We start from the raw sequence: 57,007 nt of genomic DNA, 5'->3' as shown, positions 1-57,007 counted from the left end.
AGGGCTGGGCGACGTCCGGTCGGCGGGTGACGGGACTCCCACGAGGTGATGACGGGAAGGTCCTTATCCTGTCATCAACTTCGACCGTTCAGGGCCGGAGAGGCGGCCCCACAGACGAAAGAGACGTTCCGGACCGACGAAAGAACTCCGGGCGCCGGCGGGTAGCTTCGACGGTGCCCGCCCACGACCCGAACCGGAGCCGACATGACCCCCGACTTCTCCACCGCGGACCTCGTCGACGACCACGGCGACACCCTGCGCAGCTGTTCCACGCAGTTCCGCCGGTACGGCGGGCGGACGGTCTTCTCGGGCCGCATCCGCACCGTCAAGTGCCACGAGGACAACGGCCTGGTCAAGCAGGTCCTCAACACCCCTGGTGAGGGGGCGGTACTGGTCGTGGACGGCGGCGGCTCGCTCCGGTCCGCACTGATGGGCGACATGATCGCCGCGGCGGCCGTGGAGAACGCGTGGGCCGGCGTCGTGATCCTCGGCGCGGTGCGCGACACCAGGGCCCTCGGCGGTCTCGACCTGGGGGTCAAGGCCCTGGGATCCAACCCCCGCAAGTCCGCGAAGGACGGCGCGGGGCGCCTCGACGTGCCGGTGGCCTTCGGCGACGTCGTGTTCGTCCCGGGCGAGTGGCTCTACAGCGACGAGGACGGGATCGTGGTGAACGCCACGGAGATCTAGGACGCCCCCGGGCCCAACAGGACGCCGACGGAGGGGGTCCGTCCGATGACCCCCTCCGCCGGTTTCTCCCGGCGCCCCTCCCCTCAGACCTCCCGGGCGCCGAACCCGCGCACGGCCAGCGCGAGGAGGGCGGCGGTCCCCACGAGGGTGCTGACCGCGGCGGGCAGGAAGTCGGTGACCGGCGCACCGCCGGGCAGGGCGGCCTGCGCGGCGAAGAGGGTGGTGGGCGACCACTCCCCCACCACCGGCAGCTGGCCCAGCAGGACGAGCAGGACCAGTGCGGCCACGGAGAACCCGACCGTGGGCAGGAGGCCGCCGGCCCGGCCGGCGACCAGCGCCGTCACCGCGACGGCGAACACCAGGAACAGCCCCGTGAACAGCGCGCCCGCGAGGGTGGCCCCGAGGGGGAGCTCCCCGATCAGCAGCAGCGTGGTCGCCCAGGCGGCCACGGCGCCGGCCGTGTACGCGGCGACGGCGGCCATCGCGGGGACCGCGAAGCGCGGCAGCACCAGCGCGGCGGGACCGGGGACCCGGACCCGGTAGAACGTCGAGCGGCCGGCGCTGCCGTCCAGCGCCAGGGCGCCCGCGGCCACCAGGAGCACGAACAGCACGCCGAGGATCTGCGCGTTCTCCACGTAGGAGCCGAGCGCGGCGACCGGGGTGGCCTCCGGCATGAGGTCCGCCATGCCGGTCTGGACCCCCTCCACGCCCTCCATGGCCGCCAGCAGGTCGGGCAGGAGGAACACCAGGACCGGCGAGGCCGCCCCGAAGAAGACGAAGAACGCCATGAGCCCGGCGAGGGTGTGGGTGCGCGTCATGCGCCGGATCTCGTTGCGGTAGAGCGCGGTGTTCATCGGGTGCTCCCGTCGGTGGCGTCCGTCGAGGTGAGGGAGAGGAAGGCCGACTCCAGGTCGGCCTCGTAGCCGTTCATGGAGACCAGCGGGACGCCGTGCTCCACGAGCGTGCGCGGGATGCCGGCCTCCCCGTGCTCGGCGGCGACGGCCTCGACGAAGACGAGGTCGGGTTCGGCCTCGACGGGGGACGCCCGGGTCACCCACGGTTCGGCGGAGAGGAGCTCCACGACCTCCCGGGCCGTGCCGCGGACCCGCACGTGCCAGGCGCTGGGGCGTCCGCGGTCGGCGATGTCGGCGACGGGCCCCTGGTAGACCACCCGCCCCCGGACCAGGACGGCGACGTCGTCGCACACCCTCTGCACGTCGCCGAGCAGGTGGCTGGCCAGGATGACCGTGCAGTGCTCGCGGAGGGAGCGGATGAGGGCGAGCACGTCCACCCGCCCCCGCGGGTCCAGCCCGGAGGCGGGCTCGTCCAGGATGAGCACCTCGGGCCGGCAGACCAGTGCGGCGGCGAGGCCCAGCCGCTGCCGCATGCCCCGGGAGAAGCGGGCGTTGCGGCGGTGCGCGGCCTCCGTGAGCCCGACCCGCTCCAGGGCGAGGGCCGCGTCCTCCGGGGTGACCGGGACCCCGGCGGCCTCGGCGCTGAGGACGACGACCTCGGTGGCGGTGAGCCAGGGCTCGAAGTCCGGGACGTCGGGGCAGAGCAGGACCCGTCCGCCCGCGGTGTCCACGTGCACGTTCCCGCTCCCGGCCCTCCTGAGCCCGGCGAGGACGGAGAGGAGCGTGGTCTTTCCGGCCCCGTTGGGGCCGACGAGTCCGAAAACGGTTCCGCGCGGAACGGAGAGGTCGACGTCGAAGACTCCCGCGCCGTTTCCGTAGTCCCTGGTGAGTTTCTCGGTGGTGATCACAGGCGTGCCGTTCATCGGCGTCCGTGTGTCCTTTCGGGGTCGGGGCGGAATCGGGTGCGGAGCGCGGCGGCGCCCGCGACCCCCGTCCGCGCTGCGGGGACGGTCGGGGCGTCGGGTGAGGTCAGCGGCGGATCCGGCACGGTCGGCGCGCCGGCGTACCGCGAGGTCCCGTCCGCCGGAAAGGCGGTGTCCACCGAGGGGAGGGGGCTTTCCCGTGTTCGCCGAGGCCGTTCCCCCGCGCTTTTCCCCTCCGCCGCCTGCCTTTCACGGAGAACATTAGGGAAAGGCGCGGAACGGCCGCATCGACCGTGCGGCACGGTGCGGTCATGGCGTTCTCCGCGTCCGGGGCATGCCGGAGGTCATGGCCGGAACGTGCTCCGGACATGACCCCGGGCCACTCCGCCCACCGTCGGGGCGTGGCTACGCTCGTGGGATGAACACGTCCGGTTCGCTCCCCGACCTGTCGGCCTGGGTCACCCTGTACAGGGACCGCCCGCCGCGCATGCTGCAGCTGCTGTTCTGGGGTGCGACGGGGATCGCGCTCGTGCTCCAGACCATGGGCCTCGTGTTCGACATGGGCCTGGCGGACGAGCCGCCCGCGCTGAGGGCCATGGTGTTCGCCAGCTTCGGTGCGGCGGTCGCCTCGTGCGCGCTGTGGCCGTTCCTCGCCTGGTCCGCGGACTCCCCTCCGCTGCGGCGGGCGGCCAGCGTGGTCTTCCTGGTGCTGACCGTGCTGTGCCTGATCACGAACAACTACACGATGTTCCTGCTGGTCTGCGTGGGGACGATGAACGCGGTGGCCGTGTTCGGCCTCCTCGGCGGGGTCGGCTACGGGGCCTCCGTCTTCGCGCTCAGCGTGGTGCTCGCCCTCTTCCTGCCCGGGGTGGTGCCGCTCTGGGCAGGGCTGGTGATGGGGACGAGCCTCCTCTTCATCGTGGCCGTGTCGGGCATGGCCTTCGTGGGGCTCGTCGTCGCCGGGGAGCGCGCCGAGCGCACCACGGCCCTCCTCGCCGAGCTGGAGGAGGCCCACGAGGACCTGCGCCTGCGCGCCGCCCGGGTACGGGAGCTGACCGTGGCCGAGGAGCGCGCGCGTATGTCCCGGGAGATGCACGACAGCACCGGCCACTACCTGACCGCGCTCGCCATGTCCCTGTCCAACGCGCTGCGCTTCCGCACCGCCCGCCCCGACCGGGCCTGGGGCGAGGTGGAACAGGCCAGGGAGCTGGCGGGCGAGGCCCTCACCGACACGCGCAGGTGGGTGCGCGCGCTGCGACCGCTGCGGCTGGAGGGGCGAGCGGGGGTGGCCGCCATGCGCGCGATGGCGGACTCGTTCGACGGCGGGGGCATCCGCATCGCCTTCACCGACGCCGGCGACTGGCCGGAGCTGTCGGAGGAGGCCGAGCTGGTCTGCTACCGCGCCCTCCAGGAGGGCCTGACCAACGCGATGCGCCACTCGGGCGCGGACCTGGTGGAGGTGGAGGTCGCGGCGGACCCCGCCGGGGTGGCGGTCACGGTGGCCGACAACGGCGCCGGGGCTGCGCAGGGGGCGGCGCTCGGCGGGTTCGGCCTGCGCGGGCTGGCGGAGCGGGTGGCCTCGGTCGGGGGCGCGTTGGAGGCCGGCGACGGGGGCGGGGCCGGCGCCCCTGGCACGGAGCAGGATACCGGGGGCGGCCGGGCCGGGGACCCGCTCCGGGAGGGCGCGGGGGAGGACACGGGGACGCGGCGGCAGGGCTTCCGGCTCCGGGTGTCCGTCCCCGCGCTGCGCACCGAACGGGAGACCGTTCCGACCACCGCTGGAGGCACCGCGTGACCACCGTCTCGGTTCTGATCGTCGACGACCAGATCCTGCTGAGGCAGGGCCTGCGCAAGCTGCTGGAGATCGAGGAGGGCATCGACGTGGTCGGCGAGGCGGCGAACGGGGTCGAGGCCCTGGAGTTCCTGTCCTCGGCCGCCCCCCTCCCCGACGTGGCCCTCGTGGACGCCCGCATGCCCCTCATGGACGGGGTGACCCTCATCGGCCGCATGCGCGAGGAGTACCCGGGCGTTCCGGCCGTCGTGCTGACCACGTTCGACGACGACGAGCTGATCTTCGGCGGTCTGCGCGCCGGGGCCCGCGGCTACCTGCTCAAGGACGTTCCGCCGGAGGAGCTGGTCTCGGCGCTGCGCCGCGCCTCACGGGGGGAGACCGTCCTGGGCGGGCCCGCCGCCCAGCGGCTCGTCGCCGCCCTGGACCCGGCCCGGGCCCCCGGGGCGGGGCCCGCCACCGGGTCCGCCGCGCCCGCCGCGTCCCCGCTGTCGGAGCGCGAGGAGGAGGTGGCGAGGCTGGTGGGGACCGGGGCCACCAACCGGGAGATCGCGCGGACCCTGTTCATCACGGAGGGGACCGCGAAGAACCACGTCACCAGCATCCTGCGCAAGCTCGGCCTGCGCGACCGGACGCGGCTGGCGCTGTGGGTGCGCGAGCGCGGAGGGGCCTGATCCCGCCGCCCCGGGACGGCGGGGCGCCACGGCCCGGGGCCCCGTGCCCCGGGCCGCCGTGTCGGTGCCGGGCCGCGTGCGTCAGCCCGAGAACTCGGCGCTGGCGTCGGCGAGGATGCCGAGCACCGCGATCGGGTCGGGGAGCGGGACCGGTTCGCCCGCGTCGAGCGGTGTGCGGATCCAGGTGACCCGGCTGCCCGAGGGCAGCAGGGACGGCGCGCCGAGGACGAAGCTGTCCCGGCAGTGCCAGCGCAGGCCCGGCATCTCCTCGACGTCCTCGGGCACGCAGTCCAGGTGGCAGGACCACCACTCGTCCTCGTCGACCGGGGAGCGCGTGGCCACGAAGAACAGGTAGCGGGAGGAGTCGACCGCCGCGACCGGCCCGGCCGGGACGCCCGAGCGGCCCATCCGCGCCAGGGCCATCACGCCGGCCTCGCGCGGGACGTCGAACACGTCGAAGACCCGGCCGGTCGGCAGGATGACGTTGGCGTCCGGGGTGGCCGTCCACCAGCGCCGGAGGGTGGCGGCGTCGGTGCTGGCCTCCACCCCCCAGGCCATCGTGACCGGGTGCGCCGCCGGGTCCGGACAGCCCATCCGGTCGCAGCTGCACGCGCGGTCCTCGCCCGGCGCGGCGCCGCGCGCGACCGGCCAGCCCAGCCGCGCGTAGCGCAGGGCCGCGTCGAGCATGCTGTCCGTCGCATGTCGGCGCCTACGTCGGTACAGTACGTCGGCCATGGGGCCTCCCCGGTGGTCGTGCTCGGCTCAGGCGCGGCCTCGGTCCGGGGCCCCGCGCCCGGCGACCGCGACCGGGGCGAAAGGCCTGGTCGCACTACCGCAGCAGGAGTGCCGCCTCGGTGGCCCAGTACGTGAGGATCTGCTCGGCCCCCGCCCGCCGGTACGAGGTCAGGGTCTCCACGATGGCCCGCTCGCGGTCGATCCAGCCGCGCTCCGCCGCCGCCTCGATCATCGCGTACTCACCGCTGACCTGGTAGGCCGACACGGGTACCGGGGACGCCTCCGCCACCTTGGCGACGATGTCGAGGTAGGCCAGGCCGGGTTTGACCATGACCATGTCGGCGCCCTCCGCAACGTCGAGGGCGACCTCGCGCAGGGCCTCGCGGACGTTGGCGGGGTCCTGCTGGTAGCCGGAGCGGTCGCCGAACTGCGGGGCGCCCTCGGCGGCCTCACGGAAGGGGCCGTAGAAGGACGACGCGTACTTGGCGGCGTAGGCCAGGATCGGCACCTGCCCGAACCCCGCGCGGTCCAGCCCGGCGCGGATGGCCGCGACCTGGCCGTCCATCATGCCGCTGGGCGCCACGACGGCCGCCCCCGCCTCCGCCTGTGCGGCGGCGACGGACGCGTAGCGCTCCAGGGTGAGGTCGTTGTCGACGTGCCCGCCGGTCTCCAGCGGCCCGCAGTGGCCGTGCGAGGTGTACTCGCACAGGCACAGGTCGGCCATGACCACGAGGTCGTCGCCGACCTCGGCCGCGAGGTCGCGCAGGGCCGCCTGGACGATCCCGTCGGGGTCGTCGGCGCCCGATCCTCGCTCGTCCTTGTGCGCGGGGATGCCGAACAGCATGAGTCCGCCGACCCCGGCGGCCGCGGCCTCGTGGGCGGCCTTGCGCAGGCTGTCGCGCGTGTGCTGCACCTGGCCGGGCATCGAGGAGATCGTCACGGGTTCGGTGATCCCCTCCTTGACGAACATCGGCAGGACCAGGTTGCGCGGGAGCACCCGGGTCTCGGCGACCAGGCGACGCAGCGCCGGTCCACGGCGCAGGCGGCGGGGACGGGCGGCGGGGAAGGCGGCGTCGTTTCCGGATGCGGTCATTGCGGGCTCCCGTACGTGGGTTCGCGAGGTGGACGTGTGGTCTGGGCCCGGCCTCCCGGGGCCCCGCGCGTGCGGGGCGGACCGTGGACACCGTCGGGTCGGCACCCCCTGCGGCCGGGGCACCGGCCTGCACGGCGTCCGACCGCGTGGGCGGTCTACAGTTTGCGTCGGCGTCCGCGGCGCTTCTGGCTGGGCTTGAGGACGGGCTTGCCGGACTCGACGGCTTCGCGGCTCCTGGCGGCACCGTACTCCGAGAGGGCCCGGGCGAGGGCCGAAACCGAGGCTTTGGGGGCCACCACGTCGACGCGCAGGCCGAACTCGACGGCGGTCCGCTCCGTCTCCGGGCCGATCACCGCGATGACGGTGGTGTTGTGCGGCTTGCCCGCGATCCCCACCAGGTTGCGCACCGTGGAGGAGGACGTGAACATGACCGCGTCGAAACCACCGCCCTTGATCGCCTCCCGGACGGGCGCGGGCGGGGGGGCGGCGCGCACCGTGCGGTAGGCGGTGACGTCGTCGGTCTCCCAGCCGAGGTCGGTCAGGCCCGCGACGAGGGTGTCGGTGGCGATGTCGGCGCGGGGCAGCAGGACCCGCTCGATCGGGTCGATCTCGTCGTCGTAGGGCGGCCACACCGACACCAGGCCGGCACTGGACTGGGCGTCCTCCGGCGGTGTCAGGTCGGGCTGGATGCCGAACTCGCGCACAGCGTCGGCGGTGGCCTCCCCGACGACGGCGACCTTGACCCCGGCGAACGCGCGCGCGTCGAGGCCGTAGGACTCCAGGCGCTCGCGGATCGCCCTGACCGCGTTGACGGAGGTGAACGCCACCCACTGGTAGCGGCCGGTGACCAGCCCGCGGACGGCGCGCTCCATCTGCTGCGGGGTGCGCGGCGGCTCCACCGAGATGGTCGGCACCTCCTCCGGCACCGCGCCGTAACCGCGCAGCTGGTCGGACAGGGCCGCGGCCTGCTCCTTGGTGCGGGGCACCAGGACGCGCCAGCCGAAGAGCGGGCGCCCCTCGTACCAGGACAGCTCGGGCCTGCGCGCGGCGCCGGGTCCGACGATCATGAGCGCGGGCGCGGTGGCGTGGTGGTTCTTGGCGTCCTTGGCCTTCAGGTCGGCGACCAGGCGGGCCAGGGTCGAGGTGACGGTGGTCTGCCGGGTGGTCCCGCCCGCGCGCACGACGGAGACCGGGGTGCTCGCGGGCCGGCCGCCCGCGACGAGGGTCTTGCAGAGCACGTCGAGGCCGGGGCCGCGGTGTTCGGGCGGCTCCTCGGCGGGGGCGTCGCCGCCCATGATGACCAGGGTGGCGTCGCTCGCGGCGGCCTCGTTCCAGTCGACCTCGGCCTTGCCGTGCGGGCGGGCGTTGAGGATCCGCACCTCGGGGACGCCGTCGCCCATCAGCGGGAGGCCCGCGAACGTGGGGACGGAGGTGACGGCGGAGACGCCCGGGGCGACCTCGACCTCGACCCCGGCCTCCTCGCAGGCGGCGACGAGGTCGGCGCCGCGGCAGCCGAAGAACGGGTCGCCGGAGTACAGGCGCACGACCCGCTGCCCCTCGCGGGCGCGGGCGACGGCGAGGGCGTTGAGGTCTCCGCCGCACTCGTCGGCCTGGAGGACGGAGACGCCTTCGGAGCAGTGGGAGAGGAGTTCCTCGCGGAAGCCCGCCAGCTCCTCGGCGGCGGGCTCCCGCAGGGTGACGACCACGTCGGCGCGCCTCAGCAGCTCGGCGCCGCGCAGGGTCAGCAGATCGGCGCCGCCCGGACCGGTCCCGACCAGGGCGACGTGCCCGGACCGGGCGGCGGCGCGGGGCTCCTCCGGCTGGGAGTTGGCGTTGGCGTTCACGTACTGGCTCCTCTGTGTGGTCGCCGGCGTCCCCGTGCGCGGAGTTCTCCGGGGCGCCGGCGGGTGCGGCGGGGTGCGGCCGAGGCGCCCCGCCGTCGACTCCTGGTCAGGGTGTGTCCCTCTCGGCGAAGGCCTCGGCGACGATCCGGTCGGCGCCCTCACCGATCATGCTGCGTGCCAGGTCGCGGCCGAGCGCGGTGGCGGCGGCCAGGTCACCGGTCGAGGCGAGGTCGGCGGTGCGCTCGCCGCGCACGGAGGCGGTGCCGTCGGTGGAGACGACGGCCGCGCGCAGGCGCAGGCTCCCCGTCCCGGCGTCGTACTCGGCGTAGGCGCCGACCGGGGCGGCGCACCCGGCCTCCAGCTCGGAGAGGACGGTGCGCTCGGCGACGACGGCGACGCGGGTGGCGGGGTGGTCGACGGTGGCGAGGTAGGCGAGGTCGCCGTCGCGGCGCTCGGCCGAGCACTCCACGGCGAGGGCGCCCTGTCCGGGAGCGGGCAGCATCTGCTCCGGCTCGAAGACGTCGGTGACGTCGTCCATCCGGCCGACGCGGCCGAGGCCGGCGTAGGCGAGGACGACCGCGTCGAGCTCGCCGGAGGCGACCTTGCCCAGGCGCGTCTCGGCGTTTCCTCGGATGGGCAGGTAGGTGAGGTCCGGGCGGAGGGCCGCGAGCTGGGCGACCCGGCGCGGGGAGCCGGTGCCGACCCTGGCCCCGGCGGGCAGGTCGGCGAACGCGAGCCCGTCGCGGGCGCACAGGGCGTCGCGGGGGTCGTCGCGCTCGGGCACGGCGGCGAGGACGAGCCCGTCGGCGGGGGCCGTGGGCAGGTCCTTGAGGGAGTGGACGGCGAAGTCGATGGTGCCCGCGACGAGTTCGTCGCGCAGGGCGTTGACGAACACCCCGGTGCCGCCGAGCTGGGTCAGGTGGGCCTTGGTGACGTCGCCGAAGCTGGTGATCAGCTCCAGTTCGATGGCCTGGCCGGTGCGCTCGGTGATCGCGTCCGCGACCATCCGGGACTGGCTGGTCGCCATGGTGCTGCGACGCGTGCCGAGTTTGGCGGGAGTGCCGGTCATGCCTTCTCCTGTGCGGACCGCGCCGCGGTGCTGGGACCGCCGGAGGCGGTCAGCGCCTCCGGGGTCTTGGGGTCGAGGTCGAAGAGTTGCCGCAGGGCCGCCTCGTAGGACTCGCCGTCCGGCGCGGCGGCCAGTTCCTTGACGCGCACGGTGGGCCGGTGGAGGAGCTTGTCGGCGACCCGGCGCATCGCGCGGGTGATCTCCTCCCGCGTGCGGTCGTCGATGTCGTCGGGCAGGCGGCCGTGGAGTCTGGACAGCTCCGCCTCGACGACGTCCCTGGCCTGGGAGCGCAGGGCGACGACGGTGGGGGTGACCTGGTTCGCGCGGCGGACCGTGCGGAACTCGGTGACCTCCTCGTCGACGATCCCGCGTACGAGGGTGAGGGCGCTGGAGCGGTCGCCGCCCCCGCCGGCGGAGCCGGTGGCCGCGGCCAGGCGCAGGTCCTCGATGTCGACGAGGCGCACACCGGGCAGGTCGCGCACGGCGGGGTCGATGTCGCGGGGCAGCGCGAGGTCGAGGAAGACCAGGGGCCGGGTGCGGCCGGCCGTGGCCGCGGCGACGGCGTCGGCGGTCAGGACCAGGCCCTGGGCCCCGGTGCAGGAGATGACGAGGTCGACGTCGGCGAGGACCCCTGCGGCGTCCGCGAAGGGGACGGACCGGGAGCGGACGGTGTCGTAGGCCTCGGTGAGGCACTCGGCGAGCCGGGCGGCGCGCTCGGGCGTGCGGTTGGCGACGACGACGGTCGCGGCGCCCTGGCGGGAGACGGTGTTGGCCGACAGCGCGCTCATGGACCCCGCGCCGAGGACCAGGACGCGCAGGCCGGAGAGGGGCCCGCGGGAGGGCCGGGCGAGCCCGGGCCCGTCGCCGGTGTCGCCGGCCGACGCGGACATGGGGCAGCCCACGGGCGGGACCGCGCCCACGGCGGGGACCGTCCGGTCGGCGGTGGTCTCGTCCGCGCCGGTCGGGCCCAGGCCCAGGTCGCGGGCGGCGACGGTGAGGCCGAAGCTGACCATGTCGGCGCCCGCGTGGTCGAGGTGGGTCTCGGTGTGGGCGCGCTTGCCCACCCGCAGGGCCCTCTGGCCGAGGTCGTTGAGGACGCGGCCGACGGAACCGGTGTCCTGCCCCTCCTTGAGGGCGTCGCGCACCTGTCCGAGGATCTGGCCCTCGCCGACGACCATGGAGTCCAGGCCGCACGTGACCGAGAACAGGTGCTGGACGGCGCGGTCCTCGTAGTGCACGTAGAGGTGTTCGGAGAGTTCTCCGAGCGGCACCCCGCTGTGCCAGGAGAGGAGTTCGGTGATGGCCGCCACTCCGCCGTGGAAGGCCTCGACGTCGGCGTAGACCTCCGTCCGGTTGCAGGTGGAGACCACCATGACCTCGTTGACGGAGTCGGAGCCGACCATCTCCCCGACCGCCTTGGTGCGCGCCTCCCCGTTCAGCGCGACGCGTTCGAGCAGCGCCACCGGCGAACTCCGGTGGCTCAACCCCACGGCCAGGACACTCATCCGCATTCTCCTATGCAGGCACGACACAGCGTCTCTCTATGCTCCGGCACGTCGGCCGGCCCCCGTGGCCAGCCCCCCGGAACGCGGCGCACGCTCGCTCTTCGCCCACCGCTCCGACCGGCTTCTCCGGCCGGTACCCGTCTCATGTCAGTTCCAGTCCCGCCCGTTCCGCGGCACGGCCGTCGCCGTCCGCCCTGCGCTGCGCGTGGAAGGCGAGGATCTGGAGTTCGATGGACAAGTCGACCTTACGCACATCGACCCCGTCCGGCACATTGAGCACGACCGGCGCGAAGTTGAGGATGCTGCTCACCCCCGCCTCCACGAAGCGGGTGGCGACGCCCTGGGCCGAGGCCGCGGGCGTGGTGATGACTCCTATGGAAACGCCCTTGGAACGGACGACGTCCTCCAGGTTGTCAATATGCCTCACGTCCAGGGACGCCACGCTCTGCCCGACCATCTCGGGGTCGGCGTCGAGGAGGGCCGCTATGCGGAAGCCGCGGGTGCCGAAACCCCCGTAGTTGGCCAGTGCGCGGCCGAGGTTGCCGATGCCGACGATGGCCACGGCCCAGTCCTGGGTGAGACCAAGCTCACGTGAGATCTGATAGACGAGGTACTGGACCTCGTAGCCCACCCCGCGGGTCCCGTAGGAGCCGAGGTGGGACAGGTCCTTGCGGAGTTTCGCGGAGTTGACGCCGGCGGCGGAGGCGAGGTCCTCGGAGGAGACGGTGAGGGTGCCGCGGTCCTGGAGGGACTGGAGCGCGCGCAGGTAGACGGGGAGCCGGGCGACGGTGGCCTCCGGGATACCCCTCTCCCGGGGCCGTGGTGGACGACTGATCACAGGCGGGCGCTCCTGAGCGGCGGTCGGTGCGGACGGGGCACGGGGGCGGGTGCGGGTGCGCGGCCGGGTCCCGGGATACGCGCGAGTGTGCTCCCGACGGGGGCTGTGGACCTAGATTACGTGCTTGTGAAAGCACGCACAAAGTGGGGCCCGCTGTGACTCCGTGATCAGAAGTTCCCATGCGCGGGGTTCTCCGGGAACCCTCGGAAAAAGGAGGGAGCACGCTCACCGATTCAGGACAGCCGGAATGGCACGGGCGGGGGTATTCGCGGACGAAACCGCTCGGCCCCCCCTGGAGAAACCGCCCTTCAGCCGCCGAGCGCCGAGCGCAGCCGGTCCTCCCGGACACGCCAGAAGTCGTGGCGCCTCCCGTCCACGAACGTGACCGGGATCTTGTCCCAGTACTCCTCGCGGTCGGCCTCGTCCACCCCGTCGAGGTCCACCTCCGCACGGCTCGCCCCGACCTCGTCCGCGACGGCGCCGATGGTCCGCCACGCGTCCTCGCACAGGTGGCACCCCGCCCTGCCGAGCATCACCACGCGCGCACGCCCAGCCCATTCGGGGATTTCCGTCATGTTTCCTCCTTATTGCGTCTGATTCCGGAACATCTCAGCCGCCGGCGAAGGGCGGTAGGACCTCGATCACAGTCCCGTCGGCGACCGCGACCGCGCCATGGGGCCGCGCTCCCACGGGCCGCTCGTCCACCAGGAGCGACGAAGCCCCGAGTACGCGCAGGAAGCGGTCGTCGGGGTGCAGACGACACGCCGCTTCGAGCGCTTCGGCCAGAGTGTCCGCCTCCACGTCCTCCTGCGCTGTTCCGGCCGCTTCCTTGGCCGCTGCCCAGTACCTGATAGTGCACTTCGCCATCTGTTGATTATCCTTGGTGTTGCTCGGAGGCGACGTATTAGACAAATCTTCACCGGGGGCAATGGCGCCTTCGATCGTCCGCATAGCGCGGGTTGACGAGAAGAGACGCATGAGCCATCTGCTGCTGTTGACGAACTCCAACGAACCGTCCGACCACGTGCTGCCGGCCCTCGGACTCCTCCTGCACTCCGTGCGGGTGGCTCCCGCGGAGGCCGGAGCCCTGCTGGCGTCAGGAGTGAGCGGCAACTCGAACTCGCCCGTCGACGCCATTCTGGTCGACGCCCGTACCGACCTCGCAGCGGCCAGGAACTTCTGCCGCCTGCTCGACACCACGGGGCTGGACTGCCCGCTGCTCGTCGTCCTCACCGAGGGCGGCGTCGCGGCGCTCACACCCGACTGGCAGGTCCACGACTTCATCCTGACCTCCGCGGGCCCGGCGGAGGTCGAGGCACGGCTCCGTCTGGCCGTCGGCTCCGCCGAGGCCGGGACCGACGACCCCGACGAGATCCGCCGGGGCGACCTCGTGATCGACGAGGCCACCTACATCGCACGACTGAGGGGACGCATCCTCGACCTCACCTTCAAGGAGTTCGAGCTCCTCAAGTTCCTGGCGCAGCACCCCGGCCGGGTGTTCACCCGGGCCCAGCTGCTCCAGGAGGTATGGGGCTACGACTACTTCGGCGGCACCCGGACCATCGACGTCCACGTCCGGCGCCTGCGCGCCAAGCTCGGCTCGGAGTACGAGTCGCTGATCGGCACCGTGCGCAACGTCGGGTACAGGTTCGTCCCCGACCCGGTCGCCAAGGCGCCCGTGCCGCCGCCCGAGGCGGCGGAGCCGCTGCCCGCGGCCCGGACCGCCGAGCCCAGCACCAAGTAGCCCCGCACAGGAGGGCCGGGACACCACGACCGTGAGCACTCCGGGGCGCCGCGCACCAGCGCACGGCGCCCCGGGGTCGTCCGCGCACCGCGCGCGGAGAGCCCGGCCGGACCGATGACATAACGGCATCACCCGGACACTCGTCTTCCGTGGCCGCAGGTCCTAAGATCGTGGGGCACCCGAACCCCGGGGTCGGTCAGGCGCGGCGAGCTCCTCGCGGCCGGGTGCGGCCGAAGCAGCCTTGGCGCGCCACCCTGAGGAGTGAATCGCCCCGATGCCCCTGAACGCCGCGAGTTCCCCGCCCTCCCGCCGCCGCCGTACGGGTGTCGTCCTCGGCGCCGTCTTCGTCGGTTCCGGCCTCGTCGCCGTGATGTCACCGGCGTACGCGGACCAGACCGGTTCCGAGAGCCCCTCCCCCGCCCCCGTCCCCTCCGCCGTCGTCGCCTTCGAGAACAGCGCCAGCGAGGTCGAGCCGGGCAGGCCCGCCCCTCCCAACGCGGTCACCGCCGTCAACACCGGCGGCCTCGCCGTCTGCCTGCTCGACCTGGAGGTGCGGGGCGAGGGTTTCACCTCCTCCGGGTTCGCCCGCCAGGAGGTGGTGCCCGGGGCGGAGGCGTCCGCGGGCGTCGTCACCGGCTCGCCCCGCCGGTCGACCGACGTCGTCGCGACCCTGACCTACGCGCTCGCCGAGGAGGGCGCGGACTGCTCCGTCCTGGAGCCCTCGGTCACCCACACCGTCTCCACCGGGACGTGGTCGGTGTCCGTGGCCAAGCCGGACCCCTCGCCCTCACCCACCGGCGGACCCACCGAAACGCCCACCGAGACACCCACCGAGACACCCACCGGAACGCCCACCGAGGAACCGACCCGCACCCCGTCGGACCCGCCTTCGAGCTCCGACCCGGCCCCCACCCGGTCTCCCGGTGGCGGTGGCGGCGGCCGCGACCGCGACTCCAGCAGCCCGACGGCGAGCCCCGGTACCCCCCGCGGCGGCGTGGGCGACGTGCCCACCACCGGCGCCGAGATCCCGACCCTGCCGCGCAACGACGCCGACCTGCCCGAGGTCGCTCCCGGCTCCGAGGACCTCGCCGAGCTGCCGCTGGTGTCCCCCCCGTCCGACGACGACCTCGACGGGACGGAGGTGGCCGCGGACCACGGCGACATGGGGCCGAACATGGCTCCGGCGGTGCTGCTCGCGGCGCTCCTCCTCGCGCTCCTGCTCGCCGCGCCGCTCGCTCCCGTGCGCCGCGTCCGCATCGGCGGCGGATACCAGGGCAAGCGCCGCAAGGGGTGACCCCGCGGACCGCGTGGGCCCCTTCACGCCGGGAGGCCCCGGAAGCGTCCCGGGCCCCGGCGCGCCGTTCCGGGCCCGCACCGCCGGAACAGGACCGCGCCACGCGGCCCACATCCCGGGTTCCGAGCCGCTGAACAGGACAAAAGCCTCCCTATGCGAGGTTGACGGAACCTTTATGGGCGTCCCGTCGTAGGCTTTCCGTCCATGAGCACCCCGCTAGTCACCGATGACCTGGCCTCCGGCCTCGCCGACCAGGTCCTGGCACTCTCCGAGTCCGCCCGCCGCGCGGACGGTGTCGCTCCGCTGTCCGAGCACACACTGCTGCGCGTCCGCCACGGTGCGCCCTCCGGGAGCAGCCGCTTCCACGTCGTCACCGAGGAGGGCCGCGTGGTCGGTTTCGCGTTCGTCGAGCGGGTCCCCGGCGAACCCGACTCCGGCGAGGTCGTCGTCGGCCCCGAGTACCGGGACCGCGGACACGGCACGGCCCTGCTCCGCTCCGTCGACCGGGACGCGGGCCCTCGTGGGGTCCGGGTGTGGGCCCACGGACGCACCCCGCAGGCCGTCTCGGTCGCGGAGGGCGACGGCTGGACCGCCGTCCGCTCCCTGTACAAGATGCGGATGCCGCTGCGCGACATCGCGGCCGACGAGGCCGGGGGCCCCTGGGCGGCGCCCGAACTCCCCGAACCCGCGCTCCGGCCCGACGTGGCCGCCGCCGTGCGGGTGCGGGAGTTCGTCGTGGGCCAGGACGAGGAGGCGTGGCTGGCCGCCAACGCGCTCGCGTTCGCCGACCACCCCGAGCAGGGCCAGCTCACCCTGGACGACCTGCTCCAGCGCGAGGTCGAGGACTGGTTCGACCCGCGCGGCTTCTTCCTCGCCACCACCAAGGAGGGGAAGGTCGCCGCGTTCCACTGGACCAAGACCCACGCCGACGGCGCCGGGCTCACCGACGGCGAGCCCGTCGGCGAGGTCTACGCGGTGGGAGTGGCCCCGTCATGGCAGGGCAGCGGCCTGGGGAGAGCCCTGACCCTGGCCGGTCTGCGGCACCTGCGCGACGCCGGCCTGCCGTGGGTCCACCTCTACGTGGACGGTGACAACGAGGCCGCGGTGCGCCTGTACGAGTCGCTCGGGTTCGGCATGTGGGACACCGACGTCATGTACGCGCCGCCCGCCACCGGTGCCCGCGGCCTCCCGCCTGAGTGCGGCTGATCACATTCACCGGGCAATCGCCCTTCCGCCACGGTAGTGCGACGCCTCGTTCACCCCACGTTCACCTTCTCTGGGACAACTGGTCACCTCCTACGCCTACCTTCACAATCGGCGCGGAACGACCATTTCGCGCACGGTGGACGTGAGACCGCGGCCGCCGGACGGCCAGGAGCGGGCACGGCGCCCCCGGCGGGGACGACCCCGCGCGGGGAGCGGCGGAACCGCCCGGAACAACGAGAACAGGCGCACACGGGGGTGTCCGGTGCACACCGCGCCACCCCGGCGACCCGCACTGCAACCCTTCCGAACCGGAGCCAATCCATGACGACCACGGACGCGCCCAAGGCGGCACCCCCGCCCACGGGCAAGCGCCGGATGGGCGACGTCGTTTTCGCCGGCACCGCCCGAGGCTCGGGCATCCTGATCCTGCTGATCCTCGCCGGCGTCGCCGCCTTCCTGATCGTTCAGGCCTGGCCGTCCCTGGCCGCCAACACCGCGAACTTCCTGACCTCCCAGGAGTGGGAGGCCAACGTCCGCGAGTCGCCCGCGTTCGGCGTGGGCGCGCTGGCGTTCGGCACCGTGCTCGCCGCCGCGATCGCGCTCCTCCTGGCCACCCCGGTCGCGATCGGCATCGCGCTCTTCATCGTCTACTACGCGCCCCGCAGGCTGGCGTCCCTGCTCGGCTACCTGGTCGACCTGCTCGCCGCCATCCCCAGCGTCGTCTACGGCCTGTGGGGCATCGGCTTCCTGGCCCCCCAGCTCGTGCCCGTGTACGAGGGCATGACCCGCTACCTCGGCTGGATCCCGCTCTTCGCGGGCCCCGCCTCCACGTCGGCGCGCACCATCCTGACCGCCGGCGTCGTCCTGGCCGTGATGATCCTGCCGATCATCACCGCGATGTCCCGCGACGTCTTCCACCAGGTGCCCCAGGGGCACCGCGAGGCCGCGCTCGCCATGGGCGCCACCCGCTGGGAGATGATCCGCCTCGCCGTCCTGCCGTTCGGCAAGTCCGGCATCGTCGGCGGCGCCATGCTCGGCATGGGGCGCGCCCTCGGCGAGACCATGGCCGTCGCCATGATCCTCTCCCCCTCCCTCGCCGTCTCCTGGAACCTCCTCCAGAGCGGCAACCAGACCATCGCCGGGCACATCGCGCTCCAGTACCCCGAGGCCACCGGCTACGGCGTGTCCGCGCTGATCGCCGCCGGACTGGTGCTGTTCGCGATCACCCTGGTTGTCAACATGGGCGCACGCTACGTCGTGGCGCGTGGGAACAAGGAGTCCTGATGAGCCTGACGACCACGCCGCCGCCCGGGCCCGGGATGAGCGCCACCGCCAACGACCTGCGCCGCGGTTCCCTGCCCCACCACTTCCCGGCCCTGCTGCTGGCCGCGACCGCCGCCGTCGTGGCGGGGGTCCTGCTGGCCTTCTCCTCCTTCGGGTTCGTCCTGTGGGGGCTGCTCACCGCCGTCGCGTACACGGTGATCGTCGTGACCGCGTCCGCCCGGGTCGAGGGCGGCCGCAAGGCCAGGGACCGCCTGGTCACCGCGCTCGTCTACGGCTGCTTCCTGCTCGCGATGCTGCCGCTGGTGTCCGTGCTGTGGACCGTGCTCGGCAACGGCCTCGCCCGGTTCGACCCCTACTTCCTGTCGGTCTCCATGAACGGCGTCCTGCCGAGCATGGACGCGGGCGGCGCCTACCACGCGATCGTGGGCACCCTCGCGATCACCGGCATGGCCACGCTCATCTCGGTGCCGATCGGCGTCATGACCGCCGTGTACCTGGTCGAGTACGCCGAGGGCCGCATGAAGCGGACCATCATGTTCTTCGTCGACGTCATGACCGGCATCCCGTCGATCGTCGCCGGTCTGTTCGTCGTGGCGCTGTGGATCATCCTCTTCGGACCGGGCGCGACCAACGGCGCCGCGGGCGCGATCTCGCTCGCCGTGCTGATGATCCCGGTCGTGGTCCGCTCCAGCGAGGAGATGCTGCGGCTGGTGCCCCAGGACCTGCGCGAGGCCTCGTACGCCCTCGGCGTCCCCAAGTGGCGGACCATCACCAAGGTGGTGCTCCCCACCTCGGCCGCCGGGCTGACCACAGGAATCATGCTCGCCATCGCGCGTGTTATCGGAGAGACGGCGCCCCTGATCCTCACCGCGGGATCGTCGGCGGTGTCCATCAACTGGAACCTGTTCGACGGGCAGATGATGAGCCTTCCGGTGTTCATCTACTCCCAGGTCCGCATGGGCGGCGCCGTCAACTACGAGAGGGCCTGGGCCGCGGCGCTGACGCTGATCCTTGTGGTCATGCTGCTGTTCTTCCTGGCCCGCATGATCGGCCGCCTGTTCGCGCCGAAGGCCCGTTGATCCCTACACCCACCGCCCACGTCCCGCGCGTGGAGCAGACTCACGAGGAATTTCCAGTGGCGAAACGAATCGACGTCTCCGGCCTCAACGTCTACTACGGCGACTTCAAGGCCGTCGAGGACGTGTCGATGACCATCGAGCCGCGGTCGGTGACGGCGTTCATCGGGTCGTCCGGCTGCGGCAAGTCCACCTTCCTGCGGACCCTCAACCGGATGCACGAGGTCACCCCGGGCGCCCGGGCCGAGGGCAAGGTCCTCCTGGACGACCTGGACGTCTACGGCCCCGACGTGGACCCGGTCATGGTGCGCAGCGAGGTCGGCATGGTCTTCCAGAAGGCCAACCCGTTCCCGACCATGTCGATCTACGACAACGTCATCGCCGGCGCCCGCCTCAACAACCGCCGGATGAGCCGCTCCGAGGCCGACGAGCTGGTGGAGCGGTCGCTGCGCGGCGCCAACCTCTGGGAGGAGGTCAAGGACCGGCTGAACAAGCCCGGTTCCGGCCTCTCCGGCGGCCAGCAGCAGCGCCTGTGCATCGCCCGCGCGACGGCCGTGAAGCCGTCCGTGCTGCTGATGGACGAGCCGTGCTCCGCCCTGGACCCGATCTCGACCCTGGCGATCGAGGACCTCATTCACCAGCTGAAGGAGGACTACACGATCGTCATCGTCACCCACAACATGCAGCAGGCGGCGCGCGTGTCCGACCGGACCGCGTTCTTCAACCTGTCGGCCCCGGGCAAGCCGGGCAGGCTCGTCGAGATGGGCGAGACCAACCAGATGTTCACCCGGCCGGAGAAGAAGGAGACCGAGAACTATATCACTGGGCGTTTCGGCTAGAAGAAAAGCCAGCCCGGTCCAGACGGACGCCCAGCGATGGTGGGGCGCTTCGGCTAAAGAGAACCCGCGCCACCCAGAACAGGCGTCCAGCGATGGTGGGGCGCTTCGGCTAAAAGAGACTGACCCGAGCCGGACAGGCGCCCAGCGATGGTGGGGCGCTTCGGCCGAAGGGCCCTTGGTCGGGGTCGGCGCCTGCGGCCGACCGACCCCCTGTGCATCCCCCGCGGGGGACCCGAAGGAGAAGAAGGCGTGGCCACACCCCTGGTGATCGACACCGACACCGCGCAGGACGACTGCGTCGCGCTCCTCGTCGGGCTGCTGGATCCCGGGGCGGACCTGCGCGCCGTCACCATGGTCGCGGGGAACGTCGGCTTCGACCAGCAGGTGCGCAACGCCTTCCTCACCCTCAACGTGGCCGGGCGCCTGGGCGAGGTGCCCGTGTACCTGGGCTGCCGCCGCCCGCTGACCCGCCCGTGGGTGAGCGCGGAGAACGTCCACGGCGACGGTTCGGGCGGGCTGTCGATGGACCAGGCGGGACTGGAGCCGGAGTCCGAGCACGCGGTGGACGCCCTCGTCCGGCTGGCCGCCGAGAACCCCGGCGAGCTGTCCGTGGTGGCGATCGGTCCGCTGACCAACATCGCGATGGCCGTCGCCAAGGACCCCGGCTTCGTCCGCAACGTGCGCGCCCTGTACGTCATGGGCGGGTCCAACAACGGGCGCGGCAACATCACGGCCGCCGCCGAGTTCAACTTCTACGTGGACCCCGAGGCGGCCAAGGCCGTCTTCGGGGCGGGCTTCGACGTCACCGTGGTCCCGTGGGACCCTCTGACCCTCCGCCAGGCCGTGTTCGGCCAGGAGCGGCTGGACGCCCTCGCCGCGATCGGCACTCCGCTGGCCGACTTCTTCGGCCGGGTCTGCTCCGCCACGCTGGAGTTCGACCGCAGGGTGGGGATCGACGGCACCACCCACCCCGACTCGCTGACCGCCGCCGTCCTGCTCCGCCCGGAGCTGGTGCGCCGTGCCGGGCGCTACCACGTGGACGTGGAGACCGCCGGGGAGCTGACCCGCGGCTACTCGGCCATGTCCTGGGGCGTGCACGGGCTGGAGCCCAACGCGACGGTGATCGAGGAGATCGACGCCGAAGGGTTCTTCGACCACCTCGTCGAGGTGCTGTCCCGGCGCACCTCCCCCGCCCGGGCGATCACCGGGCTGTAGGACGCGGCGGAGACGTCCCGCGCCCCCTCACACCTCGGCCCGCCGCGTCGCGTCGCTCGTGCCCAGCAGCGCCAGCGCCTGCGCGCTCCTGCTCCCGGGCTCGGCGTGGTAGATCACGAGCTGCTGGCCCCGGGCCCCGCGCACGTCGAAGGACTGGTAGACCAGCGAGAGCGCCCCGACGTCCGGGTGGACGAACTCCTTGGCCTCGCCGGTCTTGCCGCGCACGGTGTGGGACCGCCAGAGGTCGGCGAAGTCCGCGCTACCGCCGGTCAGCTCCGCGACCAGCGAGACGAGCCCGGGGTGGTGCGGGTCCAGCCCCGCCGCGTGGCGCAGGCTCGCCGCCGTCATGCGCGCCGCCCGCTCCCACCTCGCGTAGAAGGAGCGTGCGGCCGGATCGAGGAAGACCATGCGGGCCAGGTTGTCCGCCCTCGCGAACGGCGAGAACAGCGCCCCGGCCAGCGCGTTGGCGGCCAGGATGTCCAGGGCGGGGTTGAGCACGAACGCCGGGGTGTTGGGGTACCCGTCGAGGAGCTGGCGCAGCTCCGGGGCGACCGTCTCCACCGCGTCGCGGCGGCGCGCGTCCTCGGGCACCGCGCCCGCCAGGCGGTACAGGTGCTCCCGGGTGTCGTCGTCGAGCCTCAGGACCGCGCTGACGGCCTCGAGCACCTGCGCCGACGGGTTGCGCTCCCTCCCCTGTTCCAGCCGGGCGTAGTAGTCGCTGCTCATGCCTGCCAGGACCGCCACCTCCTCTCGGCGCAGGCCCGCGACCCTGCGGGGTCCGTAGGTGGGCACTCCGGCGTCCTCCGGACGGATCCGGGCCCTGTGCGCGCGTAGGAGGTCTCCGAGGTCGTTGCCGCTCATGCGCCCAGGCTACGCCGGAGCCCGGCGGGCTGCCTGGGTGTGCCACTCCCTGGCACGGGGCGTCCTGGCCGGTCCGGTCCCCGCGGCCCAGACTCCGGGGGAACCGATCACCGAGGAGGCACGGGACAGTGGCGACGAACACGGAGAGCACAGCGGGAGCGAACGGGGAGCGGCGGCCGGACGTGGTGGGCATGTGGACGACCGCGGACGGCCACATCCGGCAGGAGCTCCGCCCCGACGGGCGGTACGACGAGGCGCGCGGCACGAGGCGCAGTGCGTACACCGGCCGCTACACGGTGACCGGGAACCACATCGACTACGTGGACGACACGGGCTTCACCGCCACCGGCGACATCCGGGACGGCGTGCTCCACCACGAGCACCTGGTCCTCTACAGGGAGGCGTGAGCGGTTCCCCGGGGCGGGCGGGGGCACGACGGCCGCGCGGGCCCGGCGCCGCGCATCAGCGGGCGGGGACACGACCCTCCCGCCGGCCCCGCGATGAGCGGGGAGGGCGTGCCCGTCGCCCGCTCCCGTCCCGGCCGCGTGTCGTGCCTCACAGCCGCCGGCTCTTGAGTGTGCCGTGAGGGCACGGGGTCTCGTGGTGTCCGGACCCGCGTCACCGGACACGAACGAGAGGGGCCTCTCATGGCACCGCCCGCCCTGACCGCGACGGAGGGCCTCCCCCCGTCGCCGGAGCGCACCGGGAGCGTGCCCGGCCGGTCGCCGGACCCCGGTCCCCGGCGACCGCCGAGGCACGTGGCGACCACCGGTGGGGGGTGAGGCGGCCGTGCGCCGCAGCTCCGCGGTCTACTTCGCCTCGTACGCGCTGTCCCTGCTGGGCAAGGGCATCGCCGCTGTCGTGATGCCGCTGCTCGTCCTCGACCGCACCGGCGACGTCTTGGCCGCGGGCGTGCTCGCGACCGCGGCGACGGCGGCCTCCGCCGTGACCGGGCTCGTCGCCGGGCTGCTCGTCGACCGGGTCGACCGCCGCAGGGTGTCGGTCGCCTCCGACCTGCTCGCCGCGCTGACGGTGGCGGCGCTGCCGGTCGTCGACGCCCTCCGGGGCCTGGACATGGCCTGGTTCCTGGCGCTGGGAGTCGTCGGAGCGGTGGTCCGGGCACCGGGGATGACCGCCCAGGAGACGCTGCTGCCCGCCCTCGCCGCGCTCGGCCCCGCCGGGCCGCGCCGGCTCGACCGGCTGATCGCCACCCGCGAGACGGTGGGCAACGTCCTGCTGCTGGCCGGACCCGGCCTGGGCGGACTCCTCGTCGGCCTGCTCGGACTGACCCCCGCGCTCCTTCTCGCGACCGCCGCGACGAGCCTGCTCGCCGCCGCGACGACGCTCGTGCTCGACCCCCGGGCCGGAGCCGTCCCGGAGCGGCGCCGCGACCCGTCCGCCGCCGGCGGCGCGGTGCGCCGGGCCGGGGCCGACCTGCTGGACGGGTGGAGGTTCCTGGGCCGCAGCCGCCTCGTCCTCGGCGCCACCCTGGTCACCGCGATGCTCGTCGCCGTGCTGAGCTCCCTCCAGACCACCCTCATGCCCGCCTACTTCACCGGTGAGGACCTTCCCGAGCTGACCGGGCTGACGCTGAGCGCGATCGCCGCCGGGAGCATCGCCGGATCCGCCCTCTACGCGGCCACCGCCGGGAGGGTCCGCCGCCGCAGCTGGTTCGTCGTCGGCATGCTCGGCACGCTGGTCGGGTTCGGCGCGGTGGGCAGCATGGCCTCCCCGTGGCTGGTGCTGGGCGCCGCCGCCCTGGTCGGGCTCACCTACGCCCCGGCCTCGGCCGTGCTCGGCGTTCTGACCGTCGAGGCCACCCCCGACGCGATGCGCGGCCGGGTGCTCGGGGCCCAGAACACCGTCATGCTCTCCGCCCCCGCCCTCACCAGCGCCCCGCTCGCGGCCGTCGCCACCGCCGCCGGCCTGCCCGTCGCGGGAGCGGTGGTCGCCGCGCTCGCGGGCGCCACCGCGATCGCCGCCCTCCTCGCGCCGGCGTTCCGCTCGCTCGACGCCCCGGGCCCCCGGGAGGCGGACGGCCGTCCGGAGCGGTCGCCGGAGCCCGGCGGCCGCGATGCGGACGGCGACCGTCCCGAGGGGGCGGGAGGCCCGGCGGAGCGGCTCCCGCGCCGGCAGGCCCCGCGGTAGGCGTGCGGGCCCCGCACCGGGGGTCGGGGGCCGTGCGGAGCGGGAGGGAGGACCATGCGCCGCCCCCGCCCCCTCCCCGGACCGCCCGGGGGGAGCCTGACGGGGGCCGGAAGGTGTGCGGCGGGAGGGAGGGCGCGTACGCGGGAGCCCCGGCGACGGCAGGAAGGGGGACGGGGGACGGGGGACGGGGGAAGGGATCTCGGGCGCGGGGGCCGGGTCAGCTGTTCTTGACGACGATGGTCTCCACCGTGTTCGCGACGTGCTCGAAGGCGTCGGCGGCGGTCTCCAGCTCCTCGATGACGTCCTTGAGCTTGAGCACCGTCAGGGCGTCGTACTCCCCGCTGAACAGGTGGGCGAGGAGCTTGCGGTAGATGCGGTCGGCCTGGTTCTCCAGCTGGTTGATCTCGATCCAGTACCGGGTCAGGTCCTCCAGGGAGCGGAGCCGCGGCATCGCCTCGGCCGTCAGCTCGGCGGCGCGTTCGAGCACCTCGATCTGGTCGATGATCCCCTTCGGAAGCCGTTCCAGGCCGTAGAGGCCGATGAGGTCGACGGCGGCGTCCATGGAGTCCATGACGTCGTCCAGGTTCGAGGCCAGCCGGTAGATGTCCTCCCGGTGGATGGGCGTCGCCGTGCTCTTGTTCAGGCGGCGCATGATCGCGTGGGTGGCGTCGTCGCCCGCGTGTTCGCAGGCGCGCATCTTCTCGGTGATGGCCTCCCGGTCGGCGCCGTCACTCATCAGCTCCACCAACAGGCGCGCACCGATGACCAGGTTGTTGGCCGAATCGGTGAACATCTCGTAGTAGCTGTCATCACGCGGGCGCAAGCTCAGGCGCACGTCGTTCTCCCGATGGTGCGGTGGTGTTCCTTCGTGGATGTTAAGCGCGCCGGGCAGCTGGTCCAGCGCGGGTGCGCGGCGCGGCAGGGGCCCGGGAGCGGGGAGGGCGGGCGGGTGCGGGCCCGGTCACCCCTCGTTCATCTCCTGAAGCCGACGCGTGGAACTGCTTGGGGCGCGGGTTCCATCGCAATCCTCCCAATCTCGGCGACACCGGGACGGTTCGGGACGCTACCGTGTCCCGCTCCCGCTGGCCAGCGGAGCGCTGAGACAGGAATCACCCAATCGAGCGGAGACCGGTGGACAGCTCCACCGGCGTTCTGTGATGTCCACCTTCGGGCCATTCCGCCGCTATGACAAGTACCCCGTCGGTTCACACTTGCGATGACCCCGGATCCGCGCCGCACGGGCCCCTCTAGGCTTCTGTCCATGCCATCCGCTCTGAGCGCGAGCGCCGCCAGGCGCCTCCGCGAGTCCCTGGACGAACAGCTCTCGGCCCTGGGGGAGGCCCCCTTCGAGGGCGACGACGAGGCCGCCGTCGCCGCGTGCGCGCGGGCGGTGCTGCGCGCGGAGGAGCCCCTGAGGGGCGCCGTCAAGGCCGCCGTGAGGGGCACGCTCGCGGTGCTGGCCGACCGGGCGCCGGGACGCAGCCTGGAGGTGCGCGTGCCCCCGCACGGCGCCGTACAGGTGATCGAGGGGCCCCGTCACACCCGCGGCACCCCGCCCGGGGTCGTGGAGACCGACCCGCTCACCTGGCTGCGCATGGCGACCGGCCGCACCTCCTGGGAGCAGGGGGTTTCCGAACACCGGGTGCAGGCGAGCGGCGCCCGCTCCGACCTGTCCGGACACCTGCCCCTCTGGCCGGCCCCTCCCCGGGTGGTGCCGTGCTGACAGGCAGGCACTAAGCTGTGGGTGTGTCGTACTCCGACGGCCGGCTCTCCATGGACCTCGATCCGCTCGAACGCGGCCCGCAGGACGCCTGCGGCGTATTTGGGGTCTGGGCACCCGGCGAAGAAGTCAGCAAGCTCACCTATTTCGGTCTCTACGCTCTGCAACACCGCGGCCAGGAATCCGCGGGCATCGCACTGAGCGACGGGGAACGGATCGTCGTCTACAAGGACATGGGGCTCGTCTCCCAGGTCTTCAACGAGGCGACCCTGGACTCCCTGCGAGGCCACCTCGCGATCGGCCACTGCCGCTACTCCACGACCGGGTCGCCGGTGTGGGAGAACGCACAGCCGACCTTCTACACCGCACGCGAGGGGGGTCTCGCGCTCGGCCACAACGGCAACCTCATCAACACCCCGGAACTGGCCGCGATGCTGCCGGACACCCGCCGCGGCGCGACCACCGACACCGAGGTCCTGACGAACCTGCTGGCCGACCAGGCCAAGCGCGGGAGTTCCGTGGAGGACGCCGCCCTCGAGCTGCTTCCGAAGGTCAAGGGCGCTTTCTCCCTGGTGTTCATGGACGAGAACACCCTGTACGCGGCACGCGATCCGCAGGGCATCCGCCCGTTCGTGCTGGGCCGCCTCGGCGAGACCTCGGGCGCGGGCGGCTGGATCGTCGCCAGTGAGACGGCCGCGCTGGACATCGTGGGCGCCACCGTCGTCCGCGAGATCGAGCCCGGCGAGCTCCTCACCATCGACGAGCGCGGGGTGCGCTCGCGCCGCTTCGCCCCCGCCCGCCGCAAGGGCTGCCTGTTCGAGTACGTCTACCTGGCCCGCCCGGACACCACCATCGCCGGGCGCAACGTCAACTCCACGCGCGTCGAGGTGGGCCGCCGCCTCGCCAGGCAGCACCCCGTGGACGCCGACCTGGTCATCCCGGTGCCGGAGTCGGGCACGCCCGCCGCGGTGGGCTACGCGGAGGCCAGCGGCATCCCCTTCGCCCAGGGCCTGGTCAAGAACTCCTACGTGGGCCGCACCTTCATCCAGCCCAGCCAGACCCTGCGCCAGCTGGGCATCCGGCTCAAGCTGAACCCGCTGCGCGAGGTCATCCAGGGCCGCCGCCTGGTGGTCGTGGACGACTCCATCGTGCGCGGCAACACCCAGCGCGCCCTGGTCAGGATGCTGCGCGACGCGGGCGCCGCGGAGGTGCACGTGCGCATCTCCAGCCCGCCCGTGCTGTGGCCCTGCTACTACGGCATCGACTTCGCCACCCGCGCCGAGCTCATCGCCGCGAACCTGGGCGTGGACGAGATCGCCGCGTCGGTGAACGCCGACTCCCTGGCCTACGTGAGCCTCGACGAGCTCATCGCGGCCTCCGAGGTGCCGAAGAACGAGCTGTGCCGGGCCTGCTTCGACGGCGTGTACCCCATCGAGGTCGACGCCGACTCCAGGGGCAAGTTCCTGCTGGAGAAGTCCTGCGGGACCCCGGAGGGCTCGACGCTGGCGACCAGCGACAAGTAACCACCGCGCGGCGGGCCGGTCGGGCCCGCCGCGCGTTCGCTCCGCCGTGCCCGCAGACGGGCCGCGGGGCGGCCCAACCACCGCAACACAGCACGAGGAGATCTCGCGTGGCAGCCGACAGCACAGGGGCGACGGGCGCGTACGCGGCCGCGGGCGTCGACATCGCCGCCGGTGAGCGCGCCGTCGACCTGATGAAGCGCCACGTGGCGCGCACCCGCCGGCCGGAGCAGGTCACCGACGCCAGCGGCTTCGCCGGCCTGTTCCGCCTGGACGTCGGCAAGTACAAGGACCCGGTCCTGGCGACCTCCACCGACGGCGTGGGCACCAAGGTCATGCTGGCCCAGCAGATGGACAAGCACGACACGATCGGCATCGACCTGGTCGGCATGGTCGTCGACGACCTCGTGGTGAGCGGCGCGGAGCCGCTGTTCATGACCGACTACGTGGCCTGCGGCTCCGTGGTCCCCGAGCGCATCGCCGAGATCGTCGGCGGCATCGCCGAGGGCTGCCACCAGGCGGGCTGCTCGCTGATCGGCGGGGAGACCGCCGAGCACCCGGGCGCGATGGAGCCCGGCGAGTACGACCTGGCCGGCGCGGGCACGGGCGTGGTCGAGGGCGACGCGATCCTGGGCCAGGAGCGGGTCCGCGAGGGCGACGCGGTGATCGCGATGGCCTCCTCCGGCCCCCACTCCAACGGCTACTCCCTGGTCAGGCACATCGTCGACCGGGCGGACCTGGACCTGTTCGCACACGTGCCGGAGCTGGACGGGGTCCTGGGCGAGGTCCTGCTCACCCCGACCCGGGTCTACGCCAAGGACTGCGTCGCGCTGACGGGCGAGGTCGAGGTGCACGCCTACTCGCACATCACCGGCGGCGGCCTGGCGGCGAACCTGTCCCGGTCCCTGCCCGGCCACCTGGACGCCGAGCTGGACCGCTCCACCTGGGCGCCCGCCCCCGTGTTCGGCTACCTCGCCGACAAGGGCGGCGTGGGCCGCGAGGACATGGAGGCCACGTTCAACATGGGCGTGGGCATGGTGGCGATCGTCGCGGCGGAGGACGCCGCACGCGCGCTGGAGGTCCTCGCGGACCGGGGCGTCCCGGCCTGGAGGCTGGGCACGGTGACGGCCGGTTCCGGGCGTTGCGCCCTGACCGGCGAGTACCGGGACGCGTGAGAAACGGACGCGAACATAGCCGGTGCGAACCACCAGAGTGGTTCGCACCGGCTATATCCACCTGTCCGCGACGGCTTCCCCGCGGGCAAGCCGTAACCGCTACAGGTCAGCGGTTGTCGTCCCGAGCGACCAGAAGTCTCGGCCCACTCCGTGCTACTTGTCGGAGTCCGAGTACTTGTCGGCAAGATCCGCGTAACGGTCGACCAGATCGTCCTGAGAATCCGTGTGGGACTCGTCCGGACCCAACGGCCCGGAGGGAGACCCCTCGTCCTCAGCGACACCCAGCTCCGACCGCAGCCGATCAAGGTCGGTCCCACCGGAGCTGTACTTGAGCTTCCGGGCGACCTTCTGCTGCTTGGCCTTGGCTCGGCCGCGCCCCATTGGCTCGACCCCCTCAACGATTGGGTTCCGACGAACCCGAGATCACTTACTAACCCGCACTATCGGGCTGACGGCCGTCAAACGCGACTGACGACAGGCGTCAGCTTACGTACACACACAACCGTACCTGGTCGGCCCCCGTCGTGCCTACGCCACCCGGGTGTGACGGATGTGGTGCGCGCACGGATCGCGGGCCGGAAGGGCGTTCCGGAGGTGAGTGCCACACGCAACGATATGTGCCACGATTCGATCGTGCTGCCCTACACCGCCTACCTCCGCGTCTACCAGCCGATCGAGTCCTTCCCTCCGCGCGACCGCAGGTACTGGGAGGCCTACGCGACCTCGCCCGGCAGGCCCCGGCGGGTCAACGCGCTCGCGGCGGAGCACACCGAGAGCCTGAACCGCCTCATCACCACGCCTCCGGTGGTGGCGCCCGAGGAGGAGAGCCGTGACGCCTACCTCCGCCGGGTGGACGAGCGCCTGTACGTCTGCCCGTGGCAGACCCGGCTGCGGTCGTGGCGGGCCTTCGCCGAGTTCAGCGCCGCGACGCCGGTGGCCCTGAGCGAGGCGTTCGTGCCCGGGCCGGAGGCCGAGCGGGCGGAGGACGGGTACCGGGAGTGGCGCGACTCCGGCGGGACGGTGCGGCCGGGCATCCTGTCGAGCAACTGGACCATCCCGGTCCCGTGGTTCGTCCCGTTCGAGGAGCGGGAGCGGTGCCTGGTCCTGTCGGCGAACTCCACCCGGACGCTCCTGTACCTGACGCGGACGGCGCTGGCGAAACGTCGGCTGGAGCACACCGCAGCGGTGCTGCGGGAGTACATCGGCGAGCACGCCGTGTCGGCCTCCACCGAGCAGCTGGTGGACTGGCTGTCCCTGACCGCCCACCCCGACTCGCTGCTGGAGCTGGACTACGGCGGCCTGCCCCACCTGCTCAGCGACGACCACCTGGGCGAGGACCGGTCGGTCGCCGAGGTCGCGGGGGCGGTGGAGGCCCTGGCCAAGGGGGACGCCGAGCGCGTGCTGGAGCTGAGGGAGCGGATCACGCGGCGCTGGAAGTCGGTGCGCGCCCTCCAGCACGCCAACTGAGGGTCATGTGTTGTGCACACTTTCGTGGACACCCGGGGGCACACTGTCGTGATCCGAGGCGCCGAACACAGGTGCGCCACGCCGGACGCCAACCTGGTACACCAGGTTTCTCACTCCCCCCACAAGCTTTTTCGCACGTGAAAACGGTGCGAGATCCGGCGTCGCCCGCGCACGACATCAAGCATGGTGAAACTGGGCATAACGCCCGATAGGGATCGGCATAGACTGTAGCCAGTCGATCACTGAGTGCACTCTCAGTAATCAGAAAACCCTTGCCACGCCGGGAATCCACGCGGCCCGACCCGTCGGCCGGCCCCCGCGGGACCCGCCTCCACCGACGCACACCACTTCCCTCCGCACGGCGACCGGCCGGGGACCGCACCACCCGAGCACGAGCTCGGAGAGCGGGTTTCGGTCAGGCTTCCGTAGCACTTCGGGAACTCCGGATAGAGAAAAACGAGGCCGGAGAACGAAGTTTTGACCGAATACGCCACATGCCACTAAACGTGTCGCTAGAATCACTTAGCGTGACGCGGCCACGGGCGGCTTTCTTTGGCCTCCCACGTGCAAAGTTGCTTGGAGTGGTCGCACAATCACCTCGGGTGATGCCAATATAGACGTAGTGCAAATATTGGACATCCGGGCCAAGTGCCAGGATTAAGGCTCAAGGATCGGCACACAGATCCAGGAGGAGAGGCCGTACACATGTCAACTCGCACGCCCGAGGCGGAGCCCCTGTTGACCCCCGCCGAGGTTGCCACCATGTTCCGCGTGGACCCCAAGACCGTGACACGCTGGGCCAAGGCGGGCAAGCTGACCTCGATCCGCACCTTGGGCGGACACCGCCGCTACCGCGAGACTGAGGTCCGCGCTCTGCTGGCCGGAATCCCCAGCCAGCGTACGGAGTGATCTCCCCGGTCTGTGCCGATTCCGGGGGGAACGGCCGGACTCACTCCGGCTGCTGACAAAGGCTGACACGAATCGAGGGCGGGTCTCCCGAGAAGGGGGCCCGCCCCGCCGCGTTCCCCCGGTCCGCCGCGCCCTCGCCCCGCCCTCCTCCGGGAGCGGAAGGGAGGGCCGCCCGCGGACCGTCACTCTCCGCGCACGCCCGCCCCGCCCCTCCGGCGCGGGAACAGGAGTTGTCCACAGGCTGTGGACGGGCCCGGCGGTACAGGAGCAGGCGCTGTCGGCTGTATGACAGGGACCCGACGGCAGGGACCCGGGGCACGGCGGCGCCGTGCCGCCCCCACACGGTCCGCAGCGGTACCGCGCGACCCCGCTCAGCGGAAGTCGTCGGCGTGGTCCCGTGCCCACTCCGCGAAGGTCCGTGCGGGCCGCCCGGTCACCTCGCCCGCCGTGGCGGGCGCGGCCGCCGCCGCTGCCTCCCCGACCGCGTCGGCCCAGGCGCCGGGGTCGGTCCCGTCCCCGGCGAGCGGGGCCGGACGCGGACGGCGGCGGTCAGTCGCCGATCCGGTCGTCCATGGCAGTCGTGCGCTTGCGTGCGAGGAAGGTCGCGGCGGCGCCGCCGCCCACCGCCACCACGGCGGCCGTGATCAGCCCGGCCAGGGACCCGCCCGTGGTCGCCAGGCGGTTGTCCGGCCTCGCGGCCTCCTCCTCGGCGGCCTCGCCCTTGTCCCCGGGCACGGGCGGCGCGCTCGCGGCGTAGGTGGAGCCGAGCGCCCACGAGTCCGCGAAGTCCACGGCGAACTCCTTCTCCTCCTCGGGGTCCCCCACCTGGACCCACACGGTCATCCAGCTGCGGATGCCCTTGCCGTCCCACTCGGCGTCCTCGTCCTCGAAGGTCGCCTCGTTGACCACGAAGCGCACGCTGACAGGGACCTCCAGGGCCACGTCGCCGCTCTCGTCGAAGAGTTCGATGACGTCCTCCACGACGACCCCGTCCGCGCCCACGGGGCCCACCGGGACGCCGAACGCGGTCAGGCGGCCGTGCTCGAAGGTCGCCTCGGTCACTCCCCCGTATCCGGCGCTCGCCGAGCTGGCCGCGTCGGCGAGGGTGAACTCCACGGCGTTGCCGTCGGCGGCGACGGTGCCGGAGTTGGTCTCGTCCAGGACGAGCAGCTCGTCCTCCTCGCTCGGGGACTGCTCCGGTGTCTCCCTGTGCCCCTCACCGGGCGTCTGCGGGCTCTTCTCGGGCTCCGGGAGCCGTCCGCCCTCCTCCTCGGCCGCACCCGGCTCCCCCTCCCCGCCCGTGGCCCCGGGACTGGGCTCGTCCTGGAAGGGCGTGCCCTCCCCCGTCGGCTCCTCCTGCGGCTCGCCGGAGGGCTCGGACAGCTCCACGTCCGGCGGCACGTCGACCATCCCGTGGGCGGCGAGGTCGGCGACGTCCATCCGGAAGGTGGCGGTGTCGACGGTGGCCGCGGCGAGGGCGCCCTCGTCGTCGACGAGCGTGTGGCTCTCCCCGTCGATCTCCACGTAGTCCGCCATCGGGCCGAAGAGGTCGTCGGTGTCGGCGCTGGCCTCGGTCTCGCCGCCGAAGCTGACGGCGGTCGAGTACCCGGTGACGACGTCGCCGTCGGCGACCCACGCCTGGGCGTTGCCCCAGACCATGGGGGTCGTCGAGGCGGAGGCGGTCGAAGTGAGGACGGAGGCGGGGCCGATGGCGCCGAGCGCGGCGAACAGGACGCCTGCGCCGACGAGTCGGCGTGCGATCGGCTTGGCGGGAGTCACCACAACACTCCTGTTGTATCTGGGGGATGTCCGGCCGCGCGGGCCGGCCTGCGCCGGGAGCGGTCCTCAGGATCGCCGGGGCGGTCAGGGCCGGTCCGGCCTCGGTGCGGGGCGGCGATAGGGGGGCCTTCCCACCCCGGGAAGGAACTCCGACGCGCGGCGCGCCCGTAGGGCGAGCCTAACCGCTGGATCACAAAACGGAAACCGTCCTACGTTCGACTATCGGCCGACAAATATGTATTAACCCTCAGATAACGGAACAGATGTCGGGGAAGTTCCGGGACGGTGGTCCCCGGACCGCAGCCCTTCCGGGCGCCGGGCGCAAGCGGGCCGGGCACACGGAAGGGCCCCGGGGGACGCGTCCCCCGGGGCCCGGTCGGTCCGGTGCCGACCGCCGCTACGGCTAGCCCTCGCTGCTCTCGGCGGCGGAGTCGGCGGCGCTCTTCCTGCGGCGGGCGAAGTACGCGGCCGCGCCGCCGCCGGCGGCGATCGCGGCGCCGGCCGCGATCAGCCCGGCGAGGGGGCTGCCGGTCGTGGCCAGGGCCTCGGTCGGCTTCGGCTCCGGCTTCGGGAGGTCCTCGGCGTCGCGGGACGGCGGGGTCTTGTCGTCGCCCCCGTCACCGTCACCGCTGCCGCCGTCACCGTCGCCGCCGCCGTTGCCCGCGTCGTCGGCCGTCACGCCGACGCTGGCGTAGGTGACGCCCAGGGCGTAGCCGCCCTCGAACTCGCCGGGGACGGTGATGTCCACGAGCAGCGCGGTGTAGGCGTCGTCCCAGTCGAAGCCCGCGTCGTCCGAGGTGTAGGTGCCCTGGTCCTGGTACGGGGCGCCGACCACGGCGTCGAGCTCGTTCACCTCGTAGGAGACGGTGCCAGGGTCGACCGAGTGGGAGACGGAGCCGTCCCACGCCTGGGTCGTGGTGACGCTCGCGCCGGTGATCGTGGCGGACAGGACGATCTCGTCGCCCGCGGAGGAGAGCTCGATGTCATCGGCGTCCAGCTCGACGAGCGGGGCCGCGGCCCCGTCGCCGGACACCTCGCCGCCGTCGGCGGCGGGGGTCTCAGGGACCTCGGGGGTCTCAGGGGTCTCGGGGGTTTCCGCGGGCGGGTCCGTGGGCTCGGCCGAAGGCGTCCCCGCGTCCCCGTCGCCCTCGCCCTCGCCCTCACCCGGAGCGGTGGACTCGTCGTCCCCGGGCTCCTCGGGCTCCTCCGAGGGGGTGGCGGAGGGGTCGTCGTCCGCGTCCGACTCCTCGTCGTCGGCCTCCTCGTCCTCCGCGTCCGCGATGATCTCCTCGACGTCGGAGGCGGTGAGCCGGATGGTGGCGCTCGCCACCGTGGTGGTGGCGGTGGCGCCGTTGCCGTCGACCGAGGCCGAGGTGGAGGCCTCGATGCTGAAGTACTCGTCGAGGGCGCCGGAGAAGCCGCTGGAGTCGCTGTTCGACTCGCCCTGGGGGGTGATGTAGGTCTCCGCGATGCCGTACCCGTCGGCGACGTTGGCGTGGGCCCAGCCCACGGTCTGGGTGTCGGCGGCGGCGGGGAGGGCCGTGGCGACGCCGAGCGCGCCGAGCGCCGCGAAAGCGGCGCCGCCCTGGAGAATGCGGCGCGCGGTCACGCGAGTGTTCTTCAAGTCAATCCTCATTCGGATCACCACAGTCCGAGACTTCTCGGACCGGCCTGGATGCGCGCACAACCGCCGACAGCGGGATTTCGGGGGCGCGGAACACGAACCAGGGTCGGATGGGGGATGGCAGTGGGCACACAGAAGCCCTCTGCCTGCGGAAACGGGGAAAACGCGGTCGCGACCACAGAACGGTGGGTCGGCGGAACCGAGTCGGAATGACTTCCCGTTTCCTCACTCGAACCTTACATCGGACGAAACAGGAGAATCAGCCGAGATCCCATCACGAACAGATCACGATGAAGAAGGGCGTCACTCTGAGCAATGGATTCATTCTCTTCAGGGTTTTTTCCCGAACGGTGTAAACCTCGCCCGGGAACGGGCGTCCTACAAGAAAAGGCGCACCCCGGGAAGGGCGTTCCGCGAGACGCGGCACATCCCCGGGCGCCTCCGCGGTGACGGGCGACACATCCCCTTTGTCGGGCCCCTCTCCCCTGCCGAACACCTTTCGTCGGGATATGAGTCGGTATGCCCCGGGTACCGCGAGCGACTAGGTTGTGGGCATGCCCGTCTCCGCACCGCCAGGGCCCCGGAGCCGCGCCACCCGCGCCCTGTCTCTGGCGTCCCTCGCCCTCCTCCTCACCGCCGCCTGCTCGGCCTCGCCCGGAGGGGCCTCCGGCGGCGACCCCACGGCGGCGCCTCCCCTCCCCGGGCCGCAGGACGGCGGCGACGCCCCCGACGGCGACCGCGACGCCGCACCCGGGGACGACGCGCCCGACGACGGCCCCGTCGGCGAGGGCCCCCTCGGCACACGCGTCGTCGTCATCGACCCGGGCCACAACGGCGGCAACGCCTCCGCGCCGGGCGAGATCAACGCGCTCGTCCCCGCCGGCCCCGCGGAGAAGGCCTGCGACACCGTCGGCGCCGAGACCGGGGACGGCTACCCGGAGCACGAGTTCAACTGGGAGCTCTCCCTCCTGGTCAAGGAGCGGCTGGAGGCCGACGGCGCCACCGTCCTCCTCACCCGGGAGGACGACGAGGGCGTCGGTCCGTGCATCGACGAGCGCGCCGGGATCGGCAACGAGGCGGAGGCCGACGCGGCCCTGTCCATCCACGCCGACGGCGGGCCCGAGTCCGGTCGCGGGTTCCACGTGATCATGCCCGGCGAGGTGGACGGCTTCACCGAGGAGATCGTGGAGCCCTCCCGGCTGCTCGCCGAGGACCTCCGCCGCGCGTACCTGGAGGGGAGCGACATCCCCTACGCCGACTACCTCGCCGACGAGGGCCTGGACGAGCGCACCGACCTGGGCGGGCTGAACATGTCCACGGTGCCCAAGGTGTTCCTGGAGGCGGGCAACATGCGCAACCCCGAGGACGCCGAACTCCTGTCCGACCCCGCGTGGCGCGAGCGCGCCGCGGACTCCATCGCCCAGGGGATGGCCGCCTACCTCATGCGGAGCTGAGGACCGGCCGGAACGTCCGCACCCGGCCAAGACCGCCCGTTCGTATGGCGGGGGCCGTCCCTCCTCGGCATAATGCGTGCATGACCTCCCCCCGCCCCGCGCAGGGCCTGCCGGAGGCCCCGGCCCCCGGCGCGGTTCTGCGCGGCTTCCACCGCGCCCGGGCCGAGGACGTCCTCGGCCGGGCGTCCTTCGCGGTGGCCGCGCCCCACGCGGGCGCCCCCTTCCCCGGCCCGCCCGGGGACCGGCGGCCGGCGCCGATCGGCGCCGAGGACCGGCCCCGGCCCTGTGCGGGTACGGCCGCGGACGGGTACGGGAGGTCCTCGCCAGTCTCGTCGAATCCGCCCTCGGACGCGGAATCACGCGCGGGCCGGGGATGACCGCCACGAGAACCTCCTGAACTGCACAATGGGGACCATGCCTCTGACACCGGCGGACATCCGCGAAAAGAAGTTCCACACGGTGCGTCTGCGCCCGGGCTACAACGAGGAGGACGTCGACGCGCTCCTCGACCGGATCGAGGCGACGCTCGTCGCCCTGGAGGGCGGGCCGCGCACGGGCCCGCTCATCACGGCCGACGAGGTGCGCAACTCACGGTTCCGCACCACGAGGCTGAGCCCGGGGTACCGCGAGGACGAGGTCGACGACTTCCTCGACGTCGTGGTCGCCGACCTCGCCGGACGCGGCCTCGGCCGGTTCGGCGACCGGACCACCCCTCCGCTGCCGCCCCGGCCGGGGGCCTCCCGGGCCGGTGCGGCCGAACGGCAGGACCCGCCGGAGGGCCGGCGCCACACGCCTCCCGGCCGGACCGGCCCCGCGGGGCCGCCGCACAGGTTCGGGATGACGCCGGAGGACATCCGTGAGCAGCAGTTCGCCACCACCCGGTTGACCACGGGCTACAACGAGCAGGAGGTCGACGACTTCCTGGACCGCGCCGAGTTCACGCTCGACGCGCTCCAGCAGGGGCTCCCGGACCGCGCGACCCTCACGGCGGCGGAGGTGGAGCGGGTCCAGTTCGCCACCACCCGGGCGCGTCCGGGGTACGACCCGGCTCAGGTGGACCGGTTCCTGGACGCGCTGGCGGAGGAGCTGCGCCGCTACGAGCAGCAGTAGTCGGGGCGGTCCTGGCGCACACCGGACGCGAGGCGCGGGGGCGGAGCCCGGCCGGCGGGACCGGCCGCGCGTACCCTCCGGTCCCCGGCGGCGCGGACGGGGGCGGGCCCGTGGAGGGGGCGGTCCCGCCCGGCGGGCGGGTCCGCGCGGGGACCGGGCCCGCGGCAGGCGCGCGTCCCGGGCGGGGCCCGGACGTGACCGCCCGGGCAACCAGTACCGACCCGCCTCTTCCGGACACGCCGTAGCGCACGAACCCCATCCCCGGGGAAGCGGAAAGTAATATTTGAACACAGCGAGTAGTCGACCCTGCTGTCTCACTGACCGTGACCCGAGGGGAGGCAGGATGTTCCACCCGACGTGCCCGGAGGGCCGCGCCACCGCCTGGCCGGTCCGCGGCGCACCCGGCCCCACCGCGCCCTCCGGGGCGGGGGCGCGGCTCCCGCCGGTGGCCGGCCGCTCCGCCGACCTGGTCCCTTGCGACGCGGACGAGGAACTCGTGCCGACGCCCGCGCACCCGTGGGAGGGACCGCTGCTGGCGGCGTGCGCGGCCGTGACCCTCGTGATGGCCGCGGTGCTCGCCCGCACCGTGTGGGCGGCGACGGGGTCGTGGGAGTGCGTGGTCTGCGCGCTGGCGGCGGTACCCGTGGTGTGCTGGGCGGCGCGGGGGCTGCTGTACGCCCGGCGCCGCGCGGAGTCGGTGAAGATCTCGCCGACGCAGTTCCCCGAGGCGTACCGGACGGTGGTGTCCCTGGCCGCCGACATGGGTCTGCCGAGACCCCCCGAGGCGTATGTCCGGATCGGCGGCGGGCCCTGCGGGACGGACGCCTCCGGCCACGGGCGGCGCCGCTACCTCGTGCTGTCGGACGCGCTGTTCGACGGCGGTGGAGGGCTGCGCGACCCGGAGGCCCTGGCGTTCCTGGTCGCCCACCAGCTCGGCCACGTGGCCGCCGGCCACACCGGTTTCTGGCGGCGGATGGCGACGATCGGCGGGGACCTCGTCCCGGGGCTCGGTTCGGCGCTGTCCCGCGCGATGGAGTACACCGCCGACGACCACGCCTACTCCCGCTTCCCCGAGGGGGCGCACGCCGTCAGGCTCCTCGCCGGGGGAGCCCGCCTCTACACCCGGGTGAACATGGGGGAGATGGCGGACCGGGCCCGCACCGACCGGGGCTGCTCCCTGCTGCTGTACCACCTGCTGATCCGCCGCCCCAGCAACACGCGGCGGATGGCGGCGCTCCGCGACCGCACCCGGCGCGGACGCGTCTTCCTCTGACCGTCGGGACGGCCGTCCGCCCAGGAGCGCGCATCGGGCCGACGCCGGGCGTCCGGCGGGTGTGGGACGGGCGCCGCCACAGGCGGTGTGGGGCGCCGAGGGCCATCCGGTACGCCGGTGCGGACGTCGCGGTCCACACCGACACCGGAGGCCCTCTCGTCATGTGTCAGGCGGGGCGGTCGTCACCGACCCCCGCGGTCGGTGCGCCTAGCTCCACTGGCGGCGCATGGTCCAGCGGTCGGACGCGACGTCGCGGGTGATGTCGATGATGCTGGGCTCCCCCGCCTCGGACTCGGCCGAGACGCGGAGCAGGTGGACCTGGGTGGCGGGTGTTCCGGGCACTTCGGGGCGGGCGGGCCAGTCCCCGATGATCCTGCGCACCCGGAAGGTGCGACCGCGCCAGGTGAACCGGGCGGGGGTGCCGCCCCGGGTGGAACGTACGTCGATGTGTTCGTTCAGGAGACTCACGCGGGCAGCCTATCGAACTCTTGTTCGAGAAAGTCAAGCCTCTCGAAACGGTCGCCCAGCCGGGCGGTGTCGGACCCGGAACACCCTAGGGGCGCGGGCCGCCCGGGGCGGTGGACCCGCCTCCGGCGTGTCGCGGCGCCCTGGCTCGCGGAGGCCCGGAGCCTGCGTCCCTACACGACGAAGTACGGGGCGGGGTCGTCGGCGCGGGCGTTCGCGATGCGGTCGAGGACGCGCTGCGGCATCTCCGGCAGCGCGTCCGGCGGGAACCACCGCACCTCCAGGGTCTCGTCCCCACCGGCGTCGGGGGCGCCGCCGACGACGCGGCAGCGGAAGGCCAGGTCGAGGAACTGGACCCGGTCCCCGTTGGGATAGGTGTGGGGCTCCTGGCCGACCACGCTGGCCAGCCTCTCGACCTCGACCTCCAGGCCGGTCTCCTCCCACACCTCGCGCACGACCGCGCGGGCGGGCTGCTCCCCGGGTTCGAGGATGCCGCCGGGCGCGGCCCAGCGGCCGTCGTCGGCGCGCCTGTGCAGGAGGATGTCGCCGTTCTCGCCGATCACCACCCCCGTGACCCCCACGAGCGGGAGGAGACCGTGGCCGACGTGGTCGCGCAGCGCGAGGAGGAAGTCAGGTACGGGCATGCGCACGAGCCTACGAGACCGGCAGGGACGGCCGCCGCACGCCCCGCGCCCCTCAGCGCCCCCGGGAGGCGCGCAGCTCCTCGTACTCCTCGGCGAGGACCGACATGAGGACGGCGTCGTGCCACTCCCCGTTCCAGCGCAGGCACTTGCGCCGGACGCCCTCCCTGACGAAACCGGAGCGGGCGTAGGACTTCTGGGCGTTGGCGTTGAACGCGAACACCTCCAGGCCCACCCGGTGCAGACCGGCCACCGTGAACGCGTACTCCAGCACCAGGCCGGTGGCCTCGGTCCCGTAGCCCCTCCCGGTGAAGGCCATGTCGTTGAGCGCGATCCGGTACCCGGCGCAGGCGTTGTCCGGGTCGAGTCCGAGGAGCGCGCAGTCGCCCACGGCCGTCCCGTCCTCCCGCGACACGATCACCCAGTCGGCGCGGTCGTGGTGGTCGGGGCGGGTGGCGTACCACCTCCGCAGCACGTCCTCGGTGAACCGGCGGTGGGTCCCCGTGAACCGGCGGACCTCGGGGTCCATGTCCACCGTCGGACCGACCAGGGCCTCGCCGCTCTCGGCGTCGAGGGGCACGAGCCGGACCTTCGTCCCGTGGAGCGCGGGCTGGTCGCGAAAGACGTCGGGGGGAACCATGGTCGGGATTCCACCAGAGGGCCGGGAACGGCGCAACCGGGTTTCCGCGCCCCCTCCGCGGCCCCTGTACGATCCGGGCACGGCGCGCGGCGCCGGCGACGCGAGGGGGACCCGGTGACGGTCGGTTCGGGAACGGTCAGCTTCCAGACGGTCCGCGAGACCAACCTGGGCGTCGTGCTGCGCACGGTCCGCGAGCTGGCCCCGTGTTCGCGCTCGGCGGTCGCGTCCGCGACGGGCCTGAACAAGACCACCGTGTCCAGCCTGGTCGCCGACCTGATGGCGCGGGGGCTGGTCCTGGAGACCGGGGAGACCTCGCGGCAGAGGGTGGGCCGTCCGGGCGTGCTGCTGGCGCTGGACGACTCGTCGGTGGCCGCGGTCGGCCTGGAGGTCAACGTCGACTACCTGTCGGTGGTCGCCGTGGACCTGCTGCGGAACGAACTCGTGGGCCGCCACGTCCCCTTCGACGCGCGCTCGGCGGGGCCGGAGGCGTGCGCGCGGCGCATCGCGCGGACGCTGCGGGAGACCATGGAGTCCCCGCCGCTCAGCGGGCGCGCCGTGGTGGCGGCGGGTGTGGCCGTGCCGGGGCTGATCGACGCGCCCGCGGGGACCGTCACCCGCGCGCCCAACCTGGGCTGGCAGGGCGTGCGGTTGCGGGACCGGGTGGAGGACCTGCTGCGTACGGCGGGGGCGGGTGGGGTGCCGGTCCACGTGGACAACGACGCGAACCTGGCGGCGATGGCGGAGTACCGGGTGGGGTCCTTCGCGGGCACGCCGGATCTGGCGTACGTGACCGGCGAGGTGGGGATCGGCGCGGGCATCCTGGCCGGCGGCGAGCTGTTGCGGGGCGCGGGCGGGTTCGCGGGCGAGGTGGGCCACCTGGCGCTCGCCCCGGACGGCCCGGAGTGCGCCTGCGGACGCCGCGGCTGCCTGGAGTCGCTGGCGGGCATCGGCGCGATCGTGCGCGAGGCCGTGCCCGACCGCGTGCCGGACCGCCCCCTGTCGGGGAGCGACGTCGCGGAACTGGCGTCGGTGGCGGTGGAGCGGGCCGGAAGCGGTGACGGCGTCGCCGTGGGCGCGCTGGAGCGGGCGGGCATGTGGCTGGGCCGGGGACTGTCGACGCTCGTCAACGTCACCAACCCGAGCGTGGTGCTGCTGGGCGGGTACTTCGTGCCGATGGGACCGTGGCTGCTGCCCGGCTGCCGCGCGGAGGTCGTGGCGAACGTGTTCGCTCCGGGGGCGGGCGGCTGCCGGATCGAACTGTCGGCCCTGGGCCTGAGCGCGGCGGCCCGCGGCGCGGCCGCCTCGATGATCCACGCGCTCGACGTCGGCCTGCTGCCGCTCCCCGCGCCGGGGGCCGCCCGGGCGGCGGCGGTCCAGAGCGGCTCGTAGGCGGGCCCGCGGATCCGCGGAACGGCGGGCGGCTCCGCGGGCGCGTCGGTCGAGGCGGGTGGCGTGGTCGGCGGCGCCGAACGGCTCCGCGGGCGCGTCGGTCCCCCTCCGGCCGGGCCCGGGGACGGACGTGTCCGTCCCCGGGCCGGGGCGCCGGGCGGCGGGTCCCGCCCGGTGTCAGTCCCGCGAGAACCCCAGGGTGGCGACCGCCGTGCCGGAGCGCTCGAACACCAGGTAGACGTCGCGGATCCCGCGGGCGGGCACGCCGTCGGGGAGCAGGGGCGCGCGGACGGCCGTGAAGCCGTAGCGGTCCTGGTCCGCCGGAACGTCCACGACGGCGAGGGTCGGCCCGTCGCCGGGGTCGTCCAGGCGCAGGCGCACGGTGGCGGCGTGTCCGGCGTTGACCGACAGGTGGCAGGCGGCGGCCCCCGTGCCGAGGTCCACGTCGTGGAACGCCGCCCAGGCGCCGTCCGCCCGCGCCCGCACCGCGTCGCCGCGCTCGGGGGTGAGCGGGCACAGCGCGGTGCCCCGGGCCTCGTCGTACCCGGTGGCCGACCACGGTGCGTACGCGTCGCGGGGAGGGATGGCCTCCCCCGGGACGTTCAGGGCGGCCGTGGTCCGGATGTCCGTGGCGGAGCGTCCGACGAGCACCTCGCGCGGCGCCTCCTCGACGACGAACCTGTCGCGGGTGGTGTCCCACAGGGCGAGGTCCTCCACGTCGAACGACACCGTGGCCACGGCGCCGCCGCCGGGTTCGACGCGGACACGGGTGAAGCCGCGCAGCGCGCGCAGCGGGGTCCGCACCCGGGAGGCCAGCTGCCGCGTGTACACCTGCACGACCTCGTCCGCCGGGCGGGGTCCGGTGTTGACGACCATGACGGTGACGGTGACCCGGCCGCCGTCGACGGTGACGGCGGGGGCCGCGTACTCGACGTGTGTGTAGCCGAGGCCGTGACCGAACGGGTAGAGGGGGTCCCCCTCGAAGTACAGGTACGTGCCGCGCGCGCCGATGATGTCGTAGTCGAGCGGGCCGGGGAGGTCGTCGGCGGACCGGTACCAGGTCTGGGTGAGCCTGCCGGAGGGCTCGGCGTCGCCGAAGAGCACGTCGGCGAGGGCGTTCCCGTACTCCTGGCCCCCGTGGGCCGACCAGAGGATCGCGGGGAGGTGGTCGTCGGCCCAGGTGACGCCGAACGGGCAGCCGCTGCTGAGCACCAGCACGGTGGCCGGGTTGGCGGCGTGCACGGCGCGCAGGACCCGCTCCTGCGCGGCGGCCAGGTCGAGGTCGGTCCGGTCCTCGGTCTCGCGCCCGTTCACCATCGGGTGGTCGCCCGCGACGACGACGGCGACGTCGGCGGACGCGGCGGCCCGGGCGGCCTCCGCCGCCCCCGTGCCCAGCCCCGTGACCCGGAACCCGGCGGCCCCGGCGGGGTCGTCGGTGAGCCGGAGGACCCCTTCGGCGCCGACGGCGACACGGCGTCCGCTGTGGACCTGGACGAGGCAGGCCAGGCCGTCGGCGCGCTCCTCGAACCGGAAGGTCTGGCGGACCTCCCAGGTCCCGGGTCCGGGCGCGGTGCAGGCGAGGGTGCCGTCCGGCTGCTCGTCCACGTACAGGCCGGTCCCGGCGGAGCGCAGCGCGCGGGCTCCGCCGCCCCAGTCCAGGAGGTCGAAGCCGGTTCCGTCCCCGTGTCCGGGGGCGGCCACCTCCAGGGGTCCGCCGCCGGCCGGGGCGAGCACCCGTCCGCCGTCGGTGTCGAGCGTGATCCGGTCGGCGCCCTCGCAGAAGACGGTCTCGACCCGTTCGGCGATGCCGGCCCGCGCGGTGACGGCGTAGGGCAGGGTGCCGCTGTACCAGTCCTCCAGCACGGTGTCGCCGAGCTGGCCGATGACGGCGACACGGCGCACGCCGCGCAGCGGCAGCAGCCCGTCGTTGCGGAGCAGGACGAGGGAGCGGGTGGCGGCCTCGCGGGCGAGCGCCCGGTGCGCGGGGGTGTCGTCCGTGTACGCGCCGGCGGGTTGGGCCCCGCCCGGCGGCTCCGCGGCGCCTCCGCCCCCCTCTGCGCGGTCCCCGGCGCCCGGGTCGCCCCCGCCGTCCGGGCCCGCCGGGTGGGCGGGGTCGAACTCGCCGAGCCTGAGCCGGATCGACAGCACGCGGCGGGCGGCGCGGTCGATGTCGGCCTCGGTGAGCAGTCCCCGCCTCAGCGCCTCCCGGACGTGCCCGAGGGGGCCGTCGGGGCGGTCGTCGTCCTGGGTGAGGCTGTCGACCCCGGCGCGGAGGGCGTGCGCGTAGGCGGTCGGCGGGTCGGGGTGGAAGGCCTGGAGCCCGGCCAGGTTGGCGGGGGCGTAGGCGTCGCTGACCACCAGGACGTGGTCCGGGGCGGCCGGGCGCAGGATCTCGCCGATGAGCGGGCTCAGGTGGGCGGGACGCCCGTTGACCAGGTTGTAGGAGGGCATGACGGCGACGGCCGCCCCGTCCTCCAGTGCGGGCAGGAACGCGGGCAGCTCGTACTCGCGCAGGACCCGGGGCGGCAGGTCGCTGGAGGTGACGCAGCGGTCCTCCTCGTTGTTGTAGCCGAGGAAGTGCTTGAGGGTCGGCGCGGTGCGGAGCCGGGCGCCGTTCCCGGCGAGGCCGCGCGCGTGGGCGGTCGCCAGGAGGCCGGTCAGCCACGGGTCCTCGGAGTACCCCTCCTCGTTGCGCCCCCAGCGGGGGTCGCGCAGGGGGTTGACCACGGGCGCCCACACGTTGCGTCCGGCCCCCCGGTCCAGGCTTGCGAGCACCGCGTCGGCGGTGGCCTCCCCGACCCGGCGGAGCAGGTCGGGGTCCCAGGCGCTGGCGAGGCCGAGGGCCTGCGGGTAGACGGTGGCCGGGCCGAGCCAGGCCAGGCCGTGCAGCGCCTCGGTGCCGGTGCGGAAGGGGCCGAGGCCGACGCGCTCGACGGGGGCCTGGTGCTGGTGCAGGAGCCCGATCTTCTCGTCGGTGGTGAGGCGGCTGAGCAGGTCGTCCAGGCGGAGTTCGTCGGGGAGGCCGGGGTCCCGGTGGGGCGGGACGGTCGCATGCGTGCTCATGGGGGGTTCCGTCTCTCGTGCGCGGAGGCAATGCCCCTCGAAATCGAACCGCTTCGACTTCGACGTCGAAGGGATCTTGTGTGCCACATCACAGTGCAGTAATTTGTTTGTCTAAACGGCCAACTAATTCATAGCAAAATGGCCCTTCGTTTCCTACCCCCCTGGGCTCCGGCCTGCTCGACCGAAGGAACGACGCTATGCCCCCCACCCCCCTGCTTCCCATGCCCGGCCGCCGGCGCTTCCTCGGCCTCATGGGAGCCTCCACCGCGGCCGCCCTCTCGGCGGGCGTGCTCTCCGGTTGCTCGTCGGGATCGGGCGGCGGAGGCGGCGGCTCCGCCGCGGCCGCCACCTCCCTGGACGACCTGATCCCCACCTACATCCCCTTCGAGGGCGTCTCCCCCGACATCGAGGGGCTGCACGGCGCGCCCTCCGGGTTCACGGCCTACCCCGACACGTTCCTCCGGGCGGTGTCCGAGCCGCGGGGACGCGGCGGCGAGTACACGGCGATGACCCCCATGTGGGGGCCGATCCCTCCGGGGCTGGGCAACAACTCGTTCTTCGACCACGTCAACGGCCGGCTCGGCTCGACGGTCAGGTTCAACTTCCAGGACGGCAACACGATCATCGACAAGATGAACGCGGTGATCGCCGGACGCGACGTCGCCGACATCACGATGTTCCCCGACTGGGTCATCAACCTGATCCCCCAGTTCAACCGGGCCGTGGGCGAACTCTTCGAGGACCTGACCCCGTACCTGGCCGGCGACGCGGCCGCCGCCTACCCCCTGCTGGCCAACCTGGAGAGCGACGCCTGGCGCTGGAACGTCTTCAACGGGCAGCTCCAGGGCGTGCCCTGGCCGTCCGAGCCGTTCAGCAACTGGGTCCTGTACCGGCGCGACCTGCTGGAGGAGTACGGCCTGGAGCCGCCCACCAGCCCGGACGACCTGTTCGCGATCGGCGAGGAGATCAACGACCCCGACGGCAACCGGTGGGCGTTCGGCGACTTCAACCTCAGCATCCGCCAGGTGTTCGGCGCCCCCAAGCAGTGGCGCTACGAGAACGGCGAGCTCATCCACATGTTCGAGACGGACGAGTGGCGGGCGAGCGTCGAGTACATGCGCAGGATCTTCGACGCCGGACTCGTCCACCCCGACATCGTCGCCCAGGCCGACAACTCCAAGGAGCTGCTCAACTCCGGTCAGATCGTCTTCAACCAGGACGGCATCGGCGCCTGGCACGAGGCGTACGCGGCGATGCTCGGCGACCACCCCGGCTTCCGCCTGGACCTGATGCCGGTGTTCGGCGACTCCGGCCGGGACCCCGTCATGCACACCGCGGACCCCTCCGCCCAGTCCGTGTTCGTGCGCAGGGGGATGGAGCCGGAGCAGATCGAGGAGGTCCTCGGCATCCTCGACTTCTGCGCGGCGCCGTTCGGCACCCAGGAGTACATGGACTACCGGTACGGCGAGGAGGGCGTCCACCACGAGCGCTCCGACCGGGGGGCGCCCCAGCTGACCGACCTGGGCAACGGCGAGGTCAACGACGGCTACTACTTCCTGAGCGGGCGCCCCCAGGCGATCACCGAGAGCCAGTACCCGGACTTCGTCGAGTGGAAGACCACCTGGTACAACCACGCCGCCCAGTTCACCGAGGAGGACCCGTTCGCGGGCATCCGCATCCAGCGCCCCGAGCGCTTCTCCGGCGCGGAGACCCCCATGACCGACAAGGTCGAGGACATCATCCGCGGGCGCGAGGACCTCGGACAGCTGGACCGGGCCGTCGCGGACTGGCGGCGCGACGGCGGGGACGAGGGCCGGGAGTTCTACATGGGGGTCCTCCAGGAGCACGGCCGTGACTGAGCGGACCGGCGCCCCCGTGGACGGCCTCCGGCACGGCGCCGCGAACGGTCTCGCGGCCGGACCCGGGTCCGGCCGGGGTCCGCGCACGCCGCGGACGGCGGCCCCCGCGTCCCGGAAACGCGGGGGCCGGGCACGGGCCCGGACCGTCCCCGACGTGAGGCGCCCGACCCGCGCGCCGCTGCGCGCCCGACTGCGCCGCGACTGGCAGCTCCTGCTGATGACGGTCCCGGCGCTCGGGCTGCTCGCCGTCTTCCACTACGCGCCGACGCTCGGCAACGTCATCGCGTTCCAGGAGTACAACCCCTGGGACGGCCTCCTCGGCAGCCCGTGGGTCGGGTTCGCCCAGTTCGAGCGGCTGTTCACCGACCCGCGCTTCTGGAGCGCCGCGGGCAACACCCTGGTCATCGCCGCGGTCCAGCTGGTGTTCTTCTTCCCGATCCCCATCGCGCTGGCGATCCTGCTGGACAGCGTCATGACGCCGAGGCTGCGGCTGCTCCTCCAGAGCATCGTCTACATGCCGCACTTCTTCTCGTGGGTCCTGGTCGTCACCCTGTTCCAGCAGATCCTGGGCGGGGCCGGGCTGTTCTCCCAGCTCCTGCGGCAGAACGGGTACGCGCCGCTGGAGATCATGAGCGACCCCGACGCGTTCCTGTTCGTGGTCACCTCCCAGATGGTCTGGAAGGACGCGGGGTGGGGGACGATCATCTTCCTCGCCGCGCTGGCCGCCATCAACCAGAACCTCTACGAGTCGGCGGCCGTGGACGGCGCCAACCGCTGGCAGCGCATGTGGCACATCACCCTGCCGGGCCTGAGACCCGTCATCGTCCTGCTGCTGATCCTCAAGATCGGCGACATCCTCAACGTCGGGTTCGAGCAGTTCTACCTGCAGAGGGACGCCTTCGGCGCGCAGGTCTCCGAGGTGCTGGACACCTTCATCTACCACCAGACACTGGTCACGGGGAACTTCAGTGCGGGAGCGGTCGCGGGCCTCGTGAAGGGCGTCGTCGGCCTGGTCCTGATCCTGCTGGCCAACAAGCTGGCCCACAAGATGGGCGAAAACGGAATCTACCGACGCGCATGAGCACACTGTTCAAGGACCGCCCCGTGTGGGCGGAACGCCCGAGCCTCCCCGCCCGCGCAGCGAAGAACACCACGCTGGCGGCGATCGCGGCCGTCATCGTCTTCCCCCTCTACGTCGTGGTCCTGACCAGCCTGTCCCCCGCCTCCGCGGTGAACGCCGCGGGCGGGCTCGTCATGGTGCCCCAGGGCTTCTCCCTCCAGGCCTACGCCGACCTGTTCGGCGGCGGCGTCGTGTCCCGGGCGGTGCTGGTGAGCCTGGGGGTGACGGCGGTCGGCACCGCCGTCAGCCTGGCCGCCACGGTCCTGGCCGCGTACGGGCTGTCCCAGCCGGGTTCGCTGTGGCACCGGCCGCTGCTTTTCGCGGTCCTGCTGACGTTCCTGTTCGCACCCGGCATGATCCCGCTGTACCTGCTGGTCGGCGACCTCGGACTGATCGACAGCTACTGGTCGCTGATCCTGCCGACGGCGGTCAACGCGTTCAACCTGGTGGTGATGCGCGCGTTCTTCATGAACCTGCCGGGGGAGATCGCCGACAGCGCCCGGGTGGACGGGGCCGGCGAGTGGACGATCCTGACCCGCCTGGTCCTGCCCATGTCCAAGGGGGTCACCGCCGTCGTCGGGCTGTTCTACGCGGTGGGCTACTGGAACGCCTTCTTCAACGCGATCCTCTACATCAACGACAACGCCAGGTGGCCGCTGCAGCTGGTGCTGCGGCAGTACGTCCAGCAGGGACAGCAGATCAGTTCGAGCTCGGTGATCGGCGACGCGGTCCAGGGGACGGCGTCGGCGCCCAACCTGGCCATCCAGATGGCCATCGTGGTGGTGGCCCTGGTGCCGGTCACGTTCATCTACCCCCTGGTGCAGAAGCACTTCACGAAGGGCGTCATCATCGGCGCCGTCAAGGGCTAGCGGGGCCCCGGCGCGCCCGTCCCGGCCGGACGGGCGCGCCGGGCGCGGATCGTCCGAGAGCCCCGAGCGGCTTCAGGGGTCCTGCCGGCAGACGTCCCGGCGATCGCCGACCGTGATGGCCCAGACCCACACGATCGGCTGACCGTCGTCGTCCTTGTCCAGGGTGTAGACGGCCCGGTAGGCGCCGACGCGCAGTCGCCACCGGCCCTGGTGGCCCGACAGGGGCCTGATGTCCGGAGCACTGGTGTCACCGTCGTCGAGGGCGTGCTGGAGCTCGGACAGTCGGCGCAGGATCCGGACGGCCCCGTCCCGGGGGATCCCGCGCATCCTGCGCTGGGCCGCGGGCGTGAAGCGGGTGAGGTGCCTGATCACGTGTCCCCTCGGGCGAGCTGAGCGGCCATCTCCTCCAGGGAGACGGACTGCTCCCGTCCCTCGAGCTCGGCCTCGTCCGCGAGCCGGTGGAGCCACGCGTCCTCGGCCGACCGCACGATGTGGAGCATGCGGCGGTACTCGTCGGCGTCGAGCAGGACCGCTGTGGTCCTGCCCCGCTGGGTGATGAAGGTCGGTGTGCGGTCGTGGCGGGCACGGTCGATGGTGTCGGCGAGGTGTCTGCGCACCTCCGACATCGTGGCTGTCACTGGCTCGTTCATGCCACCAATGTACTGCATGTACATCCGTTGCCGTCGTGGTGTGGCGGAGGCGCGGGGGCCGGGGAGAGATCCCCGGCCCCCGCGCCCCCCGCGCTAGGCCGGGTCGCCGTAGACGATGCCCCGGCCGTTGGTGCCGATGTAGACCCGGCCGTAGACGTTCGGGTCACCGGTCACCACGGCCCCCGTCCAGCCCCACTGGTGCCGGTCGTCGTTGATCCGGACCCAGGTCGCGCCCGCGTCGTCGGAGCGGAAGATCCCCCGCACGCCGTCGATCCGCGAGCTGGTGTAGACCGCCGGGTAGTCGGACCCCGGCGCGGGGGCGCCGAAGCCGACCGCGTCGCCCTCGTCCACCGCCTCGACACGCTCGAAGGACGTGCCCGCGTCGGTGGTGCGCCACATCCCGTAGTCGTCGCCGGCCCCTCCGGCGACCCACACGTCCCCGGTGTGGCCGGGCACCGCGCCGAAGCGGATGTTGCCCTCGGCGGGCAGACCGTCGAAGCGCGCCGTGAAGGCGGCCCCGCCGTCCGTGCTGGTGTAGAAGGTCCCCCCGGCGACCGCGTAGAACACGTCCGGGTCCACCCTGTCCGCCTCGACCCGTGCCCCGGCCGGGACCCCGGTGGAGGCCGTCCACGACGAACCGCTGGTGGTGGACACGTGCACCCCTGTCCCGTCCGGGCTCCAGACGATCGATGAGCCGTCGGCCCCGACCGCGACCGTGCCGCCGCCGGTCACCCCGGCGGGCTCCTGTCCCGCCCACCAGCTGTCGCCGCCGTCGGTGGACAGGCCGATGGCGGCGTCGTCCGCTCCGCCGCCGACCCTCGCGATGGTCGCGGGGGCGAGTTCGGCGAAGTCGAGAGCGGTCCCCGCGCCCCAGTGGGGCTCGTGGAACATCCGGTCCGGGACGGTGTCCAGGTCCTCGTGGGTGAAGCCGCCGAGGTCGAGCATCGCCGAGTGGAGGGGCGCCCCCTCGGGCGGGCTGATCAGGTCGTTGACGGCGGTCTCCTCGATGCCGTGGGCCTTCACCTCGATGTCGAAGACGGTGTCGTCGTCCCAGTTGGTGAGGTTGTCGCTGCCGTAGACGGTGGCGCCGGTGCCGTACATGAACCGGTCGGAGTCGAACGGGTCGATGGCCATGGCCTGGGTCATCCAGCCGAGCTTGGGCTGGGTCTCCGGGGGCGTCCCGGCGCCTCCCCAGTCGAGCCAGGGCGCGGTGGAGATGTCCATGTCGTAGCGGGTCTCGCGCTCGGGGTAGGAGCTGTACTCCCATGCCTGGGTCCAGGTCTGGCCCCGGTCGGTGCTGCGGTAGATCTGGATGTCCGGCCACCAGGAGATCTGGGTGGCGACCATCAGCGTGTCCGGGTCCTGCCGGTCGACGGTGAGTCCGCCGTAGCCGAAGTAGTTGTCCGCGGAGTCGGAGGGCACGGGGCTGATGCGCGTCCACCCGCCGCCGGCGGTGTCGAGCCGCCACACGTCGCCGGAGTCGCCGTCGTAGGGGCCGGGCGTGCTGGTGGTGGCGAGGTAGAGCTGCCCGCCCTCGTGGTCCACGACCGCGTGCGCGGGCAGGAACCCGGTGGGCGCCCCGGGGACGGGTTCCCAGCTCTGTCCGCCGTCCCGGCTCCGGTAGAGGGGGTCGTCGAGGTCCCCGACGCCCGCGTAGACGTCCTGGGTGGGCTCGCCGGGCGTGCCGCTGGACGGGTCGAAGACGACCCACGTGACCCCGGTGACGTCGCTCGCCATCCCGGTGCCGTCGGAGGGGTCCTGGACGTAGTCGCCGGGGTTGGGGAACTCCTCCACCTCGGCCCAGGTCACACCGAAGTCGGTGCTGCGCCACAGCCCGTGGCCGCCCCGGGCCCCGAAGTACACGATGCTGTTGTCGTTGGGGTCCACGGCGAGGCGTTCGCCCAGGCCGCGACCGGGCATGTTGCCGCCGAGCTTGAACGGCAGCTCGGTGGCCTCCCAGGTCTCGCCCCGGTCGTCGGAGCGCAGGATGGCCCCGTTGTTCGGGTCCCAGTCGTTGGTGTAGGTGCCCGCGGCCGCGTAGACGCGGTCGGGGTCGACGGGGTCGGTGGCGATGCTCACCACGCCCGTCCAGCCCCAGTCGTCCCAGCCCACCCAGTCGAGCAGGGGGTCCCAGCGCTCGGTGGCGGTGTCCCAGCGGTAGGCGCCGCCGATGTCGGTGCGGGCGTAGGCCAGGCCGGGTTCGGTCTCGCTGAAGACGATGCCGGGGACGAACCCCCCGCCGGCGATCTGCGCGTTGTCCCACGTGTACGCGTCCTGTGCGGGGGACGGCCCGGAGGGGGCGGCGTCGGCGGTGGTCACGGCGGCCGCGGCGGCCGTCGCGGCGAACACCGTCGCGGCGGCGGCGGCCAGGAACCGCCGCGAGCGGGTGGAGAGTTCGGGGGGTTCGGACGGTTCGGGGGGTCCGGCGGGTCCGGACGGGTGCGGAGGCATGTGCGGGCTCCTCGGTGGGGGGAAACGTCCGCCGCCGGGAAATCCGGGGCCCGGGGGCAGGCGCGAATTCACCATGAGTCTGATGAGGCGACCAAGTAGCGGCAAGGGGTGTTGTGGCACTAATTTCGAAGCGCTTCGACTACGACACGGAACCGCCTCCCCGCGCCCGGTCCCGCCGGTCCTGGGGACACGTGGACGGAGTGCCCGCGGGCCCCGCCCGCCGTCCCGGCGCGCCGGAACGGCGGGCGCCTCCGGCGCCGGCCCCTCCCCCTCAGGGGCGCGGCCCGGAGCGGCCCGGGGAGGCGCCCGCGGGGCCGTGGCCGACCCCCGTCCGGAAGACGACCCCGACGGCCCGTTCCGGTCCGACCCGGACCGTGCGCCGGGTCCCGTCGGGGAAGCCGACCACGGCGGTGCGCGGCTCCACCGAGCGCAGCTCGGCGCGGGCGGCGCCGCCCTCCCAGTCGAGGCTGTCGACGATGATCCCGCCGCGCGCCCGCAGGCCCTCGACCCGCCCGCCGGGCCAGTCCGGGGGCAGGGCGGGAAGGAGGTCCAGGCGGCCCTCGCAGGAGCGGACGAGCATCGCGGCGACGACCGCCGGGAACCCGCCGCCGATGTCCACGTTGAACAGCGCTCCCCTGTTGTGGGTGGGGACCAGGGTGGGCCGCCAGTAGCGGGTGGCGAGCAGGCCGAGGGTTTCGTGCGCCTCCCCGGCCAGCCCCAGGTTGGCCGCCGCCAGCCCCAGCTGGACGAGGCCGAACGCCATCTCGTCGGCCTCCTGGCCGCGCCACCATCCGAGGCGGGCGCGGACCGCGCGGACCGCCGCCGCCCGCAGGCGGGGCGAGGCGAGAGCCGGGTCGGTCTCGTACCAGAGCGGGTAGAGGTGGGAGGCGTGGCGGTGGGCGTGGTTCTCGGTCTGCTCGACCGCCCCGGGGGCCGCGGGTCCGGCCCACTCGGCGAGTTCACCGCCGCGGGCGACCCGGTAGCCGGGCAGGCGGGCCCCGAGCTCCAGCCAGCGGCGGGCGCCGCGGTTCCTGCGGCCTCCGGGCGCGGACCCGTCGAGGACGCGGTGGGCGCGTACGAGGTTGCGGACCAGGTCGCGGGCGGCGGCGACGTCCATGGTGGCGTTGACGGCGGCCTGGCCGTCACCGTCGCCGGGGGTGTTCTCCGGGGAGTAGGAGGGGACGAGGCCGTCGGCGGTGACGAAGTCCTCGTAGAACTCCCCGGCCGCGGTGAGGAAGGGCAGGGCCCGGTCCCGCAGGAAGGCGCGGTCGCGGGTGTGGGAGTAGTGGTCCCAGTAGAGGCGGGACATCCACGCGGCCCCCGCCGTCCAGCAGGTGAGGCACCACTCGGGGCCGAAGTGGTTGTGCCGCCCGGAGGTGGAGGCGTGCGCGGGGAGCACCGCCCCCCGGCAGCCGTGGAGGCGGCGGGCGTTCTCGGCGAGGTCGTCGGCCATGCCGTCGAGGAGGTCGAACACGCCGGTCATCAGCTCGGGCGTGCCGGTGGCGTGGAGGGCGGCGACGGCGGAGGGGAGGTTGCCGTCGAAGGTGTACCCCGAACGCCACGGCGGGTCGTAGGTGCCGCTCCACACCCCCTGGAGGGTGGGCGGGAGGTCGCCGCAGCTGGAGATGACGGCGTACCGTCCGGCGTCGACCAGGCGGGCGATCAGGTCGGGGGTGGGGCCCGCCTCCAGGAGGTCCTCGCCGAGGGGCGCTCCGACGGGGGCGCCGTCGCGGTTCCCGGCGCGCCCGGGGGCGGGGCGTCCTCCGGAGCCGCCGAGGCGGAGCCGGAACCGGTCCATCAGCTCACCGTGCACGTCCCGGTTGCGGGCGAGGATCCCCTCGAAGTCCACGGCGGGGGGAGCGCCGGGGGCACCGGAGGCCGGAGTGCCGCGGGGGACGCCGGGCCCGGCGGTCCCCGGGGCGGCCGGCACGGGCGGGACGCCGACGGTCCCCTGGTCGGACGGGGGCCCCGGGCGGGACGGGGGCCCCGGCGCCGGTGGCGGCCCGGGGGCGGGCACGTGCACGCGGGCGAGCAGCCTGACGCGGGTGGCGCCCCGGAGTTCCAGGCCGTCCTCCACGACGCGGACGCTCCCGCCCTCGGCGACGACGTCGCAGGTCACCGTGTACCCCGGCAGGGTTCCGGGCGGGCGTTCGGGGAAGCCGACGCGCAACGCCATCAGCCCGGGGGCCGTCTCGGACTCCACCGCCAGACGGACCGGCGGGCTCTCCTCCAGGAGGGTGAGACGCAACAGCCCGTCCAATCCGCCCCCGCCGGTCCCGCCCTCGGGAACGGCCGCGGCGGGCACGTACCCGGGGTCCGCCGCACCGCCCCCGGCGCGGTCGCCCGCCCCCGGGCCGTCACCGGGTCCCGCGCCCGTGAGCGCCCCGGCGGAGGTGATCTCCACGGCCACCGCGTGGTCGGGGCGGGAGGCGAGGACCCGGTGCACGACACCGCCCGGCAGGTCCTCGGTGACCAGGCCCGTGTCCAGGTCGCACCGGCGCTCCACCGGGCCCGACCGCGGCCTGAACGGGACGAACGACAGCACGGCCGCCCCCACCAGCGGGTCGATCCACCGGGTCTGCGCGTACCCGGGGTCCTCCTCGGCCGCCGTCCGGACGATGAGCGCGGCGGCCTCCCGTGAGCGCCCGCGGAGCAGGAGCCGCCGGACCTCGGGCAGGACCCGGGATGTGCGCGGGGCGGGCAGGGACTCCGTGACGGGCAGGAACAGCCGTTCGTGGCTGAGGGTGACGCGGGTGCGGCCGGCCGTGGAGTGCACGAGCGCGCCCAGGAGCCCGCTGCCGGTGACCAGCGCGTCCTCCCAGTCCGCGACCGGGTGGCGGGTGCGGACCTGACGTGTCGCGAACATGCGGGCTCCTCGCGTGGGGGTGTCGCCGGGGGACGCGGTATCGCCATACTTTGTTGGCCCACGCGCCGAACCGGCCCGCGCCCACCCTAGGAGGAGCCCCCATGCCCACCCCGCCGTCGCCTCCCCCGGACCGCCCCGACCCGGCGGGAGGCCCGCACGGGGCCCCGCCGCCGGCACCGCCCTCCACCCCGCCCGCGACGCCTCCCGCCCCGGCGGCCGCGGTCCCTCCCTCCTCCCGGCCCGCGGCCGCGCCGCCCACGACCCCGCCCGTCACACCCCCCGTGGCGCCCCCGGCCCGGCCCGCGGCCTCTCCCGGCGCGCCCTCCGCCCCGGTCTTCCGTGCCGCCCCGTCGTCCCCGCTGTGGTTCGGCGGCGACTACAACCCGGAGCAGTGGCCCGAGAAGGTCCGGGAGGAGGACGTCGACCTGATGCTCCGCGCCGGGGTCAACCTGGTGACGGTGGGCGTCTTCTCCTGGGGCCTCCTCGAACCCCGCGAGGGCGAGTACCGGTTCGAGTGGCTGGACCGGACCATGGACAGGCTCGGCGAGGCCGGGATCGGCGTCGCGCTGGCCACGCCGACCGCGTCCCCCCCGCCGTGGTTCACCCTCGCGTACCCCGACGCGATGCCGGTGACCGCCGACGGCACCCGGCTCACGCACGGCAGCCGCGACACCTACGACGTGTGCGCCCCGGCCTACAGGGAGGCTTCGGCGCGGATCGCGCGCGCCCTGGCGGAGAGGTACGCGGGCCATCCTGCGCTGCGGATGTGGCACGTCCACAACGAGTACGGGTCGTGGTCGCACTCGGACCACACCGCGCGGGCGTTCCGCGACTGGCTGCGCAGGCACCACCACGACCTGGGGAGGCTCAACGAGGCGTGGACGACGGCGTTCTGGAGCCAGCACTACTCGGAGTGGGAGCAGATCCTGCCGCCGCGCGCCACGCAGTACCTGCCGAACCCGGCGCACGTGCTGGACTTCCGGCGGTTCCTGTCCGACGAGATGCTCGACCACTTCCTCGACCAGCGCGACGTGCTGCGCGAGGTGCGCCCGGACGTGCCGGTGACCACGAACCTGGCGTTCGGGGACTGGGTGCCGGTGGACCCGTGGCGCTGGGCGGAGCACCTGGACCTGGTGGCGGTGGACGACTACCCCAGCCTGACGGGGCAGGGCGGCGCGGAGCAGACCGCGTTCGCGGCCGACCTGGCGCGCTCGTGGGCGGCCCGGGTCCCGGGAGGGGGCAGGCCGTGGCTGCTGATGGAGCAGGCGGCGGGTGTGACCTACACGGGCGAGCTGACCCGCCCGAAGAGCCCCGGCGAAACGGTGCGGCACAGCCTGGCGCACGTGGCGCGGGGGTCGCGGGGGGCGATGTTCTTCCAGTGGCGGGCCTCCCGGGGCGGCGCGGAGCAGTGGCACTCGGGGATGGTGCCGCACGCCGGCCCGGACTCGCGGATCTTCCGCGAGGTGTGCGAGCTGGGGAGCCTGTTGCCCCGTGTGGCGGAGGCGAGCGAGGCGGAGGTGGTCGCGGACGCCGCCGTCACCTGGGACCCGGAGTCCTGGTGGGCGCTGGGAAGCCCGTCGCTGCCCTCCCGGAGCGTGGACTACCTGGAGTCGGTGCGCCAGGTCCACCGGGTGCTGTGGCGGTCGGGCCGCACGGTGGACTTCGTGCGCCCCGACCGGGAGCTGCCCCGGGTCCCACTGCTGGTGGTACCCGCCCTGTACCTGCTGTCGGACGCGGCCGCGGAGCGGTTGGCGCGCTACACCGAGGGTGGCGGGACCCTCGTGGTGACCTACCTGAGCGGGCTCGCCGACCCCTCCGGGACGGTGCGGACCGGCGGGTACCCGGGGGCGCTGCGGGACCTGCTGGGGGTGCGGGTGGAGGAGATGTACCCGATGTTCGCCGGGGAGACGGTCGGCATGGACCTGGGGATGGTCCGCGAGGAGGTGACGACGTGGAGCGAGCACGTCCACCTGGCCGGGGCGGAGGCCGTGGCCAGGTACGCGGGCGGGCCGCTGGACGGGTTCCCGGCCGTGACGCGGCGGCGCTACGGGGCCGGTGAGGCCTGGTACGTGTCGGCCCGGCTCTCGGACCGCGGGTTGGGCCGGGTGGTCTCCGAGGCGGCGGGCACGGGCCCGTTCCCCGAGGACGGGTTGGACGTGGTGCGCCGGGTCGGCCCGGACGGGGCGTGGGTGTTCGTGACCAACCACGACGACCGGTCCCGGCGCATCGACCCGGCCCGGCTGGGGCTGGGGCCGGACGCCGTGGACCTGCTGTCGGGTGCGTCGGCGAAGGGGTTGAACCTGCCGGGGGGCGGGGTCGCCGTCCTGCGCGGGCATCCGGTCACCGGCTGAGCGGCGCCCGGTGCGGGGGCGGGACCGCTCCCCGGCGCCGCCCCGCACCGGCCCACGGCGGGAACGGGTCCGGAACCCGGCCGGGCGGGGCGGGTCCCCGTCCCCGGACCGCACAGGGCCCCGACACCGGACCGCCGCACCGTTGACATTTAGTTGTCTGTCTAGACAAACTGATCGGAGGCCCCTACCCCCAGGAGACACGTCATGAGCGACTACCGGCCCGTGCCCGCGGACAGGTTCACCTTCGGCCTGTGGACGGTGGGCTGGCGCGGCGTCAACACGTTCGGCGACGCGGTGCGGCCCCCCCTCGACGGCGCCGACGCGGTACGCGCGCTCGCCGGCCTCGGCGCCCACGGGATCACGTTCCACGACGACGACCTCGTCCCGCCCGGGAGCTCGGACTCCGACCGCGAGGCGATCCTCAAGCGGTTCCGGGCCGCACTGGAGGAGACCGGGCTCGCGGTGCCGATGGTGACCACGAACCTGTTCACGCACCCGGTCTTCCGGGACGGCGGGTTCACCTCCAACAGCCGGGACGTGCGCCGGTACGCGATCCGCAAGGTGATCCGCAACATCGACCTGGCGGTGTCCCTCGGCGCCGAGACCTACGTGTGCTGGGGCGGCATGGACGGCGCGGAGTCGGAGGCGGGCAAGAACGACCACGCGGCCCTGGACCGGCTGCGCGAGGCGTTCGACATCCTGTGCGGGTACGTCATCGACCAGGGCTACGACCTGCGGTTCGCGATCGAGCCCAAGCCGAACGAGCCGCGCGGCGACGTGCTGCTGCCGACGGTCGGGCACGCGCTGGCGTTCATCAACGAGTTGGCGCACCCGGAGATGGTGGGCGTGAACCCGGAGGTCGGACACGAGCAGATGGCCGGGCTGAACTTCACGCACGGCGTGGCCCAGGCGCTGTGGGCCGGGAAGCTGTTCC

The 57,007-nt window shown here is 73.5% G+C and carries 50 protein-coding genes (1 of these 50 only partly in view); 27 read left to right on the top strand and 23 right to left on the bottom strand.

What is annotated here, in order from left to right; all coding sequences use genetic code 11:
- Positions 1–204: 204 nt before the first annotated feature.
- Positions 205–687: a ribonuclease E activity regulator RraA gene (gene rraA, locus ABZ234_RS04745; protein ID WP_355011061.1), complete on the top strand. Its 483-nt coding sequence runs from the start codon at positions 205–207 to the stop codon at positions 685–687.
- 83 nt (positions 688–770) lie between these two features.
- Here rraA and ABZ234_RS04740 read toward each other — a convergent pair whose 3' ends face one another.
- Together ABZ234_RS04740 and ABZ234_RS04735 are read right to left on the bottom strand one after the other, a co-directional pair.
- Positions 771–1,541: an ABC transporter gene (locus ABZ234_RS04740; protein ID WP_355011060.1), complete on the bottom strand. Its 771-nt coding sequence runs from the start codon at positions 1,539–1,541 to the stop codon at positions 771–773.
- Positions 1,538–2,464, bottom strand: coding sequence for an ABC transporter ATP-binding protein (locus ABZ234_RS04735; protein ID WP_355011059.1), 927 nt, complete (start codon positions 2,462–2,464; stop codon positions 1,538–1,540). The genes ABZ234_RS04740 and ABZ234_RS04735 overlap by 4 nt, the downstream gene beginning before the upstream one ends.
- Positions 2,465–2,882: 418 nt before the next feature.
- On the opposite strand from ABZ234_RS04735, the gene ABZ234_RS04730 reads away from it, so the two are divergent.
- Together ABZ234_RS04730 and ABZ234_RS04725 are read left to right on the top strand one after the other, a co-directional pair.
- The gene (locus ABZ234_RS04730; protein WP_355011058.1) at positions 2,883–4,259 is read left to right on the top strand and encodes a histidine kinase; all 1,377 of its coding nucleotides are present in this window, start codon (positions 2,883–2,885) and stop codon (positions 4,257–4,259) included.
- Entirely contained in the window at positions 4,256–4,927 is a 672-nt protein-coding gene (locus ABZ234_RS04725; RefSeq protein ID WP_355011057.1) for a response regulator transcription factor, read from the top strand. Before ABZ234_RS04730 ends, ABZ234_RS04725 begins: the two co-directional genes overlap by 4 nt.
- 81 nt (positions 4,928–5,008) lie before the next feature.
- Here the strand turns inward: ABZ234_RS04725 and ABZ234_RS04720 are convergent, their stop codons facing one another.
- The 8 genes from ABZ234_RS04720 to ABZ234_RS04685 form a co-directional block, all read right to left on the bottom strand.
- Entirely contained in the window at positions 5,009–5,662 is a 654-nt protein-coding gene (locus ABZ234_RS04720) for a bifunctional DNA primase/polymerase (RefSeq protein WP_267947766.1), read from the bottom strand.
- A 94-nt stretch (positions 5,663–5,756) separates the two neighbouring features.
- Positions 5,757–6,755, bottom strand: a complete 999-nt coding sequence (gene hemB / locus ABZ234_RS04715) for a porphobilinogen synthase (protein WP_355011056.1) — start codon at positions 6,753–6,755, stop codon at positions 5,757–5,759.
- Positions 6,756–6,910: 155 nt separating this feature from the next.
- The gene (locus ABZ234_RS04710; RefSeq protein ID WP_355011055.1) at positions 6,911–8,599 is read right to left on the bottom strand and encodes a uroporphyrinogen-III synthase; all 1,689 of its coding nucleotides are present in this window, start codon (positions 8,597–8,599) and stop codon (positions 6,911–6,913) included.
- Between the two features lie 106 nt (positions 8,600–8,705).
- On the bottom strand, positions 8,706–9,668 hold the full coding sequence (gene hemC, locus ABZ234_RS04705) for a hydroxymethylbilane synthase (protein WP_267947763.1): 963 nt from the start codon (positions 9,666–9,668) through the stop codon (positions 8,706–8,708).
- Positions 9,665–11,173, bottom strand: coding sequence for a glutamyl-tRNA reductase (locus ABZ234_RS04700; RefSeq protein WP_355011054.1), 1,509 nt, complete (start codon positions 11,171–11,173; stop codon positions 9,665–9,667). The genes hemC and ABZ234_RS04700 overlap by 4 nt, the downstream gene beginning before the upstream one ends.
- 142 nt (positions 11,174–11,315) lie before the next feature.
- The gene (locus tag ABZ234_RS04695) at positions 11,316–12,011 is read right to left on the bottom strand and encodes a redox-sensing transcriptional repressor Rex (protein ID WP_267947761.1); all 696 of its coding nucleotides are present in this window, start codon (positions 12,009–12,011) and stop codon (positions 11,316–11,318) included.
- Between the two features lie 308 nt (positions 12,012–12,319).
- Positions 12,320–12,586 carry a glutaredoxin family protein gene (locus ABZ234_RS04690; protein ID WP_267947760.1) on the bottom strand — a complete coding sequence of 89 codons (267 nt, stop codon included), beginning with the start codon at positions 12,584–12,586 and terminating at the stop codon, positions 12,320–12,322.
- A gap of 34 nt (positions 12,587–12,620) precedes the next feature.
- Positions 12,621–12,878, bottom strand: a complete 258-nt coding sequence (locus ABZ234_RS04685) for a MoaD/ThiS family protein (protein ID WP_267947759.1) — start codon at positions 12,876–12,878, stop codon at positions 12,621–12,623.
- A 109-nt stretch (positions 12,879–12,987) separates the two neighbouring features.
- On the opposite strand from ABZ234_RS04685, the gene ABZ234_RS04680 reads away from it, so the two are divergent.
- The 7 genes from ABZ234_RS04680 (at position 12,988) to ABZ234_RS04650 (ending at position 20,669) form a co-directional block, all read left to right on the top strand.
- A complete protein-coding gene (locus ABZ234_RS04680) occupies positions 12,988–13,755 on the top strand; it encodes a response regulator transcription factor (protein WP_355011053.1) in 768 nt (255 codons plus the stop codon).
- A 274-nt stretch (positions 13,756–14,029) separates the two neighbouring features.
- Entirely contained in the window at positions 14,030–15,049 is a 1,020-nt protein-coding gene (locus ABZ234_RS04675) for a hypothetical protein (protein ID WP_355011052.1), read from the top strand.
- Between the two features lie 204 nt (positions 15,050–15,253).
- On the top strand, positions 15,254–16,255 hold the full coding sequence (gene mshD, locus ABZ234_RS04670) for a mycothiol synthase (RefSeq protein WP_355011051.1): 1,002 nt from the start codon (positions 15,254–15,256) through the stop codon (positions 16,253–16,255).
- A gap of 321 nt (positions 16,256–16,576) precedes the next feature.
- Positions 16,577–17,539 carry a phosphate ABC transporter permease subunit PstC gene (gene pstC, locus ABZ234_RS04665; protein ID WP_267947755.1) on the top strand — a complete coding sequence of 321 codons (963 nt, stop codon included), beginning with the start codon at positions 16,577–16,579 and terminating at the stop codon, positions 17,537–17,539.
- On the top strand, positions 17,539–18,618 hold the full coding sequence (pstA, locus tag ABZ234_RS04660) for a phosphate ABC transporter permease PstA (protein ID WP_355011050.1): 1,080 nt from the start codon (positions 17,539–17,541) through the stop codon (positions 18,616–18,618). Before pstC ends, pstA begins: the two co-directional genes overlap by 1 nt.
- A gap of 56 nt (positions 18,619–18,674) precedes the next feature.
- Positions 18,675–19,454, top strand: a complete 780-nt coding sequence (pstB, locus tag ABZ234_RS04655; protein WP_267947753.1) for a phosphate ABC transporter ATP-binding protein PstB — start codon at positions 18,675–18,677, stop codon at positions 19,452–19,454.
- Positions 19,455–19,703: 249 nt separating this feature from the next.
- Complete coding sequence (locus tag ABZ234_RS04650; RefSeq protein WP_267947752.1) at positions 19,704–20,669, top strand: nucleoside hydrolase; 966 nt, start codon at positions 19,704–19,706, stop codon at positions 20,667–20,669.
- Between the two features lie 27 nt (positions 20,670–20,696).
- Here the strand turns inward: ABZ234_RS04650 and ABZ234_RS04645 are convergent, their stop codons facing one another.
- Positions 20,697–21,530: a helix-turn-helix transcriptional regulator gene (locus ABZ234_RS04645; protein ID WP_267947751.1), complete on the bottom strand. Its 834-nt coding sequence runs from the start codon at positions 21,528–21,530 to the stop codon at positions 20,697–20,699.
- A gap of 128 nt (positions 21,531–21,658) precedes the next feature.
- Here ABZ234_RS04645 and ABZ234_RS04640 point away from each other — a divergent pair, with 128 nt between their 5' ends.
- Positions 21,659–21,937, top strand: a complete 279-nt coding sequence (locus ABZ234_RS04640; RefSeq protein ID WP_267947750.1) for an Atu4866 domain-containing protein — start codon at positions 21,659–21,661, stop codon at positions 21,935–21,937.
- Positions 21,938–22,319: 382 nt separating this feature from the next.
- On the top strand, positions 22,320–23,678 hold the full coding sequence (locus tag ABZ234_RS04635) for an MFS transporter (protein ID WP_355011049.1): 1,359 nt from the start codon (positions 22,320–22,322) through the stop codon (positions 23,676–23,678).
- Between the two features lie 217 nt (positions 23,679–23,895).
- Here the strand turns inward: ABZ234_RS04635 and ABZ234_RS04630 are convergent, their stop codons facing one another.
- The gene (locus tag ABZ234_RS04630) at positions 23,896–24,513 is read right to left on the bottom strand and encodes a DUF47 family protein (protein WP_267947748.1); all 618 of its coding nucleotides are present in this window, start codon (positions 24,511–24,513) and stop codon (positions 23,896–23,898) included.
- A 426-nt stretch (positions 24,514–24,939) separates the two neighbouring features.
- Here ABZ234_RS04630 and ABZ234_RS04625 point away from each other — a divergent pair, with 426 nt between their 5' ends.
- From ABZ234_RS04625 to purM, 3 genes are all read left to right on the top strand, one after another.
- Positions 24,940–25,401, top strand: a complete 462-nt coding sequence (locus tag ABZ234_RS04625) for a sterol carrier family protein (RefSeq protein ID WP_355011048.1) — start codon at positions 24,940–24,942, stop codon at positions 25,399–25,401.
- A 23-nt stretch (positions 25,402–25,424) separates the two neighbouring features.
- Positions 25,425–26,921, top strand: coding sequence for an amidophosphoribosyltransferase (purF, locus tag ABZ234_RS04620; protein WP_355011047.1), 1,497 nt, complete (start codon positions 25,425–25,427; stop codon positions 26,919–26,921).
- 107 nt (positions 26,922–27,028) lie between these two features.
- On the top strand, positions 27,029–28,093 hold the full coding sequence (gene purM, locus ABZ234_RS04615; RefSeq protein WP_267947745.1) for a phosphoribosylformylglycinamidine cyclo-ligase: 1,065 nt from the start codon (positions 27,029–27,031) through the stop codon (positions 28,091–28,093).
- A 153-nt stretch (positions 28,094–28,246) separates the two neighbouring features.
- On the opposite strand, the gene ABZ234_RS04610 is transcribed toward purM, so the two are convergent.
- Complete coding sequence (locus ABZ234_RS04610) at positions 28,247–28,474, bottom strand: DUF3073 domain-containing protein (protein WP_267947744.1); 228 nt, start codon at positions 28,472–28,474, stop codon at positions 28,247–28,249.
- A 252-nt stretch (positions 28,475–28,726) separates the two neighbouring features.
- On the opposite strand from ABZ234_RS04610, the gene ABZ234_RS04605 reads away from it, so the two are divergent.
- Positions 28,727–29,560 carry a hypothetical protein gene (locus ABZ234_RS04605; RefSeq protein ID WP_267947743.1) on the top strand — a complete coding sequence of 278 codons (834 nt, stop codon included), beginning with the start codon at positions 28,727–28,729 and terminating at the stop codon, positions 29,558–29,560.
- Positions 29,561–30,265: 705 nt separating this feature from the next.
- The gene (gene bldC, locus ABZ234_RS04600; RefSeq protein ID WP_013155387.1) at positions 30,266–30,469 is read left to right on the top strand and encodes a developmental transcriptional regulator BldC; all 204 of its coding nucleotides are present in this window, start codon (positions 30,266–30,268) and stop codon (positions 30,467–30,469) included.
- A 549-nt stretch (positions 30,470–31,018) separates the two neighbouring features.
- Here the strand turns inward: bldC and ABZ234_RS04595 are convergent.
- Positions 31,019–32,248, bottom strand: a complete 1,230-nt coding sequence (locus tag ABZ234_RS04595) for a hypothetical protein (protein ID WP_355011046.1) — start codon at positions 32,246–32,248, stop codon at positions 31,019–31,021.
- Positions 32,249–32,651: 403 nt separating this feature from the next.
- Positions 32,652–33,872, bottom strand: a complete 1,221-nt coding sequence (locus tag ABZ234_RS04590) for a cell wall protein (protein WP_355011045.1) — start codon at positions 33,870–33,872, stop codon at positions 32,652–32,654.
- A gap of 554 nt (positions 33,873–34,426) precedes the next feature.
- Between ABZ234_RS04590 and ABZ234_RS04585 the strand changes: the two genes are divergently transcribed.
- The 4 genes from ABZ234_RS04585 (at position 34,427) to ABZ234_RS04570 (ending at position 37,709) form a co-directional block, all read left to right on the top strand.
- Entirely contained in the window at positions 34,427–35,326 is a 900-nt protein-coding gene (locus tag ABZ234_RS04585) for an N-acetylmuramoyl-L-alanine amidase (RefSeq protein ID WP_355011044.1), read from the top strand.
- 80 nt (positions 35,327–35,406) lie between these two features.
- The gene (locus ABZ234_RS04580) at positions 35,407–35,703 is read left to right on the top strand and encodes a hypothetical protein (RefSeq protein ID WP_267947738.1); all 297 of its coding nucleotides are present in this window, start codon (positions 35,407–35,409) and stop codon (positions 35,701–35,703) included.
- Between the two features lie 28 nt (positions 35,704–35,731).
- On the top strand, positions 35,732–36,436 hold the full coding sequence (locus ABZ234_RS04575) for a DivIVA domain-containing protein (RefSeq protein ID WP_267947737.1): 705 nt from the start codon (positions 35,732–35,734) through the stop codon (positions 36,434–36,436).
- Positions 36,437–36,779: 343 nt separating this feature from the next.
- Positions 36,780–37,709 carry a M48 family metallopeptidase gene (locus ABZ234_RS04570; RefSeq protein ID WP_355011043.1) on the top strand — a complete coding sequence of 310 codons (930 nt, stop codon included), beginning with the start codon at positions 36,780–36,782 and terminating at the stop codon, positions 37,707–37,709.
- 207 nt (positions 37,710–37,916) lie between these two features.
- Here the strand turns inward: ABZ234_RS04570 and ABZ234_RS04565 are convergent, their stop codons facing one another.
- From ABZ234_RS04565 to ABZ234_RS04555, 3 genes are all read right to left on the bottom strand, one after another.
- Positions 37,917–38,177, bottom strand: a complete 261-nt coding sequence (locus tag ABZ234_RS04565; RefSeq protein ID WP_267947735.1) for a DUF6504 family protein — start codon at positions 38,175–38,177, stop codon at positions 37,917–37,919.
- Positions 38,178–38,347: 170 nt separating this feature from the next.
- Positions 38,348–38,818, bottom strand: a complete 471-nt coding sequence (locus ABZ234_RS04560; protein ID WP_355011042.1) for an NUDIX domain-containing protein — start codon at positions 38,816–38,818, stop codon at positions 38,348–38,350.
- Between the two features lie 52 nt (positions 38,819–38,870).
- Positions 38,871–39,455: a GNAT family protein gene (locus tag ABZ234_RS04555; RefSeq protein WP_355011041.1), complete on the bottom strand. Its 585-nt coding sequence runs from the start codon at positions 39,453–39,455 to the stop codon at positions 38,871–38,873.
- Positions 39,456–39,569: 114 nt separating this feature from the next.
- Between ABZ234_RS04555 and ABZ234_RS04550 the strand changes: the two genes are divergently transcribed.
- Positions 39,570–40,844, top strand: a complete 1,275-nt coding sequence (locus ABZ234_RS04550) for an ROK family transcriptional regulator (RefSeq protein ID WP_355011040.1) — start codon at positions 39,570–39,572, stop codon at positions 40,842–40,844.
- Between the two features lie 177 nt (positions 40,845–41,021).
- Here the strand turns inward: ABZ234_RS04550 and ABZ234_RS04545 are convergent, their stop codons facing one another.
- Positions 41,022–43,907 carry a glycoside hydrolase family 3 C-terminal domain-containing protein gene (locus ABZ234_RS04545; RefSeq protein WP_355011039.1) on the bottom strand — a complete coding sequence of 962 codons (2,886 nt, stop codon included), beginning with the start codon at positions 43,905–43,907 and terminating at the stop codon, positions 41,022–41,024.
- A 197-nt stretch (positions 43,908–44,104) separates the two neighbouring features.
- Between ABZ234_RS04545 and ABZ234_RS04540 the strand changes: the two genes are divergently transcribed.
- From ABZ234_RS04540 to ABZ234_RS04530, 3 genes are all read left to right on the top strand, one after another.
- Positions 44,105–45,766: an extracellular solute-binding protein gene (locus tag ABZ234_RS04540; RefSeq protein ID WP_267947730.1), complete on the top strand. Its 1,662-nt coding sequence runs from the start codon at positions 44,105–44,107 to the stop codon at positions 45,764–45,766.
- Positions 45,767–45,920: 154 nt separating this feature from the next.
- Positions 45,921–46,847 (top strand): ABC transporter permease subunit, encoded by a 927-nt coding sequence (locus ABZ234_RS04535; protein WP_267947729.1) that lies wholly within the window; start codon positions 45,921–45,923, stop codon positions 46,845–46,847.
- Entirely contained in the window at positions 46,844–47,755 is a 912-nt protein-coding gene (locus ABZ234_RS04530) for a carbohydrate ABC transporter permease (RefSeq protein WP_267947728.1), read from the top strand. The genes ABZ234_RS04535 and ABZ234_RS04530 overlap by 4 nt, the downstream gene beginning before the upstream one ends.
- A gap of 72 nt (positions 47,756–47,827) precedes the next feature.
- Here ABZ234_RS04530 and ABZ234_RS04525 read toward each other — a convergent pair whose 3' ends face one another.
- From ABZ234_RS04525 to ABZ234_RS04510, 4 genes are all read right to left on the bottom strand, one after another.
- Positions 47,828–48,127, bottom strand: a complete 300-nt coding sequence (locus ABZ234_RS04525; protein WP_355011038.1) for a type II toxin-antitoxin system RelE/ParE family toxin — start codon at positions 48,125–48,127, stop codon at positions 47,828–47,830.
- Complete coding sequence (locus ABZ234_RS04520; protein ID WP_267947726.1) at positions 48,124–48,405, bottom strand: type II toxin-antitoxin system Phd/YefM family antitoxin; 282 nt, start codon at positions 48,403–48,405, stop codon at positions 48,124–48,126. The genes ABZ234_RS04525 and ABZ234_RS04520 overlap by 4 nt, the downstream gene beginning before the upstream one ends.
- A gap of 93 nt (positions 48,406–48,498) precedes the next feature.
- Positions 48,499–50,856: a xyloglucanase gene (locus ABZ234_RS04515; protein WP_355011037.1), complete on the bottom strand. Its 2,358-nt coding sequence runs from the start codon at positions 50,854–50,856 to the stop codon at positions 48,499–48,501.
- Positions 50,857–51,127: 271 nt separating this feature from the next.
- Complete coding sequence (locus ABZ234_RS04510) at positions 51,128–53,722, bottom strand: glycoside hydrolase N-terminal domain-containing protein (protein WP_355011036.1); 2,595 nt, start codon at positions 53,720–53,722, stop codon at positions 51,128–51,130.
- A 101-nt stretch (positions 53,723–53,823) separates the two neighbouring features.
- On the opposite strand from ABZ234_RS04510, the gene ABZ234_RS04505 reads away from it, so the two are divergent.
- Positions 53,824–56,073, top strand: coding sequence for a beta-galactosidase (locus ABZ234_RS04505; RefSeq protein ID WP_355011035.1), 2,250 nt, complete (start codon positions 53,824–53,826; stop codon positions 56,071–56,073).
- Positions 56,074–56,277: 204 nt separating this feature from the next.
- A protein-coding gene (gene xylA / locus ABZ234_RS04500; protein ID WP_267947724.1) for a xylose isomerase crosses the window boundary here: on the top strand, positions 56,278–57,007 show its 5' portion. 428 nt of this gene lie beyond the right edge of the window; only the first 730 of its 1,158 coding nucleotides appear in the window; it begins with the start codon at positions 56,278–56,280; its stop codon lies beyond the right edge, outside the window.

The sequence above is a fragment of the Nocardiopsis sp. NPDC006198 genome (assembly GCF_040613895.1).
GTDB classification, from domain to species: Bacteria; Actinomycetota; Actinomycetes; order Streptosporangiales; family Streptosporangiaceae; genus Nocardiopsis; species Nocardiopsis tropica.
The sequence above is the reverse complement of the archived record's forward strand: the minus strand, read 5'-3'. Positions and strand labels throughout refer to the sequence as shown.

What these genes read in the sequence shown, in the direction of transcription:
- rraA (WP_355011061.1), top strand. Translation starts at nt 205, where the DNA reads ATGACCCCCGACTTCTCCACCGCGGACCTCGTCGACGACCACGGCGAC.
- ABZ234_RS04740 (WP_355011060.1), bottom strand. Translation starts at nt 1,541, where the DNA reads ATGAACACCGCGCTCTACCGCAACGAGATCCGGCGCATGACGCGCACC.
- ABZ234_RS04735 (WP_355011059.1), bottom strand. Translation starts at nt 2,464, where the DNA reads ATGAACGGCACGCCTGTGATCACCACCGAGAAACTCACCAGGGACTAC.
- ABZ234_RS04730 (WP_355011058.1), top strand. Translation starts at nt 2,883, where the DNA reads ATGAACACGTCCGGTTCGCTCCCCGACCTGTCGGCCTGGGTCACCCTG.
- ABZ234_RS04720 (WP_267947766.1), bottom strand. Translation starts at nt 5,662, where the DNA reads ATGGCCGACGTACTGTACCGACGTAGGCGCCGACATGCGACGGACAGC.
- hemB (WP_355011056.1), bottom strand. Translation starts at nt 6,755, where the DNA reads ATGACCGCATCCGGAAACGACGCCGCCTTCCCCGCCGCCCGTCCCCGC.
- hemC (WP_267947763.1), bottom strand. Translation starts at nt 9,668, where the DNA reads ATGACCGGCACTCCCGCCAAACTCGGCACGCGTCGCAGCACCATGGCG.
- ABZ234_RS04700 (WP_355011054.1), bottom strand. Translation starts at nt 11,173, where the DNA reads ATGAGTGTCCTGGCCGTGGGGTTGAGCCACCGGAGTTCGCCGGTGGCG.
- ABZ234_RS04690 (WP_267947760.1), bottom strand. Translation starts at nt 12,586, where the DNA reads ATGACGGAAATCCCCGAATGGGCTGGGCGTGCGCGCGTGGTGATGCTC.
- ABZ234_RS04685 (WP_267947759.1), bottom strand. Translation starts at nt 12,878, where the DNA reads ATGGCGAAGTGCACTATCAGGTACTGGGCAGCGGCCAAGGAAGCGGCC.
- ABZ234_RS04680 (WP_355011053.1), top strand. Translation starts at nt 12,988, where the DNA reads ATGAGCCATCTGCTGCTGTTGACGAACTCCAACGAACCGTCCGACCAC.
- ABZ234_RS04675 (WP_355011052.1), top strand. Translation starts at nt 14,030, where the DNA reads ATGCCCCTGAACGCCGCGAGTTCCCCGCCCTCCCGCCGCCGCCGTACG.
- mshD (WP_355011051.1), top strand. Translation starts at nt 15,254, where the DNA reads ATGAGCACCCCGCTAGTCACCGATGACCTGGCCTCCGGCCTCGCCGAC.
- pstC (WP_267947755.1), top strand. Translation starts at nt 16,577, where the DNA reads ATGACGACCACGGACGCGCCCAAGGCGGCACCCCCGCCCACGGGCAAG.
- pstA (WP_355011050.1), top strand. Translation starts at nt 17,539, where the DNA reads ATGAGCCTGACGACCACGCCGCCGCCCGGGCCCGGGATGAGCGCCACC.
- ABZ234_RS04645 (WP_267947751.1), bottom strand. Translation starts at nt 21,530, where the DNA reads ATGAGCGGCAACGACCTCGGAGACCTCCTACGCGCGCACAGGGCCCGG.
- ABZ234_RS04625 (WP_355011048.1), top strand. Translation starts at nt 24,940, where the DNA reads ATGCCATCCGCTCTGAGCGCGAGCGCCGCCAGGCGCCTCCGCGAGTCC.
- ABZ234_RS04610 (WP_267947744.1), bottom strand. Translation starts at nt 28,474, where the DNA reads ATGGGGCGCGGCCGAGCCAAGGCCAAGCAGCAGAAGGTCGCCCGGAAG.
- bldC (WP_013155387.1), top strand. Translation starts at nt 30,266, where the DNA reads ATGTCAACTCGCACGCCCGAGGCGGAGCCCCTGTTGACCCCCGCCGAG.
- ABZ234_RS04585 (WP_355011044.1), top strand. Translation starts at nt 34,427, where the DNA reads ATGCCCGTCTCCGCACCGCCAGGGCCCCGGAGCCGCGCCACCCGCGCC.
- ABZ234_RS04580 (WP_267947738.1), top strand. Translation starts at nt 35,407, where the DNA reads ATGACCTCCCCCCGCCCCGCGCAGGGCCTGCCGGAGGCCCCGGCCCCC.
- ABZ234_RS04575 (WP_267947737.1), top strand. Translation starts at nt 35,732, where the DNA reads ATGGGGACCATGCCTCTGACACCGGCGGACATCCGCGAAAAGAAGTTC.
- ABZ234_RS04570 (WP_355011043.1), top strand. Translation starts at nt 36,780, where the DNA reads ATGTTCCACCCGACGTGCCCGGAGGGCCGCGCCACCGCCTGGCCGGTC.
- ABZ234_RS04560 (WP_355011042.1), bottom strand. Translation starts at nt 38,818, where the DNA reads ATGCCCGTACCTGACTTCCTCCTCGCGCTGCGCGACCACGTCGGCCAC.
- ABZ234_RS04555 (WP_355011041.1), bottom strand. Translation starts at nt 39,455, where the DNA reads ATGGTTCCCCCCGACGTCTTTCGCGACCAGCCCGCGCTCCACGGGACG.
- ABZ234_RS04545 (WP_355011039.1), bottom strand. Translation starts at nt 43,907, where the DNA reads ATGAGCACGCATGCGACCGTCCCGCCCCACCGGGACCCCGGCCTCCCC.
- ABZ234_RS04540 (WP_267947730.1), top strand. Translation starts at nt 44,105, where the DNA reads ATGCCCCCCACCCCCCTGCTTCCCATGCCCGGCCGCCGGCGCTTCCTC.
- ABZ234_RS04530 (WP_267947728.1), top strand. Translation starts at nt 46,844, where the DNA reads ATGAGCACACTGTTCAAGGACCGCCCCGTGTGGGCGGAACGCCCGAGC.
- ABZ234_RS04520 (WP_267947726.1), bottom strand. Translation starts at nt 48,405, where the DNA reads ATGAACGAGCCAGTGACAGCCACGATGTCGGAGGTGCGCAGACACCTC.
- ABZ234_RS04515 (WP_355011037.1), bottom strand. Translation starts at nt 50,856, where the DNA reads ATGCCTCCGCACCCGTCCGGACCCGCCGGACCCCCCGAACCGTCCGAA.
- ABZ234_RS04510 (WP_355011036.1), bottom strand. Translation starts at nt 53,722, where the DNA reads ATGTTCGCGACACGTCAGGTCCGCACCCGCCACCCGGTCGCGGACTGG.
- ABZ234_RS04505 (WP_355011035.1), top strand. Translation starts at nt 53,824, where the DNA reads ATGCCCACCCCGCCGTCGCCTCCCCCGGACCGCCCCGACCCGGCGGGA.